This is a genomic window from Pigmentiphaga litoralis (assembly GCF_014651835.1).
In the GTDB taxonomy this organism is placed as follows: Bacteria; Pseudomonadota; Gammaproteobacteria; order Burkholderiales; family Burkholderiaceae_B; genus Pigmentiphaga; species Pigmentiphaga litoralis.
The window spans coordinates 1,086,756-1,144,426 of sequence record NZ_BMXQ01000001.1 but is presented as its reverse complement, the minus strand read 5'-3'; the positions used below and the strand labels follow the sequence as shown (position 1 = coordinate 1,144,426).

At 64.2% G+C, this 57,671-nt stretch carries 49 protein-coding genes and 2 tRNA genes (1 of these 51 only partly in view); 35 read left to right on the top strand and 16 right to left on the bottom strand.

Going from position 1 to position 57,671, the window contains the following annotated elements; genetic code table 11:
- Nucleotides 1–92: 92 nt before the first annotated feature.
- Nucleotides 93–168 (bottom strand) — tRNA-Asn (locus IE116_RS05020).
- A gap of 94 nt (nt 169–262) precedes the next feature.
- On the bottom strand, nt 263–1,465 hold the full coding sequence (locus IE116_RS05015) for an amino acid aminotransferase (RefSeq protein ID WP_189610328.1): 1,203 nt from the start codon (nt 1,463–1,465) through the stop codon (nt 263–265).
- Between the two features lie 496 nt (nt 1,466–1,961).
- Here IE116_RS05015 and uvrB point away from each other — a divergent pair, with 496 nt between their 5' ends.
- From uvrB to IE116_RS04960, 11 genes are all read left to right on the top strand, one after another.
- Nucleotides 1,962–4,139 (top strand): excinuclease ABC subunit UvrB, encoded by a 2,178-nt coding sequence (gene uvrB, locus IE116_RS05010; protein WP_189610324.1) that lies wholly within the window; start codon nt 1,962–1,964, stop codon nt 4,137–4,139.
- 275 nt (nt 4,140–4,414) lie between these two features.
- The gene (locus tag IE116_RS05005) at nt 4,415–4,906 is read left to right on the top strand and encodes a low molecular weight protein-tyrosine-phosphatase (RefSeq protein ID WP_179587482.1); all 492 of its coding nucleotides are present in this window, start codon (nt 4,415–4,417) and stop codon (nt 4,904–4,906) included.
- Between the two features lie 269 nt (nt 4,907–5,175).
- Nucleotides 5,176–5,682 (top strand): Fe-S cluster assembly transcription factor, encoded by a 507-nt coding sequence (locus IE116_RS05000; RefSeq protein WP_179587483.1) that lies wholly within the window; start codon nt 5,176–5,178, stop codon nt 5,680–5,682.
- 48 nt (nt 5,683–5,730) lie between these two features.
- Nucleotides 5,731–6,942, top strand: a complete 1,212-nt coding sequence (locus IE116_RS04995; RefSeq protein WP_189610322.1) for an IscS subfamily cysteine desulfurase — start codon at nt 5,731–5,733, stop codon at nt 6,940–6,942.
- A 15-nt stretch (nt 6,943–6,957) separates the two neighbouring features.
- Nucleotides 6,958–7,344 carry a Fe-S cluster assembly scaffold IscU gene (iscU, locus tag IE116_RS04990; RefSeq protein ID WP_189610320.1) on the top strand — a complete coding sequence of 129 codons (387 nt, stop codon included), beginning with the start codon at nt 6,958–6,960 and terminating at the stop codon, nt 7,342–7,344.
- Nucleotides 7,345–7,358: 14 nt separating this feature from the next.
- On the top strand, nt 7,359–7,682 hold the full coding sequence (gene iscA / locus IE116_RS04985; RefSeq protein WP_189610318.1) for an iron-sulfur cluster assembly protein IscA: 324 nt from the start codon (nt 7,359–7,361) through the stop codon (nt 7,680–7,682).
- Nucleotides 7,682–8,215, top strand: coding sequence for a Fe-S protein assembly co-chaperone HscB (gene hscB, locus IE116_RS04980; protein ID WP_189610316.1), 534 nt, complete (start codon nt 7,682–7,684; stop codon nt 8,213–8,215). The genes iscA and hscB overlap by 1 nt, the downstream gene beginning before the upstream one ends.
- A gap of 15 nt (nt 8,216–8,230) precedes the next feature.
- Entirely contained in the window at nt 8,231–10,093 is a 1,863-nt protein-coding gene (gene hscA, locus IE116_RS04975) for a Fe-S protein assembly chaperone HscA (RefSeq protein ID WP_189610313.1), read from the top strand.
- Between the two features lie 74 nt (nt 10,094–10,167).
- Nucleotides 10,168–10,506: an ISC system 2Fe-2S type ferredoxin gene (fdx, locus tag IE116_RS04970; RefSeq protein WP_189610311.1), complete on the top strand. Its 339-nt coding sequence runs from the start codon at nt 10,168–10,170 to the stop codon at nt 10,504–10,506.
- A gap of 1 nt (nt 10,507) precedes the next feature.
- Nucleotides 10,508–10,699 carry a Fe-S cluster assembly protein IscX gene (gene iscX / locus IE116_RS04965; protein WP_189610309.1) on the top strand — a complete coding sequence of 64 codons (192 nt, stop codon included), beginning with the start codon at nt 10,508–10,510 and terminating at the stop codon, nt 10,697–10,699.
- 170 nt (nt 10,700–10,869) lie between these two features.
- The gene (locus tag IE116_RS04960) at nt 10,870–12,465 is read left to right on the top strand and encodes a TonB-dependent siderophore receptor (RefSeq protein ID WP_189610307.1); all 1,596 of its coding nucleotides are present in this window, start codon (nt 10,870–10,872) and stop codon (nt 12,463–12,465) included.
- A gap of 126 nt (nt 12,466–12,591) precedes the next feature.
- Here IE116_RS04960 and lysS read toward each other — a convergent pair whose 3' ends face one another.
- From lysS to IE116_RS04935, 5 genes are all read right to left on the bottom strand, one after another.
- The gene (gene lysS / locus IE116_RS04955) at nt 12,592–14,121 is read right to left on the bottom strand and encodes a lysine--tRNA ligase (RefSeq protein WP_189610306.1); all 1,530 of its coding nucleotides are present in this window, start codon (nt 14,119–14,121) and stop codon (nt 12,592–12,594) included.
- A gap of 12 nt (nt 14,122–14,133) precedes the next feature.
- The gene (locus IE116_RS04950; protein WP_189614449.1) at nt 14,134–14,883 is read right to left on the bottom strand and encodes an SDR family oxidoreductase; all 750 of its coding nucleotides are present in this window, start codon (nt 14,881–14,883) and stop codon (nt 14,134–14,136) included.
- A gap of 20 nt (nt 14,884–14,903) precedes the next feature.
- A protein-coding gene (gene prfB / locus IE116_RS04945; RefSeq protein WP_189610304.1) for a peptide chain release factor 2 occupies nt 14,904–16,008 on the bottom strand; the annotation gives its coding sequence in 2 pieces (ribosomal slippage) (nt 14,904–15,926 and nt 15,928–16,008; 1,104 coding nt in all).
- Between the two features lie 38 nt (nt 16,009–16,046).
- Nucleotides 16,047–17,771, bottom strand: coding sequence for a single-stranded-DNA-specific exonuclease RecJ (recJ, locus tag IE116_RS04940; RefSeq protein WP_229828003.1), 1,725 nt, complete (start codon nt 17,769–17,771; stop codon nt 16,047–16,049).
- Nucleotides 17,750–18,943: a hypothetical protein gene (locus tag IE116_RS04935; RefSeq protein WP_189610302.1), complete on the bottom strand. Its 1,194-nt coding sequence runs from the start codon at nt 18,941–18,943 to the stop codon at nt 17,750–17,752. The genes recJ and IE116_RS04935 overlap by 22 nt, the downstream gene beginning before the upstream one ends.
- A 219-nt stretch (nt 18,944–19,162) precedes the next feature.
- On the opposite strand from IE116_RS04935, the gene IE116_RS04930 reads away from it, so the two are divergent.
- The 6 genes from IE116_RS04930 to IE116_RS04905 all read left to right on the top strand — a co-directional run bounded on the left by IE116_RS04930 (nt 19,163) and on the right by IE116_RS04905 (nt 27,049).
- A complete protein-coding gene (locus IE116_RS04930; RefSeq protein ID WP_189610301.1) occupies nt 19,163–20,431 on the top strand; it encodes a lipoprotein-releasing ABC transporter permease subunit in 1,269 nt (422 codons plus the stop codon).
- Complete coding sequence (lolD, locus tag IE116_RS04925; protein ID WP_189610299.1) at nt 20,424–21,221, top strand: lipoprotein-releasing ABC transporter ATP-binding protein LolD; 798 nt, start codon at nt 20,424–20,426, stop codon at nt 21,219–21,221. Before IE116_RS04930 ends, lolD begins: the two co-directional genes overlap by 8 nt.
- Nucleotides 21,222–21,266: 45 nt before the next feature.
- Nucleotides 21,267–22,076: a TatD family hydrolase gene (locus tag IE116_RS04920; RefSeq protein ID WP_189610297.1), complete on the top strand. Its 810-nt coding sequence runs from the start codon at nt 21,267–21,269 to the stop codon at nt 22,074–22,076.
- 82 nt (nt 22,077–22,158) lie between these two features.
- Nucleotides 22,159–24,870 carry a DNA internalization-related competence protein ComEC/Rec2 gene (locus IE116_RS04915; protein ID WP_189610295.1) on the top strand — a complete coding sequence of 904 codons (2,712 nt, stop codon included), beginning with the start codon at nt 22,159–22,161 and terminating at the stop codon, nt 24,868–24,870.
- Between the two features lie 175 nt (nt 24,871–25,045).
- A complete protein-coding gene (locus IE116_RS04910) occupies nt 25,046–26,143 on the top strand; it encodes an alpha/beta fold hydrolase (RefSeq protein ID WP_189610293.1) in 1,098 nt (365 codons plus the stop codon).
- Nucleotides 26,144–26,149: 6 nt separating this feature from the next.
- Nucleotides 26,150–27,049, top strand: a complete 900-nt coding sequence (locus IE116_RS04905) for a LysR family transcriptional regulator (protein ID WP_189610291.1) — start codon at nt 26,150–26,152, stop codon at nt 27,047–27,049.
- 125 nt (nt 27,050–27,174) lie between these two features.
- On the opposite strand, the gene IE116_RS04900 is transcribed toward IE116_RS04905, so the two are convergent.
- The 6 genes from IE116_RS04900 to IE116_RS04875 all read right to left on the bottom strand — a co-directional run bounded on the left by IE116_RS04900 (nt 27,175) and on the right by IE116_RS04875 (nt 35,204).
- Nucleotides 27,175–28,833: a TRAP transporter large permease gene (locus IE116_RS04900; protein ID WP_189610289.1), complete on the bottom strand. Its 1,659-nt coding sequence runs from the start codon at nt 28,831–28,833 to the stop codon at nt 27,175–27,177.
- Nucleotides 28,830–29,465: a TRAP transporter small permease subunit gene (locus IE116_RS04895; RefSeq protein ID WP_189610288.1), complete on the bottom strand. Its 636-nt coding sequence runs from the start codon at nt 29,463–29,465 to the stop codon at nt 28,830–28,832. The genes IE116_RS04900 and IE116_RS04895 overlap by 4 nt, the downstream gene beginning before the upstream one ends.
- A gap of 82 nt (nt 29,466–29,547) precedes the next feature.
- Nucleotides 29,548–30,855 (bottom strand): xanthine dehydrogenase family Fe-S subunit, encoded by a 1,308-nt coding sequence (locus IE116_RS04890; protein ID WP_189614447.1) that lies wholly within the window; start codon nt 30,853–30,855, stop codon nt 29,548–29,550.
- Nucleotides 30,840–31,685, bottom strand: coding sequence for an FAD binding domain-containing protein (locus IE116_RS04885; protein ID WP_189610285.1), 846 nt, complete (start codon nt 31,683–31,685; stop codon nt 30,840–30,842). The genes IE116_RS04890 and IE116_RS04885 overlap by 16 nt, the downstream gene beginning before the upstream one ends.
- A gap of 10 nt (nt 31,686–31,695) precedes the next feature.
- Nucleotides 31,696–34,110, bottom strand: coding sequence for a xanthine dehydrogenase family protein molybdopterin-binding subunit (locus IE116_RS04880; protein ID WP_189610280.1), 2,415 nt, complete (start codon nt 34,108–34,110; stop codon nt 31,696–31,698).
- Nucleotides 34,107–35,204, bottom strand: coding sequence for a TRAP transporter substrate-binding protein (locus IE116_RS04875; protein WP_189610278.1), 1,098 nt, complete (start codon nt 35,202–35,204; stop codon nt 34,107–34,109). The genes IE116_RS04880 and IE116_RS04875 overlap by 4 nt, the downstream gene beginning before the upstream one ends.
- Before the next feature lie 320 nt (nt 35,205–35,524).
- Between IE116_RS04875 and atzD the strand changes: the two genes are divergently transcribed.
- From atzD to IE116_RS04830, 9 genes are all read left to right on the top strand, one after another.
- Nucleotides 35,525–36,676, top strand: a complete 1,152-nt coding sequence (atzD, locus tag IE116_RS04870) for a cyanuric acid amidohydrolase (RefSeq protein WP_229828002.1) — start codon at nt 35,525–35,527, stop codon at nt 36,674–36,676.
- Complete coding sequence (locus tag IE116_RS04865; protein WP_189610274.1) at nt 36,673–38,244, top strand: amidase; 1,572 nt, start codon at nt 36,673–36,675, stop codon at nt 38,242–38,244. Before atzD ends, IE116_RS04865 begins: the two co-directional genes overlap by 4 nt.
- A 139-nt stretch (nt 38,245–38,383) precedes the next feature.
- Entirely contained in the window at nt 38,384–39,583 is a 1,200-nt protein-coding gene (locus IE116_RS04860; RefSeq protein ID WP_189610272.1) for an FAD-dependent oxidoreductase, read from the top strand.
- A complete protein-coding gene (locus IE116_RS04855) occupies nt 39,580–40,143 on the top strand; it encodes a VOC family protein (RefSeq protein WP_189610270.1) in 564 nt (187 codons plus the stop codon). The genes IE116_RS04860 and IE116_RS04855 overlap by 4 nt, the downstream gene beginning before the upstream one ends.
- Before the next feature lie 11 nt (nt 40,144–40,154).
- Entirely contained in the window at nt 40,155–41,135 is a 981-nt protein-coding gene (locus IE116_RS04850) for an ABC transporter substrate-binding protein (RefSeq protein ID WP_189610268.1), read from the top strand.
- Between the two features lie 14 nt (nt 41,136–41,149).
- Nucleotides 41,150–42,001 (top strand): ABC transporter ATP-binding protein, encoded by an 852-nt coding sequence (locus IE116_RS04845; protein WP_189610266.1) that lies wholly within the window; start codon nt 41,150–41,152, stop codon nt 41,999–42,001.
- Complete coding sequence (locus IE116_RS04840) at nt 41,998–42,771, top strand: ABC transporter permease (RefSeq protein ID WP_189610264.1); 774 nt, start codon at nt 41,998–42,000, stop codon at nt 42,769–42,771. The genes IE116_RS04845 and IE116_RS04840 overlap by 4 nt, the downstream gene beginning before the upstream one ends.
- Nucleotides 42,772–42,800: 29 nt before the next feature.
- On the top strand, nt 42,801–43,193 hold the full coding sequence (gene hpxZ, locus IE116_RS04835; protein ID WP_189610261.1) for an oxalurate catabolism protein HpxZ: 393 nt from the start codon (nt 42,801–42,803) through the stop codon (nt 43,191–43,193).
- Nucleotides 43,194–43,264: 71 nt separating this feature from the next.
- Complete coding sequence (locus tag IE116_RS04830; RefSeq protein ID WP_189610259.1) at nt 43,265–43,612, top strand: RidA family protein; 348 nt, start codon at nt 43,265–43,267, stop codon at nt 43,610–43,612.
- A gap of 17 nt (nt 43,613–43,629) precedes the next feature.
- Here IE116_RS04830 and IE116_RS04825 read toward each other — a convergent pair whose 3' ends face one another.
- Nucleotides 43,630–44,496, bottom strand: a complete 867-nt coding sequence (locus tag IE116_RS04825; protein ID WP_189610257.1) for a M90 family metallopeptidase — start codon at nt 44,494–44,496, stop codon at nt 43,630–43,632.
- 72 nt (nt 44,497–44,568) lie between these two features.
- Between IE116_RS04825 and IE116_RS04820 the strand changes: the two genes are divergently transcribed.
- Nucleotides 44,569–46,800, top strand: coding sequence for a RelA/SpoT family protein (locus IE116_RS04820; RefSeq protein WP_189610255.1), 2,232 nt, complete (start codon nt 44,569–44,571; stop codon nt 46,798–46,800).
- On the opposite strand, the gene prpD is transcribed toward IE116_RS04820, so the two are convergent.
- Together prpD and IE116_RS04810 are read right to left on the bottom strand one after the other, a co-directional pair.
- Complete coding sequence (gene prpD, locus IE116_RS04815) at nt 46,797–48,275, bottom strand: 2-methylcitrate dehydratase (protein ID WP_189610253.1); 1,479 nt, start codon at nt 48,273–48,275, stop codon at nt 46,797–46,799. The genes IE116_RS04820 and prpD overlap by 4 nt on opposite strands.
- On the bottom strand, nt 48,275–49,270 hold the full coding sequence (locus tag IE116_RS04810; protein ID WP_189610251.1) for a Bug family tripartite tricarboxylate transporter substrate binding protein: 996 nt from the start codon (nt 49,268–49,270) through the stop codon (nt 48,275–48,277). The genes prpD and IE116_RS04810 overlap by 1 nt, the downstream gene beginning before the upstream one ends.
- Before the next feature lie 127 nt (nt 49,271–49,397).
- On the opposite strand from IE116_RS04810, the gene IE116_RS04805 reads away from it, so the two are divergent.
- The 8 genes from IE116_RS04805 to pheT all read left to right on the top strand — a co-directional run.
- Complete coding sequence (locus IE116_RS04805; protein ID WP_189610250.1) at nt 49,398–50,366, top strand: LysR substrate-binding domain-containing protein; 969 nt, start codon at nt 49,398–49,400, stop codon at nt 50,364–50,366.
- A gap of 58 nt (nt 50,367–50,424) precedes the next feature.
- Nucleotides 50,425–50,501 (top strand) — tRNA-Val (locus tag IE116_RS04800).
- Between the two features lie 454 nt (nt 50,502–50,955).
- Complete coding sequence (thrS, locus tag IE116_RS04795) at nt 50,956–52,905, top strand: threonine--tRNA ligase (protein WP_189610248.1); 1,950 nt, start codon at nt 50,956–50,958, stop codon at nt 52,903–52,905.
- Between the two features lie 86 nt (nt 52,906–52,991).
- The gene (gene infC / locus IE116_RS04790) at nt 52,992–53,561 is read left to right on the top strand and encodes a translation initiation factor IF-3 (RefSeq protein ID WP_229828375.1); all 570 of its coding nucleotides are present in this window, start codon (nt 52,992–52,994) and stop codon (nt 53,559–53,561) included.
- A gap of 248 nt (nt 53,562–53,809) precedes the next feature.
- The gene (gene rpmI / locus IE116_RS04785; protein ID WP_189610246.1) at nt 53,810–54,007 is read left to right on the top strand and encodes a 50S ribosomal protein L35; all 198 of its coding nucleotides are present in this window, start codon (nt 53,810–53,812) and stop codon (nt 54,005–54,007) included.
- Between the two features lie 30 nt (nt 54,008–54,037).
- The gene (gene rplT, locus IE116_RS04780) at nt 54,038–54,397 is read left to right on the top strand and encodes a 50S ribosomal protein L20 (protein ID WP_179587526.1); all 360 of its coding nucleotides are present in this window, start codon (nt 54,038–54,040) and stop codon (nt 54,395–54,397) included.
- 183 nt (nt 54,398–54,580) lie between these two features.
- The gene (gene pheS / locus IE116_RS04775) at nt 54,581–55,600 is read left to right on the top strand and encodes a phenylalanine--tRNA ligase subunit alpha (protein ID WP_189610244.1); all 1,020 of its coding nucleotides are present in this window, start codon (nt 54,581–54,583) and stop codon (nt 55,598–55,600) included.
- An 18-nt stretch (nt 55,601–55,618) separates the two neighbouring features.
- A protein-coding gene (gene pheT, locus IE116_RS04770) for a phenylalanine--tRNA ligase subunit beta (RefSeq protein WP_189610242.1) crosses the window boundary here: on the top strand, nt 55,619–57,671 show its 5' portion. 359 nt of this gene lie beyond the right edge of the window; 2,053 of the gene's 2,412 nt are visible here — the first part of the coding sequence; its start codon is at nt 55,619–55,621; its stop codon lies off the right edge, out of view.

Below are 57,671 nucleotides of genomic sequence, written 5' to 3'. Positions count from 1 at the left end.
TGGATGTATTACGGATGGAAAGCCGCGGTACACCTTCGGCCAAAACAAAAAACCGGGCGCCACCCAAAGGTGACGCCCGGTTTTTTTCATTCTGGCTCCCCGACCTGGACTCGAACCAGGGACCTGCGGATTAACAGTCCGTCGCTCTACCGACTGAGCTATCAGGGAATTGTTTTGCTAAAAGCGATTTGCTTGAAGCAAGCCCGCTATTCTATATGAGTAAAAAGCGGGTTTGCAAGCGGGATTCCGTTTTCAAACCCATTTATTTGAGAACGGCAGCAATTCCGTCCGCCACCGCGTCGATATTGCGCGAGTTCAGCGCAGCGACGCAAATACGGCCGGTGCCAATGGCATAGACGGCGTGTTCTTCGCGCAAGCGATCGACCTGGTCGGCCGTCAGACCCGAATACGAAAACATGCCGCGTTGCTTCAACACAAAATCAAAGTTGCGTTCGACACCGCGATCCTTCAGTTTCTGAACCAGCGCCTTGCGCATGTCGCGGATACGATCGCGCATGCCGGCCAGTTCGGTTTCCCACTCGGCCCGCAATTCGGGCGTGCCAAGTACCTGCGCGACCACCGTGCCGCCGTGCGTGGGCGGGTTCGAGTAGTTGGTGCGGATGACCCGCTTCAACTGGCTCAGGACGCGCGCGCTTTCTTCGCGATTGGCGGCAACCAGGGTCAATGCACCCACCCGTTCGCCATACAGCGAGAACGACTTCGAGAACGACGAGCTGATCAGGAAGGTCAGGTTCGCATCGGCGAACAGGCGAACCGCCGCGGCGTCTGCGTCGATGCCGTCACCGAAGCCCTGGTACGCGATATCCAGGAAGGGGACCAGCCCGGTTTCCTTCACCGCGGCCACGACCTGATGCCACTGGTCGACCGTCAGGTCCACACCCGTCGGGTTGTGGCAGCAGGCGTGCAGCACGACCACGGTGTTCGCCGGGTAGCCGCGCAGCGCGGCGAGCATGCCGTCAAAATCCACGCCATGCGTTGCGGCGTCGTAGTAGGGGTAGTTGACGACTTCAAAACCAGCGCCTTCGAACAGCGCGCGATGGTTTTCCCAGCTGGGGTTGCTGATGGCGACCTTGGCGCCGGGCAGCAGCCGCTTCAGGAAGTCGGCGCCGACTTTCAATGCACCGGTGCCGCCCAGGCTTTGCGCCGTCAGCGCACGGCCTTCAGCGATCAGGGGCGAGTCGGCGCCCAGCAGCAACTTCTGAACGAGCTGGTTGTACGCGACGATGCCTTCGATCGGCAGGTACCCGCGCGCCGCAGCGGCCTCGATGCGCGCGAACTCCGCTTTGCGGACCGCGCCAAGAAGGGGGATCTTCCCTTCGTCGTTGTAGTACACGCCAACGCCGAGATTCACCTTGTTGCCACGGGTGTCAGCATTGAATTGTTCCGTCAGCCCGAGGATAGGGTCGCGGGGAGCCAGTTCTACGGCGGCGAAGAGCGAGGTCATGTAAAGCGTCCGTTGCGCGTGGGGTTGTCGTTGAAGAGGGCTACAGGGATAATGTCGGGTTGGTCGTTAGTCGTCAGCCGGCCGTGCAGTGTTCGATGCAGAAATTCAATGCAAAAAATCACCGCACTTGAAACTCGCAGCTTTGGCCCAAGTTTTAGCTTTGGCCCGAGTTTTAGCTTCGGCCCAAGTTTTAGCTTTGGCCCAAGTTTTAGCTTTGGCCCGAGTTTTAGCTTTGGCCCGAGTTCATTGAGTCAGCGAAGTCTGGCCCAAGTTCTGGCCAAGTTCGGTCCAAGTTCTATCGATACAGCCAGGTCAGCCAGAAGGGCATACCGGGCACTTGACCCGAACATGCCCCTTTCCGCTTTTCACTCGATCGGTCGGCACGACATGCACCGCATGCCTTGCCATCCGACGCATACACCTCTGGCTTGACGCGGTCGGGGAACTCCCACCCGTTTTTCCTGCCGAAGTTTTCCAGATGAAACAAGAGTCTAGCATGCACCCTGTGTCGCTCGAGAAAGCAAACGCCCTCGTTGAAGCCGGTTTTGATGTCGCCGAACCGCTGCCCGAGGCGCTTCCCGGCGTCGCTCCGGATGGCTCGGGTTTCGAGCCCGGCTTTGTCACGTACGACGGTAGTCCGTTCCAGCTGTACCAGCCCTACCGACCCGCCGGTGACCAGCCAACGGCGATCGACGGTTTGTGCCAGGGCATTGAAGACGGCCTGGTCTATCAGACCTTGCTGGGCGTAACGGGATCGGGCAAGACCTACACGATGGCGAACGTGATTGCCCGCATGGGCAAGCCGGCGCTCGTGCTTGCCCCAAACAAGACGCTGGCCGCCCAGTTGTACGCCGAAATGCGTGAGTTCTTTCCGCGCAATGCCGTCGAATATTTCGTGTCGTACTACGATTACTACCAGCCGGAAGCGTACGTACCGACCCGCGATCTGTTCATCGAAAAGGACTCGTCGATCAACGAGCACATCGAACAGATGCGCCTGTCGGCCACCAAGAGCCTGCTGGAGCGGCGCGACACGATCATCGTGGCCAGCGTCTCGTGCATCTACGGTATCGGCAACCCGAGCGATTACCACTCGATGGTCATGCTGCTGCGCACCGGCGACAAGCTGGGGCAGCGCGAGATCATCGGCCGTCTCGTGGCCATGCAGTACACACGCAACGATACCGATTTCACGCGCGGCGCCTTCCGGGTGCGCGGCGAACTGATCGACATCTTTCCGGCCGAACACGCCGAACTGGCGCTGCGCGTCACGCTGTTCGACGATGAGATCGAGACCCTGGAGCTGTTCGACCCGCTGACCGGCCGCGTCCGCCAGAAGATTCCGCGCTTCACGGTGTTTCCTGGCTCGCATTACGTCACTCCGCGGGCGACCGTCGTCAATGCCATCGAGACGATCAAGGCCGAGTTGCGCGAGCGCTCGAAGCAGTTCGTGGACGCTGGCCAGCTGATCGAAGCGCAGCGCATTGAACAGCGGACCCGATTCGACCTGGAAATGCTGCAGGAGCTTGGCTTCTGCAAGGGCATCGAGAACTACTCGCGGCACATGTCGGGGGCCCGGCCGGGCGATCCACCGCCCACGCTGATCGACTACCTGCCGCAGGACGCGCTCATGATCATCGACGAAAGCCACGTCACGATCGGGCAGGTGGGCGCCATGTACAAGGGCGACCGTTCGCGCAAGGAAACGCTGGTGAATTACGGCTTCCGGCTGCCCTCGGCCATGGACAATCGGCCGCTGAAGTTCGAAGAGTTCGAAGGCAAGATGCGCCAGACGATCTTCGTGTCGGCCACACCGTCGAACTATGAGAAAGAACACGCCGACAACATCGTGGAACAGGTGGTGCGGCCAACCGGACTGGTCGATCCGATCGTGGAAGTGCGGCCGGCGCTGAACCAGGTGGACGATGTGCTGGGCGAGATCCATGCGCGCGTTGCGCAGGGCGACCGGGTGCTGATCACCACGCTGACCAAGCGGATGGCGGAAGACCTGACCGACTTCCTGGGCGAGCACGGCGTCAAGGTGCGGTATCTGCACTCGGACATCGACACGGTGGAACGGGTGGAAATCCTGCGTGACTTGCGCCTGGGCACGTTCGATGTGCTGGTGGGTATCAACCTGCTGCGCGAAGGCCTGGACATTCCCGAAGTCTCCCTGGTTGCCATCCTGGATGCCGACAAGGAAGGCTTCCTGCGCTCGGAACGCAGCTTGATCCAGACCATCGGCCGGGCGGCGCGCAACCTCAATGGCCGCGCCATTCTGTATGCGGATCGGATGACGGACTCGATGGAACGCGCCATCGGCGAGACCCAGCGCCGGCGCGAGAGACAGATTCTGTTCAACACCGAGCACGGCATCATTCCGCGCGGCGTCAAGAAGGAAGTGCGCGACCTGATCGATGGCGTGTATGCGCCCAATGGCGATCAGGAGGCCTTGAAACTGTCGGTGGAAGCCGCCAAATTCGAAGCCATGGGCGAAAAGCAGATCAGCAAGGAGATCAAACGCCTTGAGAAAGCGATGCTCGAGCACGCGCGCAACCTGGAATTTGAAAAGGCGGCTCAGGCACGCGACCAGTTGATGACGCTCAAACAGCGTTTGTTCGGGGCGTCAGGCACGCAGGCCGATGCCGAAGCCATGGGCAGCGGGGCGGTTTGAAGCTCAATTACGGGACGTGGTCCGATTCGTGCTGACACCCTCGCCAACGGCATGCTGCGACGCAGTTTTCGAGTGCACCGTAGTGGTGCAGTGCGATTAGGCGGAATTCGTACACGGCATGTACCAGACTTGTGCATGACGCTATGGAAAATAGCTATTTCGTCCATAAAAAGTGCGCAAGTCTTTGATTTTCCTGGATTTTTCGTCGCTTCGGCGTTTTGCACGCTTTTAAAAAAAGCTTGAACTGAGCGGGGTTTTCCCGCACACTTTCGGACATGATGACGAAGGTACTCTTTGTGTGCATGGGCAACATCTGCCGCTCGCCGAGCGCAGAGGGCGTGTTTCGCCGTTTGGTGAAAGATGCCGGTCTTTCAGACGTTGTCCGAATCGAATCGGCCAGCACCCACGCTTTCCACATTGGAGAGCCGCCTGATGCACGGGCGCAAGCTGCAGCCCGCAAACGCGGTTATGACATTACGGATTTTCGTGCGCGACAGATTCGCCCCGACGACTTCCGCGAATTCGACATGATCCTGGCAATGGATTGGGACAACCTGGCGCTCTTGCAGCAGCAGGCTCCAAAGCAGTATCAGCACAAACTGATGCTGTTGATGCGCTTTGCCAATGAATACGAAGAAGCCACCGTGCCTGATCCGTACTACGGCGGCCCGGAAGGTTTTGCAAAGGTGCTCGATTATATCGAAGACGCCTGCCAGGGCCTGCTCGAAGTCGTTCGCAAGCGCGCAACCCAGTATCAGGCTGCCTGATCCGGGCCATTCCCCTTCAGACTGTTTGTCCAGGCTGCCGTCCGTTTGTCCAGCATTCGACACCGCGTATCGACGCGGTGTTTTTACGTCTGGACCACGGCCGGCGGTGCCCTCCAGCGCATCCCTACACGTAATCCCTAGCAAATCGTTCGGGAATTAGGTATACTTGACCAAATCGTTAGGGATTGGCGCCGGAGCAGATTGACTCGGCTCCTGATTGAAGAGTGCACCAGTCCCTGCGCGCGAAGGATAGACTTCAGGGGTCCTGGATGCGACTTACTACCAAAGGGCGTTTCGCCGTCACGGCAATGATCGACTTGGCCTTGCGCCAGCACAGCGGACCCGTCACCTTGTCCGCGATCAGCCAACGGCAGAACATCTCTCTCTCTTACCTCGAACAGCTGTTCGGGAAGCTGCGCCGGCACGAGCTGGTCGACAGTATGCGCGGGCCGGGCGGCGGGTACTCCCTTGCCAAGCTGGCGCGCCACGTCACCGTTGCCGACATCATTTTCGCCGTGGATGAACCGCTCGACGCGACCGACTGCGGCGGCAAGCAGGACTGTACCCGCGGCAATGATGGCAAGTCGGGCAAGTGCATGACCCACGAACTCTGGGCCACGCTCAACCGCAAGATGGTGGAGTACCTCGACTCCGTGTCGCTGCAGGATCTGGTTGATCAGCAGCGCATGCGCGAACTGCACGAGGCCAACGCGGCCAAATCCGTGCTGCTCGATCGTCGCACGGGCGCGCCCACCGAATCCACTGCCGCGCTGTAAGCGCACCCTCCCTGCAAAGGCAAGGGTTACGAACAAGGTAAAGACGTCATGATCAAAACACCGGTATATCTCGATTACTCCGCAACGACGCCCGTGGACCCCCGAGTGGTCGACGCCATGGTGCCCTGGTTGTACGAACACTTCGGCAATCCCGCATCGCGCAGCCACTCGATCGGCTGGGAAGCGGAACAGGCCGTGGAAAATGCACGCAAGCAGGTGGCCGACCTGGCCAATGCCGACCCGCGTGAAATCGTCTGGACGTCGGGCGCAACCGAATCGATCAATCTGGCCCTGAAGGGCGCGGCGCATTTCTACAAAGAGCGCGGCAAGCACATCATTACGCTCAAGACCGAGCACAAGGCGACGCTGGACACCTGTCGCGAACTGGAACGCCAGGGCTTTGAGGTCACCTATCTCGACGTGCAGGAAAACGGTCTGCTCGACATCGAATCGTTCAAGGCCGCGTTGCGTCCGGACACGATCCTGGTGTCGGTCCTGTTCGTGAACAACGAGATCGGCGTGATCCAGGACGTCGCCCAGATTGGCGAGATCTGCCGCAGCAAAGGCATCGTGTTCCACGTGGACGCGGCCCAGGCGTCGGGCAAGATCCAGATCGATCTGCAGACGCTCAAGGTCGACCTGATGTCGTTCTGCGCGCACAAGACGTATGGTCCGAAGGGCATTGGCGCGCTGTACATCCGCCGCAAGCCGCGCATCCGTATCGAAGCGCAGATCCACGGTGGCGGTCATGAACGCGGTTTCCGTTCGGGCACGCTGGCCACGCACCAGATCGTCGGCATGGGTGAATGTTTCCGCCTTGCCAAGGAAGAGATGGCTGTCGACAGCGATCGGGTCAGGATGTTGCGCGACCGTCTGTGGGCAGGCCTGTCGACCATCGAAGAGGTCTACCTCAATGGCGACATGGAGCAGCGCGTTCCGCACAACCTGAACGTCAGCTTCAACTATGTCGAAGGCGAGTCGCTCATCATGGCCGTGAAGGACATTGCGGTGTCGAGTGGTTCGGCCTGCACGTCCGCCAGCCTGGAACCGTCGTATGTGTTGCGCGCCCTGGGCCGCAGCGACGAGCTGGCGCATAGCTCGATCCGTTTCACGATCGGCCGTTTCACGACGGTTGAAGACATCGATTTCACTATCGAATTGCTGCGCAGCAAGGTTGGCAAGCTGCGCGAAATGTCGCCCCTCTGGGAAATGGCCCAGGAAGGCATCGACCTCAATTCGGTGCAGTGGGCTGCACACTGATCTAGGAGATTCATCATGGCATATAGCGAAAAAGTCATCGATCACTACGAAAACCCCCGCAACGTTGGCGGTTTCGAGAAGGGCGACGCCTCGGTTGGAACCGGCATGGTCGGTGCACCTGCCTGTGGCGACGTCATGAAGTTGCAGATCCGGGTCAACGAAGCCGGCATCATCGAAGATGCCAAATTCAAGACCTACGGCTGCGGTTCGGCTATTGCGTCCAGCTCGCTCGTCACAGAGTGGGTCAAGGGCAAGACCTTGGACCAGGCCATGGAGATCCGCAACACCCACATCGCGCAGGAACTGGCCTTGCCGCCGGTAAAGATCCACTGCTCGATCCTGGCCGAAGACGCCATCAAGGCGGCGGTCGAAGACTACCGTACCAAGCACGGTACGAACTGATAGGTGAGGAAGCCATGTCGGTATTGCTGACCGAAAGCGCAGCCCGTCACGTAAGCCGTTATCTGCAGAAACGCGGTAAGGGCATCGGGCTGCGGCTGGGCGTGCGTACCACCGGGTGTTCGGGCCTGGCTTACAAGCTCGAGTATGTGGATGAAAGTGCGCCCGAAGACCAGGTGTTCGAAAGCCTGGGCGTGAAGGTGTTTGTCGATCCGAAAAGCATGCCGTATCTTGCAGGTGTCGAGCTTGACTACACGCGGGAAGGCCTCAACGAGGGCTTTAAATTCAACAACCCGAACGAGAAGGCATCCTGCGGCTGCGGTGAGTCGTTCACCGTCTGATGCAGACCGACCCGGATCACTTCGAGTTGCTGGGCGTGCCCGCAACCTTCGCGTTGGACCGGGCCGCACTCGACGCCGCCTGGCGCGATGTGCAGGCAAGGGTGCACCCCGACCGTCACGCCTCGGGCACCGCGCAGGAAAGGCGTGTGGCCATGCAGTGGGCGTCGCGGGCCAATGAGGCCTACCGCACGCTGCGCGCGCCCCTGTCCCGCGCACGCTACCTGTGCGAGCGCGCTGGCGTCGACCTCCAGGTCGAAACCAACACCGCCATGTCCACCGGTTTTCTGATGCAGCAGATGGAATGGCGGGAAGCCCTGGACGATGCGCGCGCATCGCGCAACCAGGACGCTTTGGACCTGCTTGCCGCCGAATTGACCGCCGAACGCGATACGATGGCTCGTCGAGTCGACGAACTGCTTGATGTCGAGCACGACTACGTCACCGCCGCCGCGCGGGTGCGCGAGTGGATGTTCATAGAAAAATTTTCCGAAGAGATCGAAGCGGTTGCCGATGCTCTTGCGGATTCACACTGAGAAGAACGTAAACGCATGGCGCTTTTGCAGATAGCCGAACCTGGCATGTCCGAAGCTCCCCACCAGCGCAGGCTGGCGGTGGGCATTGACCTTGGGACCACCAACTCGCTTGTGGCCTCGGTACGCAATGGCGTGGCCGAAGTGCTGCGCGACGAGGCAGGCGAAGCCCTGCTGCCGTCGGCCGTACGCTATCTGCCTGACGGCGCCGTGCAGATCGGGCGCAAGGCGCTTGCCGCGCAAACGATCGATCCGCACAACACGCTGGTGTCGGTCAAACGGTTCATGGGGCGGGGCCTGGCCGACGCGCACAAGCTGAACGTGCCCTACGATTTCATCGACGCCCCAGGCATGGTCAGGATCCGCACGGTGCAGGGCGATAAGAGCCCGGTCGAAGTCTCGGCGCAAATCCTGGCCAAGTTGCGTCAGCAGGGTGAAGACGTGCTGGGCGACGATCTGGTCGGCGCGGTGATCACGGTGCCTGCCTATTTCGACGACGCGCAGCGGCAGGCCACGAAAGACGCGGCCAAGCTGGCGGGCCTGAATGTGCTGCGGCTGCTGAACGAGCCGACTGCGGCGGCGATCGCCTACGGGCTGGATAACGCCGCCGAAGGGCTGTATGCCGTGTACGACCTGGGTGGTGGCACCTTCGATATCTCGGTCCTGCGCCTGTCGCAAGGCGTGTTCGAAGTCATCGCCACCGGCGGCGACACCGCGCTGGGCGGCGACGATTTCGACGCGGCCATCGTCACCTGGATGTCCGAGAACTGGCATCTGACCGCATTGATTCCCGAAGACCAGCGGGCGCTGCTCGTTGCTGCGCGCACCTTGCGCGAAGCGCTGTCCTCGGCGGAGCAGGCCGACATCAGCTTGACCCTGTCCACCGGCTATTCCCTGGCCGTGCAGCTGACGCGCGAGCGGTTCGAGGCGCTGGCCCAGCCGCTGGTTGCCCGCACGTTGACGAGCGCCAAACGCGCCCTGCGCGATGCCGACCTGACGGTCGCCGACGTGAAGGGTGTGGTCATGGTGGGCGGCGCGACGCGTATGCCCATCGTGCAGCGCAAGGTCGGAGAGCTGTTCGGCACGACACCGCTGACCAATCTGGACCCCGATCAGGTGGTGGCGCTTGGCGCCGCCATGCAGGCCAACCTGCTCGCGGGCAACCGCGCGGCGGGCGACGAATGGCTGCTGCTGGACGTGATCCCCCTGTCGCTCGGGCTCGAAACCATGGGTGGGCTGGTCGAACGCGTCATCTCGCGCAACAGCACCATTCCCGTGGCCCGCGCCCAGGAGTTCACCACGTTCAAGGACGGCCAGACGGCCATGGCCATCCATGTGCTCCAGGGCGAACGCGAACTGGTGACCGATTGCCGCTCGCTTGGCCGGTTCGAGCTGCGCGGCATTCCGCCCATGGTGGCCGGCGCCGCCCGCATTCGCGTGACGTTCCAGGTTGATGCCGATGGACTGCTCGGTGTGACGGCGCGCGAACTGAGCGCGGGCGTGGAAGCGTCGATTTCGGTCAAGCCGTCGTACGGCCTGAGCGACGATGAAGTGGCCGCCATGCTGGCCGACGGCATGAACAGCGCCGACACCGACATGCAGGCGCGCAGTCTGCGCGAGCAGCAGGTCGAGGCCATGCGCCTGGTGGAATCGGTACGCGCGGCGCTGGCGGCCGACGCGGATCTGCTTGACGCCGAGTCGCTCGCCACCATCCACACACGCCTTGACGAAGCCGAACAGGCATCGCGCCAGGCGGACAGCGATGCCGTCCGCGCCGCCGTCGATGCGTTGTCCGCCAGTACCGAAGATTTTGCCGCCCGCCGCATGGATCGCAGCATCCGCGCCGCGCTCGCTGGCCGTCGTATCGACGAAGTCGTTTGATTCCACGGCGTGATCGCGTTGCCCCTTCGGGCGACGCGGCCACACGTGATTTGCCCATTTCAGGTTTTTTGATCATGCCCAAGTTAACGGTGCTTCCGCATCCCCAGCTCTGCCCACAGGGCGCTGTCCTTGAGGCGCCCCAGGGCGTCTCGATCTGCCGCCTGCTTCTCGACAACCATATCGAGCTCGAGCACGCCTGTGAGCTTTCCTGCGCCTGCACCACCTGCCACGTGATCGTGAAGGAAGGGTTTTCTTCCTTGCCCGAGGCCACCGACAGCGAAGAAGACATGCTCGACAAGGCGTGGGGCCTGACGTCCACCTCACGCCTGTCGTGCCAGGCGGTCGTGCAGGACGCCGATCTCACCATCGAGATCCCGAAGTACACGATCAACCACGCGAGCGAAAGCCACTGACATGCGCTGGTCCGATACTTACGAGATTGCGGCGGCGTTGGTCGAGCAGCATCCCGATGTCGAGCCGCAGTTCGTGCGATTTACCGATCTTCATCGCTGGGTCACGGAACTTCCGGGTTTTGCCGATGATCCCACCCGGTCCAATGAAGGCATTCTTGAAGCGATCCAGATGGCCTGGATCGACGAGATCTAGCGCTTTCCCGTCACAACACGCCGGGGGAGCGTCATTGAGCTTCAACTGCGTGGGCTGCTTGTCCACCGTCAACACGCGTGGGGAGCGCCATGACTTTCAGATTGCGGGATAGACGACTCCGACGCCCCGGAGCCGCAGGGGGCCCAGGTGCCATCGCGCCGGCTTCAGCCTTGTTCCTGACCCTGGCCCTGGCCGGCTGCGCGCCGGCGATCTCGCTCAAGGAAGATCCGCCAGCCGGTTCTTTGCAGGCCACAGCCCATACGCAAGCGCCCAGCCCGGGCCAGGCCAGTGCGCCGGGCAAGGTCTACTACGCCACCAGCACAGCGGCCACGCCGCCTGACTACGCCGCCGCTGCGCGTGACGCCGCGACGCGCGATGCGACCTCTGCCGCGGTGGCTTTTCCCGTGACCGAACCCGGTGTGGACTCGCCCGTCACGGCTGCGCCCCAGTGGAATCCGGATGCCGACGGGGGCATGGCCGACGCCTGGGGCAGCCAGCGTTACGGCCGCCCGGCGAACGTGCGCAAGTCCGATTTCGAGTTCGAACAGAAGCTGGACGACACCTGGTCGATCAAGCAGTCGCTCAGATACGGCCGCCCGAGCACCGAGCAGGGCAATGGCCTGACGCCCGAATCCTTGCGTGCGTCCGACGACGGCCTGTTGCCCGGTCTTGGAACTTTCAACCTTGGCACGCATGCGATGGGGAAGTTCACGACCGTCCGCCTGCAGCATCAATTCAAATTCGGCTTCGACTACCTGAAGGCGCGCGACATCTACGAGACCCGTGTGGCGCTCGCGCCTTCATTGGATATCTTCGACCCGGCCTACGGCGCTGCGGTGGGCGGCCCGCGCGCCGTGGCCCAGGCCTATGCCGAAAAGCGCCAGCTGGGATTGTTCGTGCAGGACCAGGTCACGTTGGACAAATGGACCATGTCGCTGGTGGGCCGCCGCGATCAACTGACCAACCGGACCATCGATCTGGGCGCGAACACGTCCGACGCCACGCTGCTGAATAACGAGACCGTCAGCGGTCGTATCGGCCTGAAGTACCAGTTCGACAACGGCCTGGCGCCGTACATGAACTACTCGAACACCTATGCGCCAGTCGGTGGCAGCGAGTTCACGTCCACCGCCAGCCAGCAGTATGAAACCGGCGTTCGGTATGTGCCGGACATCTTTGGGAAGGTGACGACGCTGTCGGCCTTCAATCAGATCCAGAACAACTCCCAGACCACCGACACAGGCGGGGGGTGTGGTCTGGCCGGCTGCCAGGCGTGGGCAGAATTGCGGGTGCGCGGCGCCGCCGTCGAAAGCAAGCTGCAACCCTTGCCGAACTTGCGCGTGGTGGCGGCCTACATGGTCACCAATTCGTCCGTCATGAACACGTCCGACGACGCGTACCGCAGCATGCTGGCCAACCGTTTTCCGACGGTGAGCGAGCAGCAGGTGTCGGTGCGGGCGAAATATGCCGTGGAACGCGGCAGCTTTGCGGGCCTGTCCATGGACGGCCGGGTAGGGCACACGGGCGCCAGCTACGGCTACGCGGGTGGATCGAGCGACATCGCGCCGTCGTACATGCTGGTCGATGCGGGGGTGAACTACGACTTCGGGCGGCTGTATTCCGAGCTGAAGGGCCTGCAGTTCCGGGCCAGCGCCAGCAACCTGCTGGACAAGGGGTACGTGGCCTACTGCTACACCGACAGTTGTTCGGTGGGGGCGGGGCGGTCGGTGTCGGCCATCGTGAATTACCAGATGCCGTGGCCGTGAACGGGGGGCGTTCGCAACGATAGCTATGCCATGACAAAGGGGGTGTCAGCCTGCAAACGCTGACACCCCTTTTGTTTTGCGCGTCCATGGGCGGCAGTCACCTGCCGCCGTCCGGCATGACGGCCGTCAGTCTTCGCGGCGCATGTGCGGGAAGAGGATCACGTCGCGGATGCTGGCGCTGTCGGTGATCAGCATGACCAGGCGGTCGATGCCAATGCCGCAGCCTGCGGTGGGGGGCATGCCGTATTCCAGGGCGCGGATATAGTCAGCGTCGAAGTACATGGCTTCTTCGTCACCCGCATCCTTGGCTTCGACTTGCTTGCGGAAACGATCGGCCTGGTCTTCGGCGTCGTTCAGCTCCGAAAAGCCATTGCCGATCTCGCGGCCCATCATGAACAGCTCGAAGCGTTCCGTGACGCCCGGGCGGTCGTCCGATCCGCGTGCCAGCGGCGAAACTTCGACCGGATAGTCGATGATGTAGGTCGGGCTCCACAGCTTGGATTCGGCGGTTTCCTCGAACAGCGCCAGTTGCAGCGCGCCAATGCCGGCACGGGCCAGCTGCGGGCCTTCGACATGGGCACCCAGCTTTTTCAGTTCGGCGCGCAGGAAGGCTTCGTCGGCCAGCTGTTCGTCGGTATAACCTTCGGCGTACTTCTGGATCGCGCCGGTGATCGTCAGGCGATCGAAGGGCTGGGCCAGGTCGATCTCGCGGCCCTGGTACATCAGGGTCGCACTGCCGGTCACGTCGATGGCGACCTGCCGCAGCAGGCCTTCGGTAAAGTCCATCAGCCACGTGTAGTTTCCGTAGGCCGCGTAGAACTCCATCATCGTGAATTCAGGGTTATGCCGCGGGCTGACGCCTTCGTTGCGGAAGTTGCGGTTCAGTTCGAACACGCGCTCGAAACCACCCACGATCAGCCGCTTCAGGTACAGCTCGGGCGCGATGCGCAAGAACATTTCCATGTCCAGCGCATTGTGATGCGTGGTGAAGGGCTTGGCCGATGCGCCGCCAGGAATGGCGTGCAGCATGGGCGTTTCGACTTCCAGAAAGCCGGTATCGATCATGTACTTGCGAATCGAGGCCACGACCTTGCTGCGGCCGATGAAGGTCGCGCGGGTGGACTCGGTCATGATCAGGTCGACATAACGCTGGCGATAGCGCATTTCCTGGTCGGCGATGCCGTGGAACTTGTCCGGCAGCGGGCGCAGCGACTTGGTCAGCAGGCGCAGTTCGACGGCGTGGATCGACAGCTCGCCCTTGTTTGTCTTGAAGACGTTGCCGCGCACGGCCACGATGTCGCCAATATCCCAGTGTTTGAAGGCGTCATAGACCTCGGGGCCGACGCTTTCCTTGCTCAGGTAGATCTGGATGCGGCCGGTGGCGTCCTGCAGCGTGATGAAGCTGGCCTTGCCCATGACGCGCTTGAGCATCAGGCGGCCGGCAACGCTGGCGGTCACGGCAAGCGCTTCCAGCGCTTCCTTGTCCTTGTCGTCATAGGCAGCGTGCAGCGGCGCGGCACGGTCGGCAGGAACGAAGTCGTTCGGGAAGGCGGGGCCCGCTTCACGCAGGCGCGCGAGCTTGGCGCGCCGTTCCGCGACGATCTGGTTTTCGTCCTGGGGGACGGGCTCGGGGGCGGTTGGCCGGGTATCGGTCATGGTGGGCTTGAGTCAGTAATTGCGGATGTCGTCGATCTCGGTCTGGCCGAAGTCGTCGCGTTCCAGGTAGGCGACGATGCGGGCGGCCACGTCGTCGGGCGACGACAACTGGCCAGTGGCATGCATCGCCTTGAAAGTGTCGAGCGCGGGGAAAGCCTCGGGCTGGCTGTCGCGGATTCGCGCCTGCATGGGGGTGTCGATCACGCCAGGCGCCAGTGACACGATGCGCACGCCAGCGTCGCCCTGTTCGAGCTTGACGCTGCGTGTGTACATGTCGATGGCGGCCTTGGTCGAACAGTAGACACTCCAGCCGGCCATCGGCTTGCGGCCGGCGCCCGACGAAATGTTCAGCACACGGCGGTCGGCGCCCCAGCCGGCGGTCGCGGCAATGAAGCGCGACGTCAGCAGCATGGGCGCCGCCACATTGAGCGCCAGCGCCTGGGTGATATCGTCCGGGCGCAGGGTGCCCGACGGACCGATCGGATCGACCGTGCCGGCGTTGTTGATCAGGCAGTAACGGTCGGCATGACGCGGCATTGTGGCAAACAGCCGGTCAATGACGCGGGTGGTCTCGCCGGCATCGGTCAGGTCGGCCGGATGCTGCTGGACCACGGTGCCGCGGGTCGCCGCATGCGCGTCGAGCTTGGTGTGCTTGTGGCGCGAGAGCGTGGCAAGGTGGGTGCCGGGGCGGCACAGGGCCAGCGCCAGCGCGGCGCCAAGGCCCCGCGAGGCGCCGGTCAGGATGACGAAGGTGCCGCCCATGGCACCGTAGTTCGCGGTCCTCACACGCCGTGCTTCAGGCTGGCCTGGATGAAAGGATCCAGATCCCCGTCGAGCACCTTCTGCGTGTTCGAGATTTCGACGTTCGTGCGCAGGTCCTTGATCCGGCTCTGGTCCAGCACATACGAACGGATCTGGTGACCCCAACCCACGTCGGTCTTGGAATCTTCGAGCTTCTGCTGCTCGGCCATGCGCTTGCGCATTTCGAGTTCGAACAGGCGCGACTTCAACATCTGCATGGCTTCGGCGCGGTTGCGGTGTTGCGACCGGTCGCTCTGGCACTGCACGACGATGCCGGTGGGGATATGCGTCATCCGCACCGCCGAGTCGGTCTTGTTGATGTGCTGACCGCCCGCGCCCGAGGCACGGAAGGTATCGACACGCAGGTCAGCCGGATTCACTTCGATCTCGAAGGAATCGTCGATTTCCGGATACACGAATACGCTGGCGAACGACGTGTGGCGGCCGCCCGACGAGTCGAAGGGGCTCTTGCGGACCAGGCGGTGCACGCCGGTTTCGGTGCGCAGGTAGCCGAACGCGTACTCGCCTTCCATCTTGATGGTGGCGGACTTGATCCCGGCGACTTCGCCTTCGGACTCTTCCATGACCTCGGTCTTGAAGCCCTTGCGCTCGGCGTACTTGAGGTACTGGCGCAGCAGGATGGACGCCCAGTCCTGCGCTTCGGTGCCGCCGGCGCCTGACTGGATGTCGACGAAGCAGTTGAGCGGATCGGCCGGATTGTTGAACATGCGGCGGAATTCAAGCCCTTCCACCTTGGCTTGCAGCGCAGCGGTGTCGGACTCGACCGACGCCAGCGTGTCGAAGTCGTCATCGCCGCGGGCCATCTCGAACAGTTCGCTGGCGTCGGCCAGGCCGGTTGTCAGTTCACGAATCGTGTCAACGATGGTTTCGAGGGACTTCTTTTCGCGGCCCAGTTCCTGGGCGTGCTTGGGGTCGTTCCAGACTTCCGCGCTTTCCAGTTCAGCGTTTACAACGTGCAGGCGTTCATCTTTGACATCGTAGTCAAAGATACCTCCGAAGATCCTGAGTGCGCGCACTCAGGTCCTGCAGTCGAGCTTCGAGCTGGTTCAGGCGTTCTGCTTCCATGGTCTTCCTATGCAATTATTTCGGCGTAACTTCGCATTTTAGCGCTCGTTGCGCCGCGCGGGCTCGGCATGTTCGACAAGCAGTTGCACTGCCACCATGCCGTTCCAGTTGTTGAGTCCCAGGCGGTAGGCCACATCGACCGCCGCCGGGAGCGAATCGGCCCGTCCGAACCAGATGCCATCGAAGCGCTGGCTGCCGCGTTCCAGGGCCAGCTTCAAATGCTTTTCGCCCACGATGCGCTGGTTGCGTACCGTGAAGGTGTCCACGAACACCGGGGCCGGAAAGCCTGAGCCCCACACCTGCTGGTCCAGCAGCGTGGCCATTTCGGTGTTGGCATAACAGGTATCGAGCGAGCCGTCCGTTTCCAGCGCCGGTTCGAACTGGCTGCGGCCGCTCAGTTCACGCACGGCTGCGTCGAAGGCCGAGGCAAACACCGGAAAATCCGACTCGTGCAGCGTCAGGCCGGCGGCCATCGCGTGACCGCCAAACTTGCGGATCAGTTGCGGATAGCGCTTGGACACGAGGTCCAGCACGTCGCGCAGGTGCACGTCGGGCACCGAGCGGCCCGAGCCGCGCAATTCGCCGTCACCGGCCGGCGCGAATGCAATCGTCGGACACCAGAATTTGTCTTTCAGTTTCGACGCGACCAGGCCGACCACGCCCTGGTGCCAGCCGGCGTCGAACACGCACACGCTCGCGTTCATCGACGCGGTCAGGCTTTCCACCGCCAGCAGCGCCTGGTCGCGCATGGTGGCCTCGATATCGCGGCGTTCGCGGTTGATGGTGTCCAGCTGGCGCGCCAGTTGCAGGGCCTCGTCTTCGTCATCGGTGATCAGGCAGCGGATGCCCAGGCTCATGTCCGCCAGGCGGCCGGCTGCGTTGATCCGCGGGCCCAGCGCAAAGCCCATGTCGAAGGTACTGGCCTCGCGCGGCGCCCGCGACGCCACGACGAACAGCGCTTGCACGCCAGGCTGCATCAGGCCCTTGCGGATCCGCTGCAAACCTTGTGCAACCAGCAGGCGGTTATTGGCATCGAGCTTGACCACGTCGGCGACGGTGCCCAGGGCAACCAGGTCGACCAGGGTGTTCAGGCGCGGGCCGCCGTCGGCCGGGTAGACGCCGCGCTTGCGCAGCTCGGCCCGCAAGGCCAGCATCAGATAGAAGATGACGCCGACCCCCGCCAGGTTCTTGGACGGGAAGCCGCAGCCCGGCTGGTTCGGGTTGACGATGGCCAGGGCGTCCGGCAGCACGTCGCCCGGCAAGTGGTGATCGGTGACGATCACGTCGATGCCGACCGCCTTGGCCGCGGCCACGCCGTCGATGCTCGCGATGCCGTTGTCGACCGTGACGATGATGTCCGGCTTGCCCATCCTGGGATGCTTCACCGCCAGATCGACCACGGCAGGCGACAGGCCGTAGCCGGTTTCGAAGCGGTTCGGCACCAGGAAATCGACATCCGCGCCCATGCTGCGCAGGCCGCGGATGCCCACCGCGCACGCGGTCGCGCCGTCACAATCGTAGTCGGCGACGATCAGCAGGCGCTTGCGGTCACGGATGGCGTCGGCCAGCAATTCCGCGGCGCGAGACGCGTGCGTCAAGCCGTGCGGCGCCAGCATGGACGTCCATTCGCCACGGGTTTCAGCAGGTTCTGCCACGCCCCGCGCGGCCCACAAACGGGCCAGCAGCGGATGGATGCCCGAGCGTTCCAGGCGTTGCGCGATACCGCTGTCGACGCGACGCGTCAGGATTCGGGGTGCAGCCACCAGCGGGTCCAGTCTTGTTTGGGTTGAGGAAGCCAGCGCAGCGCTTTCGCGCGCGCCGTCAGACGTAGGGTGACAGTGCGCTCGCGATCCGGAAATACAAGGTCGATCGCCGATAGATCACCATCGAGCAAGGCGGCATCGAGCGGGGCGAACCAGTCCGTGTCAAGGCGCGTCAGCGCCGCCAGCCAGTCGCCCCAGGCCTGCGCGCGACAGGGCAATTCCAGCGCGTCAAGCAGGACAGCCGTATCGGTCCGCACCTGCGAGGCGGGGGTGCTGCTGCCGCTCCAGGCAATCTTCGCGCGTTCGGCCAGGCCTTGCAGCCAGGGCGGATCGCCGATCAGGTGGCGCGGCGGCGTGCCGCGCCAGCCAGGCGTCCACGCGGGCGCACCGCCATGCAGCCACAGGCCATTCACGGCAGGTTCGCCCCGTTCTTCACGGGCCTCGTTGACCGGGTGTTCGTGCCAGCTCATCTGGATGTCGTTGGCCAGACGCCGCCAGGGTCGCGCCGGCAGCCCCTTGGGCCAGTAGTCGTTCAGGTCGCCGCCCATGACGGCCGATGGCGTCGCCGCATAGGGCGTCAGGCCATCGGGCAGGGTCACCTGCCAGCGGCGCGGGTTCAGATAGGTGACGGTAAAGCCGTCGGTCTCGAACAAGGGCTGGACGGTGGCGAGCAGTGCGCGGGACTCCTCCGCAGTGATGTCCAGCGAATTCGTGTCGGTCAAGACAAGGCCGTCGCGCCCGACCTGGATGTGCGCCAGGTCGGCAATCCAGATGGGGGCGTCGCCCTGCGCGTCCGGGGCCAGAAGGGCGGCCAGGCCGGAACCGAGTGGCGCAGTGGGTGGGGTGGGCGCGCCAGGTGCCTCGGCTGCGCCGGCCTGGTCCGGGCTCGGGCGTTGGTCCGTCTTGCCTGTCGATGGTGCTGTGTTGGCGCGCTCCGCCGGACCAGCCGGCGGCTGGAAACCGGCACGATGCAGCCACCAGGCTTCGGACGGTGTGGCTTTGGGATCGGCAACGGGCGGCTCGCCGACTGTTGCAGGCGCCGTCCGCAGCCACTTCAACAGCGTGGGGGCGGGCGAAGGCGTGGCCGACAGTTGCTTGGCGAGTTCGGAAGCGATCGGGCCGGGCGGCAAGGCGCCGGGCACGACAAGGACGAGGGAAGGGGAGGCAGGCACGGCGCTATTGTAAGGGGGTCGGGGTGGGAAGGCGTCTGTCGGGTCCCGACGCGGTCCACGAAGGGACGACGACAACCTGCTTCAGGTGCGGTCAGCGACGCGGCCGTATCCGCCGTCGGGCCGACCGTCTTGTACCGGGAACGGTCTTTGACAACGGTCTGTGACGACTGGACACGGGCGGCCGATGAGCCAGCCGCGGGCATCTGACATAATACGCGCGTGCTCAATATTCCCTACGAACTCTGGGTCGGCTGGCGTTATACACGCGCCGGCCGCGGGCGGCGTCGCGACCGCTTCATTTCCTTCATTGCCGGCAGTTCGATGGCAGGCATCGCGCTGGGCGTGGCGGCGCTGATCATCGTGCTGTCCGTCATGAACGGCTTCCAGAAAGAAGTGCGCGATCGCATGCTGTCGGTGCTGCCGCACATCGAACTGTTTTCGAGCAGCGGTGAGCGCGGGACGGCCCTGGCCGATTGGCGCAGCTTGACCGAGCTGGCCAAAAAGAACCCCGAGGTCGTGGCCGGTGCGCCCTACGTGTCGGCCCAGGCCATGATCGCGCGGGATCAGACGCTGCGCGGCGTGCAGGTGCGCGGCGTCGACCCGGCAACCGAGCGCAATGTGTCCGACCTGGTCGGCAGCATGAAACAGGGGTCGCTTGATGCGCTGCAGCCCGGCAGCTTCGGGGTGGTGCTGGGCCGGACCCTGGCCAGTGCGCTCGACGTCAGGCTGGGTGACCCGGTATTGATGCTGGCCCCGCAAGGGTCGGTCACGCCGGCCGGGTTCACGCCGCGCATGCGCCAGTTCACCGTGGTGGGCGTGTTCGAAGCCGGCCACTATGAATATGACTCCAGCCTGGCGTTCGTCAACGTCGATGACGCCGCGCGCCTGTTCCGCGAAACCGGCACGGGCGGTGTGCGGCTGCGCATTAAGGACATGCAGGAAGCCCCGCAAGTGGCGGCGCAACTGGCGTCGTTGCTTCCTGCGGGCATCGTGGCCAGCGATTGGTCGAAGAACAACCGCACCTGGTTTGCCGCCGTGCAAACCGAAAAGCGGATGATGTTCCTGATCCTGACGCTGATCGTTGCGGTCGCGGCCTTCAACCTGCTGTCGTCGCTGGTCATGGCGGTCAACGACAAACAGTCCGATATCGCGATCATGCGGACTTTGGGCGCATCGCCCGGCGAGGTCGCTCGCGTGTTCGTGGTGCAGGGCGCGCTGATCGGTGTGATCGGAACGATCCTGGGCGTGGGCAGCGGCATGCTGGTCGCCTTCAATATCGACGTCATCGTGCCTTTCATCGAGCGTCTGCTGGGCATGCAGTTCCTGCCCAAGGACATTTATCTGATTACCGAACTGCCGTCCGATCCCCGGATGGCGGATATCGTTTCCATTGGTGTGACGTCGCTGGTGCTGTCTTTCCTGGCCACGTTGTATCCCAGCTGGCGCGCCTCGCGGCTGCAGCCGGCGGAGGTGTTGCGTCATGATTGAACAGGTTCCGGGCAAAGCTGCGCCGGGTGGGGTCACGCAGGGTGGGGTCACGCAGGGTGGGGTTGCGCAGGGTATTGCGCCGACACGGGTTGCGCCCGGCCGGGTGGTGCTGGAAGGCCGCGGGCTGACCAAGATCTATACCGAAGGCGAGAACCGCGTGCAGGTGCTGGGCGGCGTCGACCTGGCCGTGCACCAGTCCGAAATGCTGGCACTGATCGGCGCATCGGGCTCGGGCAAGAGCACCTTGCTGCATTTGCTGGGCCTGCTCGATCAGCCCACGGCAGGCACCGTCACGGTGGATGGTCAGGCGGCCGCCAATTTTTCCGAAAAGCAGCGCAGTCAGGTGCGCAACGAGAAGCTGGGCTTCGTCTACCAGTTCCACCACCTGCTGGCCGAGTTTTCGGCGCTGGACAACGTGGCGATGCCGCTGATCATTCGGCGCATGAGCCGGGCCGACGCCCGCGAGCAGGCCGCCGACATGCTGCAGCAGGTCGGCCTGGCGGCGCGTGCGACGCATCACCCGGGTCAGTTGTCGGGGGGCGAGCGTCAGCGTGTCGCGTTGGCGCGCGCCTTGGTCACGCGGCCCGTGTGCGTGCTGGCCGACGAACCGACGGGCAACCTGGATCGGCATACGGCGCGGGACATCTTTGCCCTGCTGCGCCGCCTGAACCAGGAACTGGGCATGGCCTTTGTGATCGTGACCCACGATTCGGAGCTGGCGGCGCGCGCGGACCGGCAACTGAAAATGGCGGACGGGGTTTTGCTGCCCGCAGAGATCGCGGCGGTGTGAGGCGGTCGGGACGCTAGGTGATCCCGCTGCTTTATGCTGTGACGTATGCTGATTGACACCCACTGCCATCTGGATGCGTCGGAGTTCGACGCCGACCGCCTCGACGTGGCCGCCCGGGCCGCCGCGCGGGGCGTGCGTGCCATCGTCATTCCCGCCATCGCGCGGTCGAACTTCGACACCGTGCGCGACCTGGCGCACCGATTCGAGGGCGGCACCTACGCGCTCGGCATCCACCCCATCTTTGTGCGGCATGCCGAGGACAGCGACCTGGATGCCTTGCGGGCGGCCATCATCGCCGCCTTGCCCGACCCACGCTTTGTCGCCGTCGGCGAAATCGGACTCGACTTTTTCATTCCCGAGATCTCGCAGGGCGCCGAACGCGAGAAGCAGGAACGCTTCTATGCCGCGCAACTGAAGCTGGCTGCCGAATTTGATCTGCCGGTCCTGCTGCATGTGCGTCGATCGCAAGACATTCTCCTTAAATATTTACGGCGCATCCCGGTTCGCGGGGGCATCGGCCATGCCTTCAATGGCAGCGAACAACAGGCACGTGCGTTCATCGACATGGGCTTTGCACTGGGTGTCGGCGGCGCGATGACCTGGACGCGCGCGCTCAACATCCGCCGGCTGTGCACCGACTTCGCGCTGGAGCACTACGTACTCGAAACCGACGCGCCCGACATCCCGCCCGCCTGGCTGCCCGAAAACGATCGCCGCAACACACCGGGTCAGGTCGAAGGCGTGGCGCGTGCGCTGGCCGAGTTGCGCGGTATTCCGGTCGAAGACGTCATCGAGGTTACCGGCGCCAACGCGCTTCGTGTCCTGCCAAGATTGGCAGGGATAAAACTGTCCTGATCCGCCTCCTTTGATCGCCCGTGGTCGGTAGCATGGGTTCTCCCGTGCCATGTCGGCGCGGCAGAGCAGGGGTGGGGCGGTCATGGGGCGATGGGCGGCATGGGCATTCGTGGTGGGGTCGGCACTCGTGCACGGGTTGCCGGCGCTGCCGCATGTGCTGCTAGGGGGCCTCGGCGTGTTGGGTGTGATGCTTGCGGGCGCAGGGGTGTGGCAGGCGGCAGACCTGCGGGCACGCAAACCCTGGGTCGGATGGGTCGTCTGGCCGGCCCTGGCGTTGTGCCTGGGCGGCGCCACGACGATGGTGCGCGCCGACTTTCGCATGCGGGATGCACTGGATACGTCGGTCGAGAATCAGGCGATGACCCTGACGTGGCGCGTCGCGGGATTGGCGACCCGGACCGAGCATGGCCAGCGGTACGAGGCTGATCTGATCGACCCGCCATCGGGCGTCCCCACGCGGGCGATGGTGTTCCAGCCGGCCGCAGGCAGATTCGCAGGGCCACGGCAGCCAGGGCAAGCAGTAGTGCCTGGCGAGGTCTGGACGGGGCGGCTCGCGCTCAAGCGCCCCCATGGACTCATGAACCCGCACGGCTTCGACTATGAAGCCCACCTCTTCCAACAGGGTATTCGCGCGACCGGGACGGTGCGCGGCGTGGCGTCCCGCGTCGGCGATGCGCCCTGGGCAACCTTCGATACCGTGATCCAACGGGTGCGGCATCGCCTGCGCGAGGCCATGGCGCCGGGCCTTGAAGGTGCACGATATGGGGCCGTCATTCTTGCGCTGGCCATGGGGGATCAGGCCGCCATTCGCAAGGAAGACTGGCGCACCTTCAACCTGACCGGTATTACGCACCTTGTCTCGATCAGCGGCCTGCATGTCACGATGATGGCGGCCTTGGGCGGTGCGCTCGCCATGCTGGGCTGGTCCAGGTTGTCGTGGCGGGGCGTCATGCTGGCTGAACGGGCGCCTGCCCAGGTCATGGGCGCCTGCGCCGCTTTGCTGGTGGCGTTGGCCTATTGCCTGGTGGCCGGCTGGGGGATTCCTGCACAACGCACCTTTTTCATGCTGGCGGTGGTGGCGATTGCGGCCATCGCCCGATTGGGGTTGGGCGGCCCGCGGGTGCTGGCCTTGGCAGCCGCTACCGTCACCGCGCTCGACCCCTGGGCGCCTGTGTCGGGCGGCTTCTGGCTGTCGTTCGGCGCCGTCGCAGTGTTGATGCTGGCAGGCAGCGGGCGATGGCGACGACGACCGGTGCCCGCCGTGGCGGGTCGGCTGGCGCAGTGGCGCCATGCGCTGGGCCAACAGTTGCGAGACGCTGGCCGGCTGCAGGCAGCCTTGACGCTGGGGCTGCTTCCTTTGCTTGCGCTCATGTTCCAGCAGGTGTCGCTGGTTTCACCCTTTGCCAACGCGATAGCGATACCGGTTGTCAGTCTGCTGGTTACGCCACTGGCGCTTGCCGCCATGTTCCTGTCCGTGCTCCCTGGGCCGGAGGGTCTGGCGCATCTGATGTCTGCGGCTGCGCACGCAGTGTTCGCCGCCGTCATGTGGCCCATGCAGGCCTTGGCCGACCTGCCGTATGCCAGCGCGAGCACCGCGGCGGCGCCCTGGCCATGGGTCGCGGTCGGACTGGTCGGCGTCGCGTGGACCTTGCAGCCTGCGGGTCTGCCTCGGCGATGGTTGGGTATGGCGCTCGTGTTGCCGGTGCTGTGCTACCGGCCCGAGCGGCCTGATCCGGGTGATTGGCGGCTGACGGCGCTGGATGTGGGGCAAGGCGGTGCGGCGGTGCTGGAGACCGCGACCCAGACGCTGGTATTCGATACCGGTCCGCCCTTTGGTGACACCGCGGACGCGGGCGAGCGTGTCGTGTGGCCCTATCTTCGTTCACGTGGCATCCGGCGGATCGACCATCTGCTGGTGTCGCACGGAGACGCGGATCACGCCGGCGGGCTGGCGTCCTTGCTGGCCGCCGTGCCGATCACCGCCATCACCGCGTCGTATGACCTTGCGGGCGAGACGTCATGGCCGCCCGCCTTGCCAGGTCTGCCCGCGACGACGCGGACCGGTCCGTGTGAGGCGGGGCAGGCGTGGGAGGTGGATGGCGTGGTGTTCCACATGCTGTATCCCGACGCCGCTCCCCCAGGTTCGCGCGGGTACCCTGGCGATCCGGCCGGGGCGCGGCGCGCGTCGGCCGATCGCAACGCAAACAGCTGCGTGCTGCATGTCCAGGGTAGGCACCACTCGGCTTTGCTGCCGGGGGACATTGGCGCTGAGCAGGAAGCCGCGATCCTGCGGTCCGCGAGGCGGCCGGTCGAAGTCTTGCCGCCGGGGGTGGGGTTCAGGACAGGGCAGGGGGCGGGGCGGAGAACAGGGCAAAGCACAGGGACGGGAACAGGGCAAAACACAGGGCAAATGGCAGCGCAAAACACAGGGCAAATGGCAGGGCATGTGCTGGCTGCCAGCGACACACCAGGCGCCGATGCTGACCCAGTTGACCCAGTTGACCCCGCGACTGCCTTGCAGGCCGATGTCGCGCTGATGGCGCACCACGGATCCAGGCATTCCTCCAGCGTTCCCTGGACACTTGCCGTCAGTGCCCGGCACGCGGTTGCCCAGGCGGGCTACCTGAACAGCTACCGGCACCCGCACCCCGCCGCTCTGGCGCGATGGCAGGCGGCCGGGGCGGCCGTCCACCGCACGGACAGGCACGGAGCCGTCGTTTTCACTTCGCAGGGCGGCAGGCTGTCCGTCAGCCGCGAGCGTGAGCGGCGGCAGCGGTACTGGCACGGTGACTGAACGCGGTGCTGTGACTCCCCAATGCTGCGCCGGCTTCCGTGCAACTCTGCTTGCGCGCCCCCCACGCCCTGCAACGTGCCTGCACCGCCCAGAGGCTGACCAGTCCAAAGCTCCAGGCCTCCCATCGCCCCGGCACTCTACAATCGTCCCATCAACCCACCACGAGGTGACCCGCATGACGCATCACGCCGCACCGGACGCGCTTGAAGAACCCCGTCTTGCCCATGTGACCTGCCTGAGCCCGGCCGGATTGCATCGGATGGCGTACTGGGAGTGGGGCGATCCGGACAACTCGGCCGTGTTGGTGTGCGTGCATGGCCTGACCCGCAGCGGCCGTGACTTTGACCGGCTGGCGCGGCGCCTGTCGTCGCGCTATCGCGTGGTCTGTCCCGACATCGTGGGGCGGGGGCAGTCAGACTGGCTGGCGGATCCGGCTTATTACGTGGTGCCGCAGTATGTGTCCGACATGCTGCCTTTGCTTGCGGCCGTGCGGGGCAGCACGGTGCATTGGTTCGGGACGTCGCTGGGTGGGTTGATCGGCATGAGCCTGGCGAGTCTGGCCGGTACGCCCATCACCCGGTTGGTGCTGAATGACGTAGGCCCGCGCCTCGCGCCAGATGCCTTGATGCGCATCGGGCAGTACGTGGGGCGCGCCGGCGACTTCCCGTCAAAGGAAGCCGGTCTGGAATACCTGAGTGTCGTGTCGGCGGCGTTCGGCCCCCACACGCCCGAGGCGTGGCAAGAACTGAATCAGTACATTCTGGTGCCGGCGGATGCCGCAAAGGGAAGGACGCAGCAGGGCAATCCAACCAGCCTGACCGCTGCCATCCCGGCAGCAACGCCTGCGGCGACGTCCGCAACGTCATCGGGCACGGCATCGGCATCCACAGCCGGATCGTCAAAAGAATCGTCAAACGAATCGGCTTCAGACGCGACCCCTGCGTCGGGCGACGCGCCGTCCGATCAGACCCCCACTGCCTGGCGCCTGCACTACGACCCCGCCATCTCCGTTGCCTTCAAGCCAATGGCGCCGCCGGTGGCCATGGCGGCCGAAATGATGTTGTGGAAGGCGTTCGACGCGATTCAGTGTCCGACGCTGATTGTCCGCGGGGAACAGTCCGATCTGCTCAGCGCAGCCACCGCTGCCGAGATGGCAAGGCGCAATCCCAACGCGCACCTGGTCGAAATCGCCGGGGTGGGTCACGCGCCGACCTTCATGTCCGATGACCAGATTGCCATCGCCGAACACTTCCTGACGGGTACGGCAGGCTGACGGATCATGCTGCACCCGCCACGCCATTATGTGTACCTCGACGCGGTCGCGCGTGCGGGATCGATCCGCAAGGCGGCCGACCAGCTGCATGTCGCGTCCACGGCCTTGAACCGGAAGATCCTCGAGATCGAAGGCGAGGTGGGCACGCCCTTGTTCGAACGGCTGCCTCGCGGTGTGCGGCTGACGGCGGCGGGCGAGGTCTTGCTGGCCACCGTGCGTCGCGGCATTGCGGACCTGGAGTCCGCCTCGTCGCAGATCGAACAGCTGCAAGGACTGGTGCGCGGCACGGTGCGCATCGCGTGCGCGGAATCGGTCGCCAACGATCTGGTGCCGGCGACGGTGGCGGCGTATCAGCGCACGCATCCGGGCGTGCAGTTCCGGATCACGGTAGGCGGGACGGCGGCGCTGGTGCGCGACCTGCTGAACGACGACGTCGAGCTGGTGGTCGCGCATGATCCGCCCGCGGCCGAAGGCCTGCAGGTCATTGCCAGCGTGCCGCAACCCCTGTGCGTGATGATGCGGCCGGATCATCCGCTGGCGGGACAGGACAGCATCCGGCTGGCCGACTGCGAACGTTATCCGATTGCCTTGGGCGCCGAAAGCTTTGGCAGCCGGCGACTGATCGACCGGCTGGCGGTCAAGCTGCGGCTGTCCTTGAGGGTGTCGTTGGAAGCCAATTCGGTGGAGACCCTCGAGTTCTTTGCGTTGACCACCAACGCGCTTTGCTTTCAATTTCGGGTCGGAACCGCGCGCGATGTTGGCCGCGGAGATCTGATCGCGATCCCGCTGGCCGACCGCGACCTGGCCGGCGGCAAGCTGGTGATGGCCGCGCGCGCAGGCCGCGCCTTGCCGGTCGCCACGTCAAGCTTTGCACAGACGCTGAAGGCGGCATTGGAGGGAATGTAGCGCCTCCGGGATCGCAACGCCCCTGGCATCGCGGACGCCCCTGGCATCGCAAGCTCGACGCACCAATACAAAAGGGCGCAGTCGTCATGACCTGCGCCCTTTTTCAGTGTGTCACCCTCATTCCATCAAGGCGTCGTTCCGCCCGGATACGCCCCTGGCGAGTCGCCGTAGATCGGCGCACCCATGTCGATCTTGACGGTGTTCGGATCCACGTTGGGTTGCCCGTCCTTGTAGTGGGTGACCATGCGCGGATACATGATGACCAGTGCGACCATGATCAGCTGGATCGCGATGAAGGGTACGGATCCCCAATAGATCTGGCGCGTTTCGACCTTCTTGATCATCTTGCCGGTGACGCGATCCTTGTAGTCCTTGTTCGGCGCAACCGACCGCAGGTAGAACAGCGCAAAGCCGAAGGGCGGATGCATGAAGGACGTCTGCATGTTGACGGCCAGCAGCACGCCGAACCAGACGAGGTCGATGCCCAGCTTGTCGGCGACGGGGCCCAGCAGCGGCACCAGGATAAAGGCCAGTTCAAAGAAGTCCAGGAAGAAGGCCAGAAAGAACATGATGACGTTGACCGCGATCAGGAAGCCGATCTGGCCGCCGGGCAGGTTGGTCAGCAGATGTTCCACCCACAGGTCGCCGCTGACGCCGCGGAAGGTCAGGCCAAACACGGTCGAGCCCACCAGAATGAACACGACAAAGCAGGTGATCTTGGTCGTTACCGTCATCGATTGGCGCAGCAGTGACAGGCTCAGGCTGCGCCGTCCCCAGGCCATCAGCAGCGCACCGACGGCGCCCATGGCGCCGCCTTCGGTAGGCGTGGCGATGCCCAGGAAGATCGTGCCCAGCACAAGGAAAATCAATCCCAGCGGGGGAATCAGCACGAAGGTGACACGTTCCGCGATCGACGACAGCAGGCCGAGCTTGAACCATTTGTTCAGCAGTGCCAGGACCCAGGCCAATGCCCCGCCGACCAGCAGCGACAGCACAATTTTTTCGTCCGTGGCTCGACCGACCAGCTCCAGGCGGGCGTAGATCAGCGCAGCCGCGGTCGAGATGGCGAGCAGCACCAGCAGCGACAGGTTGCCGCTTGCGCCGTTGGCTTCGCGAAAGCGCCGTGCTTCGGGCGGCAGGGCAGGTACGTCGCCAGGCCGGAACATCGCGAGCAGCATCACGTAGACCACATACAGGCTGGTGAGAAGCAGGCCAGGCAGCATGGCTCCCCTGTACATGTCGCCTACCGATCGGCCCAGCTGGTCGGCCAGCACGATCAAGACCATGGACGGCGGGATGACCTGCGTGAGCGTGCCGGAGGCCGCAATCACCCCGCTGGCAAGCTTGCGGTCATAGCCGTAGCGCAACATGATCGGCAATGAGATCAGGCCCATCGAGATGACGGAAGCCGAGACCACGCCCGTCACGGCGCCCAGCAGCGCGCCCACCAGAATCACCGCCACGGCCAGACCGCCACGGATTGGACCGAACAGCTGGCCGATGGTTTCGAGGAGGTCTTCGGCCATCCCGGATCGATCCAGGATGAGGCCCATGAAGGTAAAGAAGGGAATGGCCAACAGCGTGTCGTTGGTCATGATGCCGAACACCCGTTGCGGCAAGGCCTGGAACAGCACGGGGGTGAACAGGCCAAGTTCGATACCGATCAGGCCGAACAGCACGCCGTTGGCGGCCAGCGCGAAGGCCACCGGGAACCCGACCAGCAGGAGCAGGATCAGGCACGCGAACATGATCGGCGCCAGATTGGCGATCAGGAATTCGGTCATGGCCGTTCTCCGTGCTGGAGCGCGGCAAGGCGGGCGGCTTCTTCGGTGCGCCGCTCGGCTTCGAGCCGGACCTGTTCGGTGTATTCCTCTTCAGCCTGCGCTTCGGAGTTCTTGCTGCGCGGATCGGGGCAGTCGCCCCGCAGATAGCCGATGCATTTGATCAGGTGCGAGACGCCCGCCAGGAACAGCAACGAGAAGCCCACGGGAATCAGCAGCTTGGCGGGCCACAACAGCAGACCGCCACTGTTGGCCGAACGCTCCAGCGTGTCGTAAGACGCGACGAACATGGGCCATGACGGCAGCAGGATCAGGAAGACCATCGGAAACAGCATGAAGATGACGCCGAAGATCTCGATCTTGATCTGCGTGCGGGTCGGCAGCTTTTCCATCAGGATGTCGAGCCGAACATGATCATTATTGAGCAGCGTATAACCCGCGGCGAGCAGAAAGCTGGCGCCGAACAGGTACCACTGCAGTTCGAGCCAGGCGTTGGAACTGATGTGGAAGAACTTGCGGATGATGGCGTTGCCGGCACTGATGACGACAACCACCAGCACCAGCCACGATACCCATTCACCGACACGGCGATTGATGGCATCGATCAGATGCGAAAAGGCGAGCAGGGGCCGCATGGAACGGATTCCTAAGACAAGGACGGATCGGTGAAGCAGCGCGGCTCGCAGGGCGCGAGCCGCGGAACGGCGTAGGCAGCGATCAACGCGAGCGGCTGAAGATCCCCTTCACCCGATCCCACAGCACGCCAAAGAACATGCGCGTGGGACTGAAGGCGGCGACCGGCGCAGGCGTGCCCGCATCGGCCGGGCGCTGCAGGCGGGCCGTCACGTTCCGGCCAAAGTCCGCGATCATGCGGCGCACGAAGTCCTGGACGAGACCCGAACGCGAGAACTGCGCCAGCGGCCCTTGCAGCGAATACAGCAATTGCACATCGACCCGCGTGCGACTGGCATCCAGGGCCGTCAGTCGGTAGGTGATGTCGCCATTGGCACGGGACTGGCTGAGCGTGTCCTGGCCCGCGCCGCGGAACACCGCAGTCTTTGCGGCGTCGTCGCGTTCCAGCCGGGCCGCCCCGTTGAACGCCGCCGACATCGGCCCGAACTTGATCGCGACCTTGCCCTTGACGCGGTCCCCGTCGTGTTCGGTGATGGATGCGCCAGGCAGGCAGCTGGCCACCGCGGGCAGATCCACCATGAAGGCCCAGACCTGATCGGCCGGGAAAGGCACGTCGAACTGGCCGGTGATTTCCGAGCCCTTGGCGCGGGACGCAGTTGCGGTGGACGCCGACGCGCCCGGCGACGAAGGCGAAGCGGAAGAAGCTGCCGACGTTGCCGCCGATGACGGCGTCGACGCCAGACCCGAGCCGCCAACCGCCGCCGTGTCCTTGATCGGCGTCGTCACCTTGGCAATGAAGCCTTCGAACGGCGTGGGTGCAATGGATGCCGAATCCGAAGCCGGCGCCGGCAACGCCGCCACGGCCCCCGCAGGCTCGCCCCGCAGGGCACGCCGCAATGCCGAAATCTCTTCGTCGGGAGTGGCAATCAGATCCGCCAGCACCGACCGGATCGCCGCGACGATGCCCATGTACCCCGTGCACCGGCACAGATTGCCGGCCAATTCGATACGAATGCGCGCATCATCGGCATCCGGACAGCGCAGCACGATGTCTCGCGCAGTGGCCAGCATGCCCGGGGTGCAATAGCCGCACTGCAAGGCATGGTGCGCCGTGAAGGCTTCACGCAGGCGCCGCATGACGGGGTCGGCGTCATAGCCTTCGATGGTGGTGATGTGCTTGCCCGCACAGGCGGACGCAAACGAAATGCAGGATCTGATCGGTTGTCCGTCCATCAGGACAGTACACGCGCCGCACACGCCGTGCTCGCAGCCCAGGTGGGTCCCGGTCAGGCGGGCTTCTTCGCGCAGGAAGTCGCCCAGGTGCATACGCGCAGGAACGTCGGAAGAGACCTTGCGGCCATTCACATCCAGGGTGACTAACGCCATGTTGATTCTTCTGCTCCAAGAAGTTGCGCCAGGCAGCGGCGCACCGCCACCGCGTGGAGTTTGCGATCAACGGAGTCGTGATCGGGCATGGCCTGCGCCACTGCATCGGCAATGGCTTCCTGAGTACAGGCGGTCTGCCCTTCGCGCGCCACCGCGGCCGCCAGGCCAGTCAGCAGGCGCGGCGGGCCCGACAGGGCCCCAATCGCGATGCGCGCCATGCCGGTGGACGAGTCGAAGCGGGCCGCGCAACTGGCTTCGGCAAATTCGCCCGTCTTGCGGCAGTACTTGTAATAGCCCCAGCGCATGGCGGGGGATGCGACCGGGAAGCGGACGGCCGCGATCAGCTCGTTCTCGGCCAGCACCGTCGTGTACGCGCCGATCATGAAGGCATCGGCGTCGACGTGGCGCGTGCCCGCCGGCGATACGATCTCGAGCGACGCGCCAAAGGCCACGGCCGTCACCAGCCAGTCCGCAGCCGGATCGGCATGCGCCAGGCTGCCACCCAGGGTGCCGCGATTGCGCACCGACCGGTAGGCAATGCCTGCCGCGATCTTTTGCAGCGGCGTGCCGCGCAGCAGCGGGTGGATGCCGTCTTCGATCTCGGCATGGGTCACGGCAGCACCGACACGAATGCTGTCGCCGTCTTTCGTGACCGTGCGCAGTCCGGGAATGCCCGAGACGTCAACGACCACGCCGGGCCGCGCCAGACGCAGATTGAGCATGGGGCCCAGCGACTGGCTGCCGCCCATGGCCTTGGCGCCCGGGCTGTCGGCCAGCAGCGACAGGGCGGCGCCGACCTCATCGGGTCGGATGTAATCGAATAAAGCGGCTTTCATGAAAAGTCCTTCACGCCACGTTGACGGTCTGGCGGATCGGCAGGGTGATCACCAGCGGATCCGGGCCCGGCCCGTCTTCGATGGCCTGCAGCAGGCGGCGCGGGCTGAGCGGCGTGCGGGTGACTTCCGCCGCGCCAATGCAGCGCAATGCATCATTGACGGCGTTGAAGATGACCGCGGGCGGCGCGATTGCACCGCCTTCGCCCATGCCCTTGGCGCCGAACTCGGTATGCGGCGACTTGGTCTCGAAGTGATGCATGCGGATGGTCGGCACTTCGACCGCGCCGGGCAACACGTAATCGGCCAGGGTCGACGCAAGCGGTTGTCCGTTCTCGTCGTAAGGCGTCTCTTCGTACAAGGCGGTGCCGATGCCCTGCGCGATGCCGCCATAGGTCTGGCCTTCGACCACCATGGGGTTGATCATCGTGCCGCAGTCTTCGACCACCACGTAGTCCAGGATCTCGACGTCGCCGGTATCGGTGTCGACTGCAACGACCGCGGCGTGGGTGGCATAGGTAAAGGCGCCGGTGTCGACCTTGGGCTTGTAGCCCGCGGTGACTTCGAGACCCCCCGTGTCCACATCGGCCGGCAGCAGATGCGGGCGCAGATACCACGCGTTGGCCACATCGCCGATCGACACGGACGTGCCCTCGGGTCCGACCACGCGGCCATCGGCCAATGACACGGTGGACACATCAGTGCCGAGCAAATGCGCGCCAATGGCGAGCACCCGCGGCGCCAGTTTCTTGCACGCGACCGACACCGCGCCGCCGGACATCACCATCGACCGGGACGCGTACGTGCCTGTGGAGAACGGTGTCTGGCCGGTGTCGCCATGAATCAGTTTGGTACGCGCGATGTCGATGCCCAGGATCTCGTGCGCGATCTGCGCAAACGTCGTTTCCATGCCCTGGCCATGCGAATGCACGCCCACGCGCATTTCCAGGCCGCCATCGGGCGTGATGCGTACGGTGGCCGAATCGAAGCCCGGGATCAGGGGCGTGCCCCACGCGGCGAACACCGACGTGCCATGCGCCGATTGTTCGGTGTAGGTGGCGATGCCGATGCCCAGCAGGCGGCCATCGGCTTCACCGGCTTTCTGGCGTTCGCGCAGCTGATCGAACTGCAGCATCTCCATGGCCTTGGCCAGGCTGGCGCCATAGTCGCCACTGTCCAGATGTTTGTTGGTGACATTGACGTAGGGCATCGCGTCGGCCGGCACCAGGTTTTCCTTGCGCACTTCCCAGGGCTCGCGGCCGACTTCACGTGCAATCGCGTCCATGGTCAGTTCGATCGCAAAGCACACGCCGGTGCGAGCCACGCCGCGATACGGGACAAAGCCGGGCTTGTTGGTCGCCACGCACTTGGTCACGCAGCGGTAGCCGCGAAAGTCGTAGGGGCCGGGCAGGTTGCCGATGGCCTGGCCGGGTTCCAGGCCGGCGGTAAATGGCCAGACCGAGTACGCGCCGCCATCGATGGTGATGACCGCGTCGAGAGCCAGCAGCTTGCCGCGCTTGTCGACGTAGGCCGTCATGTCGTACGAATGCTCGCGCGAATTGGCGCCCGCGATCAGATGCTCGCGCCGGTCCTCAATGAAGCGGAACGGGCGTTTGTGCGTCTTGGCAAGCCAGGCAATGCACAGCTCTTCCTGTTGCAGCACGCACTTGTAGCCGAAGGCGCCGCCCACGTCGGGCGAGATCACGCGGACCTGGTCCTGCGGCAGCTTCAGGCAATCGGCCAGGATCGTGCGGATCATGTGCGGCACCTGGGTCGCGCTGACCACGACCAGCTGATCGGCCTGGAAATCCCAATAGGCGAGCACTGCCTTGCCTTCCATGGGCACCATGCATTGACGCGACAGGTCCACCGTGCGCTTGACGACCCGGTCGGCCTTGGCCGCCCAGGTGTCGAAGTCGCGATCGGCATGCAGCGTCATGAACAGGTTGCTGGTCCATTCGTCATGCACGAAGGTGCCGGTGGCGGCCTCGGCCGCAGGGGCGCTGGCGTAGACCGGCAGGTCATCGAGGTCGATCTGGATCTGTTCGACGATGTCTTCGGCGAGTGCGCGGGTCGGCGCAAAGGCCATGGCCATCGGCTCGCCGACAAAGCGCACCTTGCCCGATGCCAGGGGCGGCTGGGCCGACAGCTGGTAGGTGGGCAAGGTCGATTCGGCAACGATGTCGAGCGAATCGGCCATGTCCTGGCGCAGGACCACGGCCGCACGGACGCCGTCCGGAATGGACGCGCCCACGATGCGCGCATGGGCCAGGGGACTGCGCAGAAAAGCGACTTCGCTCAGGCCGGGCATGGACATGTCGGCAACGAAGTTGCCCTTGCCATGCAGGTGGCGCGCGTCTTCCTTGCGGCGCACGCGCGCCCCGACCCCCTGCGCCTTGTGCGCGGACGTGGGATGTTCGGTACTCATGAGCTACGTGCCACCGCCGCAAAGGTGTAGTTGTCGAGCGCGTTCTCGGCCACGCGGAACCAGCTCACTTCGTCTTGCTGGAATTTCTTCCACGACGGGTAAATGGCCTTGAAGTCGGCGTTCTTTTCTGACAGCTCGGTCCAGAGTTCCTGCGACGCCTTGTAGGTTGCGTCCATGACGTCCTTGGGGAAGTAGCCCAGCTTGGCGCCGCCGCCCACCAGTTTGCGCAGCGCAAGCGGGTTCTGCGCGTCGTAGTTGGCCAGCATCTTCATGGTCTGTTCGGCACAGGCGCATTCGAACGCGGCCTTATAAGCGGGGGGCAGGGCTTCCCATGCCTTTTCGTTGACCATCGACGTGATCGAGGCGCTGCCTTCGAACCAGCCCGGTGAGTAATAGAACGGCGCCACGCGGTTCAGGCCCAGCTTTTCATCGTCGTGCGGGCCGATCCATTCGGCCGCGTCGATCGTGCCCTTTTCCAATGCAGAGTAGATATCGCCAGCCGGAATCTGCTGCGAGACGGCGCCGAACTTGGCGAGCACCATGCCGCCGATGCCACCGATGCGCATCTTCAGACCGTTGAGATCCGCAACCGATTTGATTTCCTTGCGATACCAGCCGCCCATCTGCACGCCCACGTTGCCGCTGACGTGATTGACGATGCCGTACTGCTTGTACATCTTGCGCAGCAGCGCCATGCCGCCGCCATAGTGGATCCATGCGTTGTGCTGACGCGAGTTCAGGCCGAAGGCCAGACCCGTATCGAACGCCACCGCGGTGTTCTTGCCGATGAAGGCCGAGCTCAGCACGTGATTGCATTCCACCGTTCCGTTGCTGACCGCATCCATGTTCTGTGGCGGCGGCACAAGTTCGCCGGCCGGAAAGGCGCGAATCTCGAACTTGCCGTCGGTCATGGCCGATACGCGCTTGCACAGTTCTTCAGCCGAACCGTAGATCGTGTCCAGGCTCTTGGGCCAGCTGGTCGACATGCGCCAGCGCACGGTTGGCGTGCCCTGGGCCATGGCGGGAGCGGCCAAGGTGGCGAGGCTGGCGCCGGCGGCGGTGGTGGCTTGGGAAAGGAAACGGCGTCGCTGCATGGATGCATCCCTGGGTAGGTGGAGTGGGGTAGAGAATTACTCAGCGTACTGACATATTCGTCAGCCTACTGATGGATTTTGTCGGTGTCAACGGTATTTGCAGGGGTTGATTTCGCACGCGCTAAGGTGGTGCCGCCCAGGAAAGTCGCCGGGTTTTTCTGCACCACGCATGCGCCTGCATGCATCGTGTTGGCGCATTTTTCGGGCGGTATTGCACCGCACACAATTTGCGCTCGGTCCGAGCGTTTTATTGCGCTATGCGGCGGGTAGCGTCGTGCGCAGACTGTGGGTGTTGCGGCGCAAATCCACTTTTGAATTCCATGCAAACTTTTGTCTACCGACTTCCCATGGCCCATCCGGGCGACGTCTCGGCCCTGGCCGACCTGATCGATCGGGGCGAACTGCGGGCTCGCGACATTGTCGCCTTCATCGGCAAGACAGAGGGCAACGGCGGCGTCAACGATTTCACGCGCGGCTATTTCACGCAGTCGCTGATGGCGCTGCTGGCACGCCATACCGGCGAGTCTGCCGAGGCAGTGGCTGCGCGTATTCCCTGTGTGCTGTCCGGTGGAACGGAAGGGGTGCTCAGCCCGCACTTCACGGTGTTCGCGCGCCGCACGGTCGACACACGGGTAGACAGCGCTGTGTCGGCCGCCGGCGACGCCTCGGCAAAACTGGTTGACAACGTCAACGGTTCGCTCGCGATCGGCACAGCCTTTACCGCGGCCTTGCCGGCCGAGGCGGTTGGCCGATGGGCGCAGGTAGAAAGCGTGGCAGCCGCCGTGCGCGCGGCCATGGCCGACGCCGGCCTGACCGACCCCCGTGATATCGAGTTCGTGCAGGTCAAGTGTCCGTGCATCACGTCGGCGCGCGTCCAGGACGCCCTGGCCCGTGGCCAGTCCGTCGTGACCACCGATGCCAATCGGTCGATGGCCTTGTCGCGTGCCGCCGGGGCGTTTGGCATTGCGCTGGCCCTGGGCGAGCTGCCCGCGTCAACAACCGACGCGGCGCTGCTGTCCGATTTTTCGATCGCGTGCAACCGCGCCAGCGTGTCCTCAGGGGTCGAGGTGACATGCAACGAAGTCATCGTGCTCGGCAACTCGACACGCTGGTCGGGCCCGTTGCAGATCGCGCATGCGCCGATGCGCGACGCGCTGGACCTGCCTGCGGTGGGCGCGGCGCTGGATCGGCTGGGCATCGCAGCGCGTCCCCAGGTTGCCGAGGCCGACCGCGAGCGTATCGCCGCCGTGCTCGTCAAGTGCGAACCCGATCGCCGCGGCCAGATCCGCGGCGCCCGCCACACCATGCTGGATGACACCGACATCAATGCGCAGCGGCACATCCGTGGCGCGGTCGGCGCGCTGGTCGCCGGCGTGCTGGGAGACGGACGACTGTTCGTGTCGGGGGGAGCGGAACATCAAGGACCCGATGGCGGCGGACTGGTGGCGGTGATCGCGGCGGGCATGGCATGAGTGAAGCCGGTTCCACGCGTCCAGACGTGCGGCCTTTGGCGCACGCGCCGTCGGATCCGACCTTGCCGTCGCGGCTGCATCCGCCTTCGTCCCCCGCATGGCAACTGTCTGCCATCGAGCTTGGCGCGCATTTCGCGGCCGGCACCCTGACACCCGTGCAGGCATTGCAAGCCATCGCGGACCGCATGGCTGCCGTGAACCCGCAACTCAACGCTGTCATCAGCCATCGCCTGGACGACGCGGCAACTGACGCTGAAGCAAGCGCCGCGCGCTGGCGTGCCGGGACGCCGCTGTCCGCCCTTGATGGCGTGCCGTTTACCGTCAAGGACAACATTCCGGTTCAAGGTCTGCCATGCACCTGGGGCAGCCGCCTGTATGCCGCGTACCAGCCTGACCACGACGAACTGGCCGTGGAACGGCTGCGCGCCGCCGGCATGATCGTGATCGGCAAGACCAACGTGCCCGAATTCACGCTGCAGGGCTATACCGACAACCTGCTGTTCGGGCCGACCGTCAATCCCTGGGACCGGTCGATGACCCCGGGCGGATCGAGCGGCGGCGCCGTGGCCTGTGTGGCTGCGGGTATCGCGCCGGTGGCGATTGGCACCGATGGTGGCGGCTCGATCCGGCGGCCGTGCTCGCATACCGGACTGGTCGGGTTCAAGCCGGGGGAGGGCACTGTGCCGCGCGAACGCGGCCTGCCCGAGATTCTGCCCGGCATGGAAGTGATCGGCCCGATCACCCGCACCGTGGCCGATGCTGCAGCAGTGCTGCGTCTGCTGACGGGCGGCAGCCTGCCCGTCGCCCGCCTTGCCAGCGATCGCGATGCAGCCGATCACGATGTCGCCGCCCCGGCCGCTGCGCCTGCCCCTGCGCGCTCTTGCACCAACATCGAGCAACCCAAGGTGGTGCAGAGCGGGCCGCTGCGTATCGCCTATTGGCCAGAATTTGCCGGGGACCCGGTTGATCCGGCCATTTCGGCCAGCGTCAACGAGGTCGCCCAGATGCTTGCGGGCCTCAACCATATCGTTGACAGACGCAACGCTCCGGCGATTGTGCGTGACTTCAACGGCCAGGCCTGGCCGGTCATCAGCCAGACTGGCCTGGCCGCGACACTGCACGCCACCTTCGGCGCAGCCGTGAATGACGCGGCCATGACGCCCGCGCTGCAGGCCATGGCAGCCGCCGGCCGCGCCCTGTCGGCCACCGACCTGTTCAACGCCCAGGCGCTGGTGCGCCGCATGAAAGCCGAACTGTCTGCATGCTTTGCGACGGCGGACCTGCTGCTGTTGCCTAGTGCAGCCGCCTTGCCATGGCCAGCTGCGCAAAACCATCCGGACACGATTGGCGGGCAAGCGGTCGGGCCGCGCGGTCATGCCGTTTTCACGGCCTTTGTGAATGCGGCCGGTTTGCCCGCCATCAATCTGCCGGCCAGGCCGGCCGGCAGCGGCATGCCCATCGGCTTTCAATTGATCGGGCCAACGGGCGCCGAACAGCTGCTGCTGGACGTCGCCGCCGCCTTCGAAGCCGCGCACCCATGGGCCGACCGATGGCCCGTCCTGTCATGAGAAAGACAACGCGCACCGACTTGCCTTGCATGCCCCGCCTTGGCGCATGCGCATGGCACCGTTTTTGCGTACTGATGGGTAGGCAGGCCGCCCCATGCGCGCGCCGCCCCCGCCCGAGTCGTCAAGGAATCCCTACAGCATGAAAATCGCAATCATTGGCGCCGGCGTGGCGGGCTGCATCCTGGCCCGGTCCCTGGCGGACATTCCGGGCGTGGACACGGTCTGCCTGGAACGGGTCCTGCAAGACGACCATTCCGAATCCGGCACCGGCCTGAACATCGGCCCCAATGCCGTCAAGGCCCTGCGCCTGACCGAGCCCACACTGGCCGATGCCATCGCCGCCGCCAGCTTTGCCTGGAAAACCTGGCGTGTGTCCCTGACCGACGGCACCGTGCTGTTCGACCTGCCGCTGGACCGGGTGGCCGACTGCGATGGCGTGCGCATCCGCTGGTCCGAACTCTACAGTGTGCTGCGCAATGAAGCGGCGGATGTCATCCAGTACGGCTGCGAGATCCAGACCATTGCCCGTGACCCGAACGCCGCCGCGAAGACCACCGTGCACTACACCCATCATGGCGAGCCGCGCGTCCTTGACGACATCGATCTGCTGATTGCCGCCGACGGCCGCTACTCGCAAACGCGCGAAACCTTCGCGGGCACGCCAGCGGTGCGCCAGCTGGGCGTGTCCATCTTCCGCCTGCTCGTGCCCGATACCAGCGCCGGACTGATCGACGATTACGAACAATGGTTCAACGGGCCCAACCGGCTGTTGTCGTTCCGCGTGCCGTCGGCCCACATCTATATCGCCGGAACGTTCCCGATCCCGGCCGATGAACCCGTGCCCGACGCCTGCAAGACCGCCGGCTTCCTGCGCGCGGCCTACACGCCCGAAGGTGGCTTACCCAGCGACCAGGCCACCTGGCTGATCGACACCGTGTGCGCGAATACCGGCGCCCTGCACTGGGCGCGCATGCAGGAATCCGACATGCGTTTCGCCGAGCCCGACGTGCAGGTCATGTACCTGGGGGACGCCGCCCACGGCATGGTGCCAACGCTGGGGCAGGGCGCCACGCAAGCCATTGAAGACGCCTGCTGCGCGGTGCATCTGCTGCGCGCCGGCATCGCGGCCGGCACCTCGCCGCGCGACTGGCTGGACCAGCTGGACGCCGCGCGCCGCGAACGCGTGCGCTTCACGATGCAGCTGTCCTTCGATGCCAGCGACACCATGCTGGCGGGCGCGGACCCCGTCGCCGGAACATTGAAAAAGGCCGGACCGGATTTCATGGGCGACCTGACGCGCCTATACCGCGACGTCACGCTGCCGGGAGTCGGTTCATGACCGCCGCGCACCGCGCGCCCGGCGCCGCCATCCTTGGCCTCTTTCATGTCGCGATCAAGACGTCGAACCTAAACGCCACGCGCGAGTTCTGGTGCAAAGTGCTGGGCCTGAAAGAAATCGCGCGCCCCGATTTTGGCTACCCCGGCGCATGGCTGGCCTGCCCGCAACCGGGTGGCCAGGCCATCATCCATGTGTATGCCGGCGGGCCGGCGCTGGGCCCCGAAGGCATTGCCCCGGCGGGTACCGCCGCGATCGATCACCTGTCAGTCGCCTGCCTGGGCTTTCATGACTACGTCGCGCGCTTCAAGGCCGCGGGCCTGGCCTGGCGCGAGTTCATCGTGCCCGGCACGACGCTGTGGCAGCTGTTCGTGTATGACCCCAGCGGCGTGCAGATCGAACTGACCTTTGAGGGCAGTATCGAAGGCGGCACCCGCACCGCCGCCGATGGCACCACCACCGAACTTCCCTTGCCCGACATGTCGCCCGGCTGCGGCTACGTGGCAGGCGCGACTTTTTTCGACCCCCTGAAGTATCCCGACCTGCTCACCCTCTTGAATTGAAGGATGTTGTCATGAAACTTCGTCATGGTTTTACCGCCGCCGTCGGGACCGCCGCTTTGCTGATCGCGGGGCTCTTTGCCGCGCCCGCCAGCGCCGCCGACAAGGTCAAGGTCGGAGTCTTCCCGTCCAGCTCCGCCTTGCCCTATTTTGTCGCCCTGCATCGCGGCTACTTCAAGGACGCGGGCATCGAAGTCGAAACCGTGCCCCTGGCCAACCATCCGCTGATCGTGCAATCACTGGTCGCCGGCACCATCGACATCGCGTCCAACCTCGTCACGCTCGAAGGCGCCAACATCAACGCGCGCCGCCCCAACACGCTCAGCTACATCGCACTCAACGGCCAGAACGCGCAGTACATCACCGAACAATTCGTGGTCAAGACGGCCAGCACCGCCAAGTCCCTCAAGGACCTGAAGGGCGCAAAACTGTTCTCGGCGCCCGGCCCGGCCAACATCGGCAGCGCGCGCGCCGTGCTCAAGGCCATCGGCCTGGAAGAAAACAAGGACTACACCATCCAGGAGCAGCAACTGAGCGTGCACCTGGGCGCATTGCAGGGCGGCCAGTTCGACGGCGGCTACACGCTCGAACCCATCGCCAGCAACATCATTGCGCAAGGCGTTGGACGGCGTCTGGAAGCCGGCGTGATCTCGACGCACCTGCTGGGCAACAAGGACGCACTGGCCTTTGCCGCGGGCGCAGCCATTTCGGGCAAGCTGCTGGCCGACAACCCGGACCTGGCCAAGCGCTTTGCCGCCGCCTGGGCCAAGGGCGCCAAGGATGCCAACACCGATCCCAAGGTGCGTGACTACCTGGCGCAGGACATGAACACGCCCGCGGCCCTGGCGCCCACGGTACCGCTGGCCAAGATCGTCATGGTCAGCGACATGTCGCCAGCCGATCTCACGTCCTTCCAGAAATTCGTCGACATTGGCGTGAGCCTGGGCGTAGTCAAGGACAAGATCGATACCGCCACTTTCATCAAGAAATTCTGATCCAAGGCAACGTCATGCGCGCAGCTCATCTCCAGGCCGTCGCCTCCGGCCCCGGCGCTGCCCCGGCCCGGGTGGACGACGCAGCCGCCGGCCACCGCTGGTTTCCGGCGGGCACCCACATTACCGTGCGGGGCCTGACCAAGCGGTTCGAAGGCGGCACGCTGTACGAAAACTTCGACCTCGACATTCCGAAGGGCAAGATCATTTCGATCTTCGGGCCCAACGGCTGCGGCAAGAGCACCCTCATCAACATGATGTCGGGGATCATGCCGTACGACAGCGGCCAGATCCTGTTCGAGGGCAAGGAGGTGCGCGAAAGCCGCATCGGCTACGTCTTCCAGAACTATCGCGAAGCCGTGTTTCCGTGGCTGCGTGCGCGTGACAACATCCGCTATCCGCTCCAATTCCTGGGGCTGAGCCGTGCCGAGTGCGATGCGCGCGTGGAAAGCCTGCTGGCCAGTTTCGACGTCAAGCTCGATCTGAACCGGTTTCCCTACGAGATGTCTGGCGGCCAGCAGCAGCTGGTGTCGATCATGCGCGCGCTGGTGGTCGAACCGGAAGTGCTGTTTCTGGACGAGCCTTTTTCTGCGCTCGATTACGAGATGACGCTGTTCCTGCGTGACCGATTGCAGAAGGTTTTGATCGAGCGGCAAACCACCACGCTGCTCGTGTCGCATGATCTGGACGAAGCCGTGTGCCTGGCCGACATCGTGCTGCTGCTGACCAAGCGGCCGACCCATGTGAGCGAGATCGTGCCCTTCGATGCGCCGCGCCCCCGCACCGTCGACACCACCGTCACACCCGAGTTTGTCCGGGTCAAGAGTCATTGCCTGGAAGTCTTTCAACGCGAGGTACGCAAGCCATGATCACGCACCTGTCGCGCCGCTGGGCATCGCGCCTGCAACCGATGATCGGTGCGCTGCTGATCATCTTTGTGTGGTGGTTCGCGCACGAGGTCAAGCTGGTGGACCCGGTGCTGCTGCCGTCGCCGGGCGAGTCGCTGGCCGCGTTCTGGAAGGGCCTCACGCAAGGGACCTTGTGGGGCGATTTCTACAAAACCATCGTGCGTACCTTTGCGTCCTTCATCATTGCCACGGTCATTGCGGTCCCGCTGGGCATCTTGCTCGGATCATCCGAACGCGTTTATCGTTCGCTCGAATTCGCGATCGACTTTTTCCGCTCGACGCCCGCTTCGGCCATGTTCCCCTTGTTCCTGGTGCTGTTCGGGGTAGGGGAGGCGACCAAGATTGCGGTGGCCGCCTTTGGCGCCGGCCTGGGCATCCTGTTCAACGTGTCGTATGGTGTGATGAACGCGCGCAAGCAGCGCCAGCTTGCCGCCAAGGTCATGGGTGCATCATCGTTCAAGGTGCTGCGCGATGTGACCCTGTGGGAGTCGCTGCCGCAGACCTTCGTGGGCATGCGGTCGGGTGTGTCGCTGGCGCTGGTGATCGTGATCGTGGCCGAGATGTTCATCGGTTCGACCGACGGGCTGGGCCAGCGCATCATGAACGCGCAGATGGTCTTCGATATGCCCGAAATGTATGCCGCGATCTTTGCCGCGGGCGCGCTCGGTTACGTCCTCAATCTGCTGTTCCTGGTGGCCGAACGCCGTTTCGTCCACTGGGGCGGCAAGTAATTCCCTCCTCAAATTTTCAGGCGCTTTTCATGTCCCCAGAAATCAATCATCCCGAGACCCTGGCCGAAGTCGAAGCCGTGTTTGCCGAATACGAACAGGCGCTGGTCACCAATGACGTCGAGGTGCTCGACCGCCTGTTCTGGCATTCGCCGCACACGCTGCGATACGGCGCCGGCGAAAACCTGTACGGCTTTCAGGCCATCCAGGACTTTCGCAATGCCCGCCCGTCGGTTGGCCTGTCGCGCACGATTTCGGCCAAGTCGGTCACCACCTTTGGCCGCGACTATGCCGTCGCCAATGTGGAGTTCACCCGCGAATCGACCCCGCGTATCGGCCGCCAGACCCAGACCTGGGTGCGGATGGACGAAGGCTGGCGTGTGGTCGCTGCGCACGTGAGCCTGATGGAAGCGCCCAAGGCCTGAGCGTCAAGCGCGGCGCGGTCGCTGCTAAACTCGCTGCCGCGTTCCTCTTTCCCTCACGTTCAAGGAATTCCATGAGTCTCAAGCGCTTCCACACCGGCAAACGGATGTCTGAAATGGTTGTCCACGGCAACGTTGCCTACCTGGCGGGCCAGGTCGCGGGCGACCCGTCGCAAGACGTCGCCGGTCAGACCACCCAAGTACTGGCCGCCATCGACGCCTTGCTGGCCGAAGCCGGTACCGACAAGACCAGGATCTTGCGCGCCGAGATCTTCCTGGCCGACATCGCCACCTTCAGCCAGATGAATGGCGTGTGGGATGCCTGGGTGCCTGCCGGCAATACGCCTGCCCGCGCCACCGTCGAAGCCAAGCTGGCCGCGCCGCAATACAAGGTCGAGATCGTCATTACCGCGGCGATCTGAATGCAGTGATCGGCAGGTTACGGGCGGGACCCGCCCAGCGGGTCTTGCCGGTAATAGGCCGCCAGCAGCGCATACCAGTCCGGGTACGCCGCCCGCAGCGGCGCCGGCCTGACAAAGAACGCTTCCGAGCTGACCGCAAAGAATTCGGCGATGTCGGTCGCCGCATACGGGTCCATCGGCAACTGCCCATACCAGGCGTCGGCCTCGTCGGACTCCGGGTCCACATTGTCCGGGATCGCTGCTTCGATGGCGTCGAGCTGGTCATTGAACGCCTCATAACTTGCCGTTATCACCTGCTGCCATGCTCGCGGCCGCAGGTCTGGATGGGCGTCGAGCGCAGGCATGCCGTCGGGCTCGCCATCGATCAGGTCCAGCTTGTGCGCGAACTCATGCACCACCACATTGAAGGCATGGGTGGGCTCGCCCTCGGTGTCCAGGTCGGCCTCGCGTGGCGCGGCGTCTTCCCATGACAGCACGACCGGTCCCCCGTCCCAGGCTTCGCCGGCGGCCTCCTGCACGTACTCGTGCACCACGCCGTCTTCATCCATTTCCTCTCGGGGAATCAGGAAACCGGCCGGGTAGACGATGATTTCGTTCCAGCCGTGGTACAGCAGGGGATCGAGCTTGAGGATGGGCAGGCAGGCCTGGACCGCGATCGATAGGCAGGTCGCATCATCCAGCACGAAACCACCGGCGCCGGTCATCGATTTGCTGGCAAGGAACCAGGCGCAACGCGATTTCAGCTCTTCCGTTTCCGATTGGCTCAACCGGGCCAGAAACCCATGCCCACGGACCGTTTGGGTCCATAATTCGGGTGTAATGCGTGCCTGTACCTGAGCCACCTGCGTCGTCGACGCACCGCGGCCAAAAATCCATCCCAACATGATGTGTGGTTCCCGGGTCTGAAAGGCAGTGGTCGCACCCTTGCAACCCTGCGCGATTTAAAGTGTATGACGATGAGCGATACCACCCTTCAAGCTTCTTCTGCCGTGATGTCCCACTTCGGGGACGCGTGGAATCTCGTCGCCAACGACGGTCTGTCGTTCGATGCGCAGGAAGAGCTTCGTCAGGCGCTGGCGTGGGCCTTGCCCCGTTTCGAGCGCGACGGGGTGGTGGGCGAAGAGTCGCTGGCCGGCCATGCCGCAGGGGTGGTCGCCATCCTGTCCGGCCTGCAGGTGGACGTCCACACCCGCATGGCGGCCATGCTTGCCACCGCGGTCGGCAACCGTGAAGTCAACGCCAACCCAAGCAAGGACCCGGTCACGCTGCGCTTCGGCGCCGAGATCGGCCGGCTGGTGCACGGCTTTCGCGCGCTGATCCGGCTGGGGCAGGTCACGCGTGACGCCAGCGATTCTTCCGCCGGCAGCGGCGCGCAGTCCGAAATGCTGCGCAAGATGCTGCTTGCCATGGCGGCCGACTTGCGCATCGTGCTGATGCGCCTGGCGTCGCGCCTGCAGACCCTGCGCTGGCACGCGCAAAGCAAGTTGCCGCTGGAAGAGTCCGTTGCGCGCGAGACCTTGGAGCTGTACGCGCCGCTGGCCAACCGCCTGGGCATCTGGCAGATCAAGTGGGAAATGGAAGACCTGGCCTTTCGTTTCCTTGAGCCCGTGCGCTACAAGGAAATTGCCCGCCTGCTCGAAGAAAAGCGGGTTGAACGCGAGCTTTTCATCAATCAGGCGGTCACCCGGGTATCGGCCGCGCTGGCTGCGGCGGGCATTGCAGGCGAGGTCACCGGCCGGCCCAAGCACATCTACAGCATCTGGAACAAGATGCGCAACAAGCGCATGGATTTCGCCAGCCTGTTCGATCTGCGGGCGCTGCGCATTATCGTCGACGACATCCGCACCTGCTATACGGCGCTCAGCCTGGTCCACAACCTGTGGACACCGGTGCCCAATGAATTCGACGACTACATATCGCGGCCCAAGCCCAACGGCTACCGGTCCTTGCATACGGTCGTGTATGACGACGACGGCCGGCCGTTCGAAGTGCAGATCCGCACCGAAGAAATGCACCAGTTCGCCGAGTTCGGGATGGCGGCCCACTGGCGCTACAAGGAAGCGGGCGCCAAGGGCGGCAATGTCAGCGCCGATTCCGAATACGACCGCAAGCTGTCGTGGATCCGGCAGCTGCTGGCGTGGAAAAGCGACGTGCAGGTCGACGAGACCCTGGGCGCGACCGCGCTCGACCAGCTTGACGACAACATCTATGTGCTGACCCCGCAGGCCCGCGTGATCGAACTGCCGTCGGGCGCGACGCCGGTCGACTTTGCCTACCAGGTGCATACCGACCTGGGGCATCGCTGCCGCGGCGCGCGCGTCGACGGCGTGATGGTCCCGCTCAACACCCGCCTGATCACCGGGCAGACCGTCGAAGTCATCACGACCAAATCGGGCGGCCCGTCGCGCGACTGGCTGAATCCGCAACTGGCCTACCTTGCCAGCCAGCGCTCGCGCGCCAAGGTGCGCGCATGGTTCAACGCCATCGACATCCAGCAACGGATCGCCCAGGGTCAGGGCATGCTCGACAAAGAGCTGCAACGCCTGGGCAAGACCGCGACCAATCTTGAGCAACTGGCCCAGCAGCTGGGGTTCGCCTGCGCCGATGACCTGTACGTGGCCATTGCCAAAGACGAATTCGGCCTGCGCCAGGTGGGGTCGGCGTTCGAGACGCCCACGGTCGAGCCCGAGATCGAACTGGCGGCGCTCAATCGCCCCAGCCTGTCCGAAAGCCCGGCCCATGCTGGGAAGAGCGGCGTGCTGGTCGTGGGCGTGGACTCGCTGATGACCCAGCTGGCCAAATGCTGCCGCCCGGCGCCGCCCGACCTGATCTCCGGTTTCGTCACGCGCGGCCGCGGCGTGTCCATCCACCGCCGCGACTGCAAGAGCTTCCTGGCGCTGGCCGACCGCGAACGCGAACGTATCATCGACGTCACCTGGGGCGACACCCGCGACGCCGTCTATCCGGTCGACATTGTCGTCATGTCCGCCGACCGTCATGGCCTGCTGCGCGATATCTCCGAAGTCTTCGCGCGCCAGCGCATCAACGTGATTGGCGTGAACACCCAAAGCCGGCAGTTGCAGGCAAGAATGGTGTTCACGGCCGAGGTGGGCAATGCCGAGCACCTGAACAAGGCATTGGCGGGCATTCGTGATGTCGTGGGGGTGGTCGAGGTATCCCGGCGTTAGACGATTGCAAAGGGCCAGCCCGTCGGGCTGTCAGGGCCCGCGGCAAGGCCGTCGAGCCAGTCTTCAACGTTGATGGACGTCATGGCCGCCTGGTGACTCAGGCCTGCCAACACCTGGGCGCGCTGCGGCTCGGACCAGTATCTGGCCGTCAGCCCGGCAAACTTCTCGAGCAGGCGCGGCAGGCATTCGGCCCGTCGCGTCGGGTCTCCCATCGGGTACAGCGTCTCGACCCGGTTCGAGGTCTCACCTGAACGCAACACGATCTGCACGGCATTGGCACAGCTCACTCTTGCCGGGTCGTGATGGCCGGCGGTATACGCCGGGTCTTCGATGACTTCCATCTTGTCGCGCAGCGCGTCGATACGCGGGTCGCTGGCGCTCTCGTCGCTGTAGTCCTCGCTATGTACCGCGCCCTTGAGCAAGGCAGTGGCGACGATGTACTGAAGCGAATGGTCGCGCGCGGCGCGCGTGGTGAGCGGACCGGTCTTGTTGATGCGTCGCATCACTTCATCGTGGGTGTAGATGCGTATCGTCGCGATGTCGTCCAGTCGATCCGCCAGCCATGGCCGCAGCATCGCGGCACTTTCTAGCGCCGTGCTTGCGTTGCGCTGGCAGGGTGACAGCTTGAAGATGACCCCGTCCATGACGCCGTGGCCCAGCGGCTGCGCCAGGGCCACCGGGCGTCCGCCAAGGTGTACCGCTTCAAAGCCCCACACCGGCGCGGACAGCGGCTGCGGGTAACCCATTTCGCCCTGCAGCGTGCGCAGCGCAAGCCAGATGGCTCGCGCGCAGGCATCCCCGCCTGCCCAGCCTTTGCGTGTGCCGGCATTGGGCGTGTGCCGATAGGCGTTCAACGCCTGGCCATCCAGGAAAGCGTTGCTGAGCGCACGGCGAATCGCCTGTGCGTCCCCGCCCAGCAGGTGGGTGGCGACCACCGTGGACGCGATCTTGACGCCAATGACATGGTCGAGCCCGACCGCAGGGTGGTCGAAACGGTTGGCTTGGGCAAGGCGGCCTTGGATCTCGTAGGCCTTGATCATGGCGTCCTGCACGTCGCGCAGCGTGAGCGGCGGCAGCCCCTGGCGCTGACGCGCCCGGCTGCCGTAGCACGCGGCTGCCAGGATCGCCCCCAGGTTGTCCGACGGATGGCCGCCCACAAAACTGGTGTCGCTGAAGTCGAGCCAACGTATCGCGCAACCGATGTCGAAGGCTGCCGTGACGGGATCGAGCCGCCAAGCGGTCCCGGGTATGGGAACCATCTCCCATCCCGGCGCAGGCGAAAAAAGCGGACTCAGCAGCCGGGCGCAGTCCGGGTCGCCGACCGCGCCGATCGCGCAGCCAACGGCATCGACCAGACAAAGCCGTGTGGTGTCCAGCGTGGGGTCGGGCCAGGCGACGGGGGCGACCACGAAGTCGGCGATGGCATCGATAACCGCTTCGCTGTGCCACACCGCATTGGTTCCAACGCCTGCCATCACTCGATCCTGGCGTTGGCGAGCTTGGCGATCCGGCCCCACTTGGTGCTTTCCGAGACCAGATAGGCTGCGAAAGCCTCACGAGTGGTGGGCGACGGTTCAGCGCCCTGGGCGGTCAGTTTGGTGCGTACGGCCTCTGACTCCAGCGTCTCGCGCATGGCCGTACTGAGCCTGTCGAGTACCGCCACGGGCGTGCCCGCCGGCGCCATCATGCCATTCCAGTTCAAGGCTTCGTAGTTGGGAAGGCCGGCGCTTGCGATGGTGGGTACGTCCGGCAAGGAAGGCGCACGCTTCAGGCTGGTGACGCCGATGGCTTTCAATGTGCCGTTCTTGATATAGGGCAGGGCGGCCGGCACGCTGCTGAAGTACATGTCGACCTGGCCCGCGGCGACAGCGAGCAGGGCAGGCCCGCCGCCCTTGTAGGGCACATGCAGCCAATTGGCGCCAAGTTCCGTCTTGAGCCATTCCGCCGCCAGGTGCGTCGAACTGCCATTGCCCGCCGAGCCGTATGTCAGGCCTTTGAGCTCGCCTTTGGATCTGGAGACGAACTGCGCAAGGGTGTCCGCGGGGAACGCCGCTTTCACCACAAGCACGTTGGGGAACACGGTCGCCAGACCCACCGGCGCCAGGTCCTTCACGGCGTCGTAGGGCATTTTGGCGTACAGGTGGGGATTGATGGCGACCGGTGCGACGTTCGCCCAGAGCAGGGTGTAGCCATCCGGCTTGCTCTTTGCGACGGCGTCCGTGCCGATATTGCCCCCCGCGCCCGCCTTGTTCTCGACGACGATGCTTTGTCCCAGGCGTTCGCTCATGTGCTGTGCCGTGATCCGCGCGGTCAGGTCAGTGCTGCCGCCCGGCTCGAATGGGACGATGAGCCGGATGGGACGGGAAGGGTAGGCGTCTGCGGCGTGGACCAGGGGAGCGGCAAAGGCGATCGCGGTTGCCAAGGTCGTGAAGACAATGACCTGGGCGCGGGAGAGCAGGTGGGAAAGCATGAGCAGTCTCCGGAACTATGATGGGGTTCTGGCTCTGCCTGTCGTTGGCCAGTTGCGGTGATTCTAGGCAGGGCGGCGGTCGCGCTCCAGCGAATAGATTTCCGGGTTGATGTGAGGAAAAGGAACCATGCGCCGCTTACCGCCCCTGAACAGCCTCAAGACCTTCGAGGCAGCGGCGCGCCTGGGGGGCGTCGTGCCGGCCGCCAACGAGCTGTGCGTATCGCACGGCGCCGTGAGCAAACAATTGGCGAACCTGGAAAGCTGGATGGGGGTGGCGCTGTTCGACCGCAGCGCACGCCGGCTGGGGTTGACGGCCGCGGGCCGCGGACTGCTCGAAGCGGTCAGCCCTGCCTTGGACCAGGTTGCGGAGGCGATCGGACGCATTGCACCGTTGCCCCTGCCCGAGGCCGCGCAACTGGTCGTCAGTGCACCGCCGACCTTGACCCTGCACTGGCTGGTCCCCCGGCTCACGAGCTTTCTGCGCCTGCATCCCGAGATCGGAATCCGTCTCAACAACCGGCGGGAGCAGAACGGCGTATGGCCCCCAGGGGTTGATGTCGTCATTCGGCGCGGAGCAAACCGTCATCCGCAGCGCCATGGCTTGCCGTTCATGCAGGAGTCGGTCACCCCGATGTGTGCGCCGAGCATCGCCACACGATTCAAGGGAGTGACCTTGTGCGAGCGGGGCGGCGCTCTGTCCGGGGAAGCCTTGTCGGTGCTGGCGGGCCAGACGTGGCTGACCGCCGACATGCGGCCCGATGACTGGGGGCATTGGCAGACGTACGCGCGTGCCTCATCGCTGATTCCATCGGCAACCGTCAGCTTCGATCACACCTATCTGGCGCTTGAAGCTGCGCTCGACGGATTGGGCGTGGCCATGGCGCCCCGCGTCCTGATGGAGGAAGAATTGGCGTCCGGTCGACTCGTGGCGCCATTTGCGCATGCGCTGGCGCCGTCCGAGCCCTATGTGATCGTTTATGAGCATCACCGGGAGGGCGACGCGGCGATTGCTGCGTTTTCCGCGTGGCTGCTGGGTCAGGCGTCGATGCACGAAGCGCGCGTCGCGGGAAGCGAGGCAATGAATGAATTCTCCTAGCGTCAGCACTTTGACAAGCCGATATTAATTAGGTTATAGTTTCATTCGTTGCTGCTGCAGGCGGTTAGCTCAGTTGGTTAGAGCGCTTCGTTGACATCGAAGAGGTCGCTGGTTCGAACCCAGTACTGCCTACCAGTTATTTCCCTTCAAGCTGAGTATGTGTGTGTAGGTTGGTCGCATAAACACCGTGCGATTCGATTGTGAGTCAACGTCCAGCTTGAATCTCCAGAGAATGTCCACAGATATTCTCGGAACCGGCAAATCATTCTGCCGGATACTCAGGAAATGCCGGAACATGCGTTCTGTCTTGATTGAAGCACTTGAAGTCGAAGCGCTTAAGTTTGATGTGCACTGCGCACGAACTACTCGCAGAGAAATCGTCGCCTAGTCGCGCTGGTTTTTCTGAGGGCTGTTGTTGATTGTCCCGACCACATCGGGGTCCTTGCAGAATCGGAAATGAAACGCGGCCATGGCCGCTTTTTTTTCGTCCAATGGTTTCGCATCGCGCGGTCTGTACTGCGCCCTGCGTCTTGCACCGGTGCTGTACCCCTGGCTGTTCCCACTACCGCTTTCTCTTTCGAGGTTTGTCATGATTCAGGTAACGCTGCCCGACGGCTCCCAGCGTGAGTTTCCCGGTCCGGTGACCGTGGGCGAAGTGGCTGCGTCGATCGGCGCCGGCTTGGCCAAGGCTGCGCTGGCGGGGCGGGTCACGCTTGACGACGGCGAGTCGCGCCTGGTCGACACCAGCTTCACCATCGACCGTGACGCCAGGCTGGCGATCGTGACCGCCAAGGACGCCGACGGGCTCGATACCATCCGCCATTCGACGGCGCACTTGCTCGCCTACGCGGTCAAGTTGCTGTACCCGTCGGCCCAGGTGACGATCGGCCCGGTCATCGACAATGGCTTCTACTACGATTTTTCGTATTCGCGCCCGTTCACGCCCGAAGACCTGACCGCCATCGAAGCCAAGATGGTCGAGCTCGCCAAGAAAGACGAGCCGGTCACCCGCGAAGAATGGAAGCGCGACGACGCGGTGGCCTTCTTTAATTCGATCGGCGAAAAGTACAAGGCCGAGATCATCTCGTCCATTCCGGCCGACCAGCCCATCACGCTGTATCGCGAAGGCGATTTTTTGGACCTGTGCCGCGGCCCGCACGTGCCGACCACCGGCAAGCTGAAGGTCTTCAAGCTGATGAAGGTGGCTGGCGCCTACTGGCGCGGCGACAGCAAGAACGAAATGCTGCAGCGGATCTACGGCACGGCCTGGGCCAAAAAAGAAGACCAGGACCAGTACCTGCATCAGCTGGAAGAAGCCGAAAAGCGGGATCACCGCCGTTTGGGCCGCGAGCTTGACCTGTTCCATTTCCAGGAAGAAGCGCCGGGCCTGATCTTTTGGCACCCCAAGGGCTGGACGATCTGGCAGAACGTCGAGCAGTACATGCGCAGCGTGTACCGTGACAACGGCTACCAGGAAGTCAAGGCGCCGCAGATCCTGGACCGTTCGTTGTGGGAAAAGACCGGCCACTGGGATAACTACCGTGACAACATGTTCACGACGGAATCCGAGAATCGCTACTACGCGCTAAAGCCGATGAACTGCCCGGGTCACGTGCAGATCTTCAAGTCCAACCTGCATTCGTACCGCGACCTGCCGCTGCGGTATGGCGAGTTCGGCCAGTGCCACCGCAACGAGCCCTCGGGTTCCTTGCACGGCATGATGCGTGTGCGCGGCTTTACGCAAGACGACGGTCACATCTTCTGTACCGATGACCAGATCCTGGACGAGTGCGTGGCCTTCACGTCGCTGCTGCAGAGCGTGTACCGCGATTTCGGCTTTGGCGAGATCCTGTACAAGGTGGCGACGCGTCCGGAAAACCGGATCGGTTCGGACGAAAGCTGGGACAAGGCCGAACACGCGCTGATCGAAAGCCTGCGCCGCTCGGGTTGCGAGTTCGACATCACGCCCGGAGAAGGCGCGTTCTACGGTCCGAAGATCGAATACACCCTGAAGGATGCGATCGGCCGCCACTGGCAGTGCGGCACGATCCAGGTCGACTTTTCCATGCCGGGCCGTCTGGGCGCCGAATACGTCGACCAGAACGACCAGCGCCTGGTGCCCGTGATGCTTCACCGGGCGATCCTTGGATCGTTCGAGCGCTTCATCGGCATGCTGATCGAGCACTACTCGGGCGCCATGCCGCCGTGGCTTGCGCCGACCCAGGCCGTGGTGGTGAATATCTCGGCTTCGTCGGCGGACTACGCCAAAAGCGTGGCCGACAATCTGAAAAAGCAGGGGTTCCGCGTCAATTCGGATTTGCGCGGCGAGAAAATCACCTATAAAATCCGTGAGCACAGTCTGCAAAAAATTCCTTATATCCTCGTAGTAGGCGACAAGGAAGCGCAGGCTGCTTCAGTGGCTGTGCGCGCCCGGGGTGGCGTCGATCTGGGTGTCATGCCTATCGATGCCTTCGCATCCCGGCTCGCAACCGACGTCTCCGACCGCCGCAATCTGGATCTGCCCGCCGCTCCGAAGTAACCGGACACGGCCCGTAACGGATCCCCACGGCGGGGCAGCAGCGTCGAGCACGCGCCGACGCTGCACTCGCGCCGCATGGTCACTCAATCAAATTAGGAGTTTCAAACATCGCAACCGACAAGCCGAATCGCATCAATGGTGAAATCAACGTACCAGAGGTGCGCCTGATTGGAGTCGACGGTGAAGCGCTTGGCATCGTCAAGATCGCCGAAGCAGTCAGGCTGTCCGAGCAAGCCGACGTCGACCTGGTAGAAATTGCCCCCACCGCGCAGCCTCCGGTCTGCCGCCTGATGGATTTCGGCAAATTCAAGTACCAGGAGCAGAAGCGTCAGCACGAAGCCAAGCTCAAGCAAAAGATCATCCAGGTCAAGGAAGTCAAATTCCGTCCGGGTACCGATGAAGGCGATTACCAGGTCAAACTGCGTAACCTGAAGCGGTTCCTTGAAGAAGGCGACAAGGCCAAGGTCACGCTGCGCTTCCGCGGCCGTGAAATGGCCCACCAGGAACTCGGCATGCGGGTGTTGGAACGGGTTCGCGACGACTTGCTGGATACGGCAATCGTCGAAGCCATGCCCAAGCTGGAAGGTCGGCAGATGGTCATGGTGCTGTCTCCAAAGAAAAAGGTCGTGCCGGCAGGCAAGCCTTCCGGCGAATAACGCGGTATACTCTTTGGCTGCCCGGAATCGCTTTTACGTGATTTCGGGCAAAACCACGCGTTCCGGGCGCTTTTAAATCCAGAGTGTGAGGGTGTTGGAACTGCCTGAGTTCTTCTTTCAGGCGTTGCTACCTTGCCTGCGGTGCGTTTCCGGACAGTGGTCATAACAAGTGAATGCGGGTCATCAAGTGCCTCACCGTTCGTTGGTGGGTCCACCCGTGAGCATGTAAACAACAGGAAAGTCTCATCGTGCCTAAGATGAAATCGAAGAAAAGCGCCTCCAAGCGCTTTGTCGTCCGCCCAGGCGGTACGATCAAACGTGGTCAGGCGTTCAAGCGCCACATTTTGACCAAGAAAACGACCAAGACCAAGCGCCAGCTGCGTGGTTCCGCCGAGGTCGCCAAGGCCGACGTGAAATCCGTCCGGGCAATGTTGCCGTACGCCTAACCCCTCAGCCGCTTAGATTGGAGTTTTTATATGCCTAGAGTCAAACGTGGGGTAACCGCAAGGGCCCGTCACAAGAAAGTCATCGACCTTGCCAAGGGCTATCGTGGCCGTCGTGGCAATGTGTTCCGTATCGCCAAGCAAGCTGTCATGCGTGCTGGCCAGTATGCGTATCGTGACCGTCGCGCCAAGAAGCGCACGTTCCGCGCACTCTGGATCACGCGTATCAACGCCGCTGTGCGCGAGCACGGCGTGACGTACAGCGTGTTCATCGCTGGCCTGAAAAAGGCGTCGATCGACCTCGATCGCAAGGTCCTGGCTGACCTGGCTGTGCACGACAAGGCGGGTTTTGCTGCCATCGTGACGCAAGTCAAGAACGCCCTGGCCGCCTGAGGCTGATTCCGCCGGCGCTTCGCCCTGCGGCGATTCCGCCGGCGATCTGAACCAGGCAGTGCGCATTCACGCGTGCACGCTACCCGAACGGGGCTTCTCAGGAAGCCCCGTTTGCGTTTCCGCCGCCGTGTCCGCGCCGCCGAACGTGCGCCTTCCTTTTTTCCCTATTTGAACGAATCCGCCATGTCCCAGAATCTGGACGACCTGATACGCCAAGCCGGCGAGGCATTTGCCGCCGCGGCCGACCCCGCTGCGCTGGAAAACGAAAAGGCCCGCTTCCTGGGCAAGCAGGGTGCCCTGACCGCGCTGCTGAAGGGCATGGCCTCGCTTTCGCCTGAAGAAAAGCGCAGCGAAGGCGCCCGGATCAACGTCGCCAAGACGTCCATCGAGAACCTGCTGAACGCCCGCCGCCAGGCGCTGGCCGACGCCAAGCTCGCTGCGCGCCTGGCCGAAGAAACGATCGACGTCACCTTGCCAGGCCGCGGCCGCGGCACGGGTGGCATCCACCCGGTCATCCGCACCTGGGAACGGGTCGAAGCCATCTTCCGTTCAATCGGTTTCGATGTGGCCGATGGCCCCGAGATCGAAAACGACTGGACCAACTTCACGGCGCTGAACAACCCGGAAAACCACCCGGCGCGTTCCATGCAGGACACCTTCTACGTCGACATGAAAGACGAAAAGGGCCTGCCGCTGCTGCTGCGCACTCATACCAGCCCGATGCAGGTGCGGTATGCACGCATGAACAAGCCGCCGATCAAGGTCATCGCGCCGGGCAAGACCTACCGTGTCGATAGCGACGCGACGCATTCGCCCATGTTCCATCAGGTCGAAGGCCTGTGGATCGCCGAAGACATCTCGTTCGCTGATCTGAAGGGCGTCTATACCGACTTCCTGCGGGCCTTCTTCGAGACGGACGACCTGGTGCTGCGCTTTCGTCCTTCGTTCTTCCCGTTTACCGAACCGTCGGCCGAAATCGACATGATGTTCACCACCGGTCCCAACAAGGGGCGCTGGCTGGAGATTTCCGGTTCGGGCCAGGTGCACCCGTCGGTGGTGCGCAATTTCGGGCTTGATCCCGAGCGGTATATCGGCTTTGCGTTCGGCTCCGGCCTCGAGCGCCTGACCATGTTGCGCTATGGGGTCAATGACCTGCGCCAGTTCTTCGAAGGCGATCTGCGCTTTCTGAAGCAGTTCAACTGAACGAAGGTATACGCTGCTATGCAATTCCCAGAATCCTGGCTGCGGTCGATGACCGACCCGGCCCTGTCCACCGCCGATCTCGCGCATACGCTGACGATGGCGGGCCTGGAAGTCGAAGACCTGGCCCCGGTCGCGCCGCCGTTTTCAGGCGTCGTGGTTGCGCACGTCACGCATCTTGAACCGCATCCCAACGCCGACAAGCTGCGCGTGTGCACCGTTGACACCGGCGCCGCGGCGCCGCTGCAGATCGTGTGCGGCGCGCCCAACGTGGCGCAAGGCATGAAGGTGGCACTGGCCACGGTCGGCGCCACGCTGCCGGGCGATATCACCATTGGCGTGGCCAAGATGCGCGGCGTGGAGTCGGCCGGCATGTTGTGCTCGGCGCGCGAACTGGGCCTGTCCCAGGACCATGCCGGCCTGATCGACCTGGGCGTTGACGCGCCGGTCGGCCAATCGGTGCGCGACTGGCTTGGCCTGGACGACACCCTGATCACGCTCAAGCTGACGCCGAACAAGGCGGACTGCCTGTCCATCCTGGGCGTCGCCCGCGAAGTCTCGGCCCTGACCGACACGCCACTGAATCGCCCGACCTGGACACCCGTGCCGGTCACGCTGGACGAGCGCCTGCCGGTGCGCATCAGCGCGCCGGACCTGTGCGGCCGTTTTGCCGGACGCGTCATCCGCAACGTGCGCGCCGATGCGCCCACGCCGGACTACATCAAGCAGCGCCTGGAGCGGGCAGGGCAGCGCTCGATCTCGGCATTGGTGGACATCTCCAACTACGTGATGCTTGAAATGGGCCGGCCGTCGCATGTGTTCGACCTGGACAAGGTGCATGGCGGCCTGGACGTGCGTTGGGGCAAGCCGGGCGAAAGCCTGCTGCTGCTGAACGGCCAGACGGTCGAGCTGAACGAGACAGTGGGCGTCGTTGCCGATGACCAGGGCGTCGAAAGCCTGGCCGGCATCATGGGGGGCGAGTCGACATCGGTCAGCCTGACCACGACGAACATCTTTGTGGAAGCCGCGTTCTGGTTCCCGGACGCCATTGCCGGCCGCGCGCGCAAATTCAATTTCAGTTCCGATGCCAGCTTCCGGTTCGAGCGCGGCGTGGACTTCGAACACATCACCGAAGAACTGGAATACCTGACCCGCCTGATCGTGGACGTGTGTGGCGGCGACGTCGGCCCGATCGACGAGCAGACCGTGGCCTTGCCTGAGCGCAAGCCCGTGCGCCTGCGTGTCGCGCGCTGCCACAAGGTGCTGGGCGTGCAGGTGCCCGAAGACGAGATTGCTGCGATCTTCACGCGGCTGGGGCTGCGCTTCGAGCGGGAAGAGGGCGCCTTTGTCGTCACGCCGCCGTCCTTCCGCTTCGACCTCGAGATCGAAGAAGACCTCATCGAGGAAATCGCGCGGGTCTACGGCTTCGAGCGCATTCCCGACGTGCCGCCCATGGCGCGCGCCGAAGTCCGCGCCTTGCCGGAAAATCGCCGGTCCTTCCACGCGCTGCGCAACCGGATGGCCGACCTGGACTTCCAGGAAGTGGTGAACTTCAGTTTCGTTGAAGCCGATTGGGAGAAGGACTACGCAGGCAACGCCGATCCCATCCGCCTGCTCAATCCGATCGCCAGCCAGCTGTCGGTCATGCGCAGCAGCCTGATCGGTGGCCTGGTCGCCAACGCGCAATACAACTTGAACCGCAAAATGTCCCGCGTGCGGGTGTTCGAGCTTGGCCGGGTGTTCTGGCGCGATGCGTCCGTGCAGGCCGGCGACCTGACCGTGGCCGGCGTGTGCCAGCCGATGCGCCTGAGCGGGCTCGCGTATGGACCGGCGGTAGAGGAACAGTGGGGCGCTGCCACGCGCCAGACCGACTTCTTCGACGTGAAGGCCGATGTCGAAGCGCTGCTGGCGGGCGCCTCGCATCAGCCCGTCAGGTTTGAACCGGCATCGCACCCCGCGCTGCATCCGGGCCGCAGCGCCCGCATCCTGCTGGATGGCCACGCGGTCGGCTGGATCGGCGAGTTGCATCCCCAGTGGGCGCACAAGGCAGAACTGCCGCATGCGCCGGTCGTTT

What these genes read in the sequence shown, in the direction of transcription:
- lysS (WP_189610306.1), bottom strand. Translation starts at nt 14,121, where the DNA reads ATGACCGATACCCGGCCAACCGCCCCCGAGCCCGTCCCCCAGGACGAA.
- IE116_RS04905 (WP_189610291.1), top strand. Translation starts at nt 26,150, where the DNA reads ATGCTGCACCCGCCACGCCATTATGTGTACCTCGACGCGGTCGCGCGT.
- thrS (WP_189610248.1), top strand. Translation starts at nt 50,956, where the DNA reads ATGATTCAGGTAACGCTGCCCGACGGCTCCCAGCGTGAGTTTCCCGGT.
- IE116_RS04830 (WP_189610259.1), top strand. Translation starts at nt 43,265, where the DNA reads ATGAGTCTCAAGCGCTTCCACACCGGCAAACGGATGTCTGAAATGGTT.
- hscB (WP_189610316.1), top strand. Translation starts at nt 7,682, where the DNA reads ATGCAGACCGACCCGGATCACTTCGAGTTGCTGGGCGTGCCCGCAACC.
- IE116_RS04855 (WP_189610270.1), top strand. Translation starts at nt 39,580, where the DNA reads ATGACCGCCGCGCACCGCGCGCCCGGCGCCGCCATCCTTGGCCTCTTT.
- IE116_RS04805 (WP_189610250.1), top strand. Translation starts at nt 49,398, where the DNA reads ATGCGCCGCTTACCGCCCCTGAACAGCCTCAAGACCTTCGAGGCAGCG.
- prpD (WP_189610253.1), bottom strand. Translation starts at nt 48,275, where the DNA reads ATGGCAGGCGTTGGAACCAATGCGGTGTGGCACAGCGAAGCGGTTATC.
- IE116_RS04915 (WP_189610295.1), top strand. Translation starts at nt 22,159, where the DNA reads ATGGGGCGATGGGCGGCATGGGCATTCGTGGTGGGGTCGGCACTCGTG.
- fdx (WP_189610311.1), top strand. Translation starts at nt 10,168, where the DNA reads ATGCCCAAGTTAACGGTGCTTCCGCATCCCCAGCTCTGCCCACAGGGC.
- hscA (WP_189610313.1), top strand. Translation starts at nt 8,231, where the DNA reads ATGGCGCTTTTGCAGATAGCCGAACCTGGCATGTCCGAAGCTCCCCAC.
- IE116_RS04885 (WP_189610285.1), bottom strand. Translation starts at nt 31,685, where the DNA reads ATGAAAGCCGCTTTATTCGATTACATCCGACCCGATGAGGTCGGCGCC.
- IE116_RS05005 (WP_179587482.1), top strand. Translation starts at nt 4,415, where the DNA reads ATGATGACGAAGGTACTCTTTGTGTGCATGGGCAACATCTGCCGCTCG.
- rplT (WP_179587526.1), top strand. Translation starts at nt 54,038, where the DNA reads ATGCCTAGAGTCAAACGTGGGGTAACCGCAAGGGCCCGTCACAAGAAA.
- iscU (WP_189610320.1), top strand. Translation starts at nt 6,958, where the DNA reads ATGGCATATAGCGAAAAAGTCATCGATCACTACGAAAACCCCCGCAAC.
- IE116_RS04825 (WP_189610257.1), bottom strand. Translation starts at nt 44,496, where the DNA reads ATGTTGGGATGGATTTTTGGCCGCGGTGCGTCGACGACGCAGGTGGCT.
- IE116_RS04950 (WP_189614449.1), bottom strand. Translation starts at nt 14,883, where the DNA reads ATGGGCGGCACCTTCGTCATCCTGACCGGCGCCTCGCGGGGCCTTGGC.
- IE116_RS04880 (WP_189610280.1), bottom strand. Translation starts at nt 34,110, where the DNA reads ATGAGTACCGAACATCCCACGTCCGCGCACAAGGCGCAGGGGGTCGGG.
- IE116_RS04895 (WP_189610288.1), bottom strand. Translation starts at nt 29,465, where the DNA reads ATGCGGCCCCTGCTCGCCTTTTCGCATCTGATCGATGCCATCAATCGC.
- uvrB (WP_189610324.1), top strand. Translation starts at nt 1,962, where the DNA reads ATGCACCCTGTGTCGCTCGAGAAAGCAAACGCCCTCGTTGAAGCCGGT.
- IE116_RS04910 (WP_189610293.1), top strand. Translation starts at nt 25,046, where the DNA reads ATGACGCATCACGCCGCACCGGACGCGCTTGAAGAACCCCGTCTTGCC.
- IE116_RS04850 (WP_189610268.1), top strand. Translation starts at nt 40,155, where the DNA reads ATGAAACTTCGTCATGGTTTTACCGCCGCCGTCGGGACCGCCGCTTTG.
- IE116_RS04840 (WP_189610264.1), top strand. Translation starts at nt 41,998, where the DNA reads ATGATCACGCACCTGTCGCGCCGCTGGGCATCGCGCCTGCAACCGATG.
- IE116_RS04995 (WP_189610322.1), top strand. Translation starts at nt 5,731, where the DNA reads ATGATCAAAACACCGGTATATCTCGATTACTCCGCAACGACGCCCGTG.
- IE116_RS04875 (WP_189610278.1), bottom strand. Translation starts at nt 35,204, where the DNA reads ATGCAGCGACGCCGTTTCCTTTCCCAAGCCACCACCGCCGCCGGCGCC.
- pheS (WP_189610244.1), top strand. Translation starts at nt 54,581, where the DNA reads ATGTCCCAGAATCTGGACGACCTGATACGCCAAGCCGGCGAGGCATTT.
- IE116_RS04860 (WP_189610272.1), top strand. Translation starts at nt 38,384, where the DNA reads ATGAAAATCGCAATCATTGGCGCCGGCGTGGCGGGCTGCATCCTGGCC.
- IE116_RS04820 (WP_189610255.1), top strand. Translation starts at nt 44,569, where the DNA reads ATGAGCGATACCACCCTTCAAGCTTCTTCTGCCGTGATGTCCCACTTC.
- IE116_RS04920 (WP_189610297.1), top strand. Translation starts at nt 21,267, where the DNA reads ATGCTGATTGACACCCACTGCCATCTGGATGCGTCGGAGTTCGACGCC.
- atzD (WP_229828002.1), top strand. Translation starts at nt 35,525, where the DNA reads ATGCAAACTTTTGTCTACCGACTTCCCATGGCCCATCCGGGCGACGTC.
- IE116_RS04865 (WP_189610274.1), top strand. Translation starts at nt 36,673, where the DNA reads ATGAGTGAAGCCGGTTCCACGCGTCCAGACGTGCGGCCTTTGGCGCAC.
- IE116_RS05015 (WP_189610328.1), bottom strand. Translation starts at nt 1,465, where the DNA reads ATGACCTCGCTCTTCGCCGCCGTAGAACTGGCTCCCCGCGACCCTATC.
- IE116_RS04900 (WP_189610289.1), bottom strand. Translation starts at nt 28,833, where the DNA reads ATGACCGAATTCCTGATCGCCAATCTGGCGCCGATCATGTTCGCGTGC.
- iscA (WP_189610318.1), top strand. Translation starts at nt 7,359, where the DNA reads ATGTCGGTATTGCTGACCGAAAGCGCAGCCCGTCACGTAAGCCGTTAT.
- hpxZ (WP_189610261.1), top strand. Translation starts at nt 42,801, where the DNA reads ATGTCCCCAGAAATCAATCATCCCGAGACCCTGGCCGAAGTCGAAGCC.
- IE116_RS05000 (WP_179587483.1), top strand. Translation starts at nt 5,176, where the DNA reads ATGCGACTTACTACCAAAGGGCGTTTCGCCGTCACGGCAATGATCGAC.
- IE116_RS04845 (WP_189610266.1), top strand. Translation starts at nt 41,150, where the DNA reads ATGCGCGCAGCTCATCTCCAGGCCGTCGCCTCCGGCCCCGGCGCTGCC.
- IE116_RS04810 (WP_189610251.1), bottom strand. Translation starts at nt 49,270, where the DNA reads ATGCTTTCCCACCTGCTCTCCCGCGCCCAGGTCATTGTCTTCACGACC.
- lolD (WP_189610299.1), top strand. Translation starts at nt 20,424, where the DNA reads ATGATTGAACAGGTTCCGGGCAAAGCTGCGCCGGGTGGGGTCACGCAG.
- iscX (WP_189610309.1), top strand. Translation starts at nt 10,508, where the DNA reads ATGCGCTGGTCCGATACTTACGAGATTGCGGCGGCGTTGGTCGAGCAG.